Genomic DNA, 55573 nt, shown 5'->3' with positions numbered 1-55573 from the left:
CACCGCCTTCGCGAGCAAGCCCGCTCCCACAAGGGGGCTGTGTTAAACCAGCCGAGAGGAGTTGCAGCAATGCCCCGTCTAACTGCGAAAGACTTTGCCCCCGAACTGCTGGAACTCTACGACTACTACGCCCACGGCAAGATCGACCGTCGGGAGTTTCTTGATCGAGCGGCGCTATTTGCCTTTGCAGGCATGACCGCCGGCGCCCTGCTCGCCGCGCTGAGCCCCAACTATGCGCTGGCCGAACAGATCTCGTTCACCGATCCGGAGATTGTTGCCGAGTACATCACCTACCCGTCGCCCAAGGGCCACGGCCAGGTTCGCGGGTATCTGGTGCGTCCGGCCAAGGCCACCGGCAAAGTGCCGGCAGTGGTGGTTGTGCACGAAAACCGCGGGCTCAACCCGTACATCGAAGATGTGGCCCGGCGGCTGGCAAAGGCCGGTTTCATCGCCCTCGCCCCGGACGGCCTGAGTTCGGTCGGCGGTTATCCGGGCAATGACGAAAAGGGCCGCGAGCTTCAGGTCAAGGTCGACCCGGAAAAGCTGATGAACGACTTTTTCGCGGCCGTTGAATGGATGATGAAACACCCTGCCGCCAGCGGAAAGGTTGGCATCACCGGATTCTGCTACGGTGGTGGCGTGACCAACGCCGCTGCCGTGGCCTATCCGGAACTGGGGGCCGCCGTGTCGTTTTATGGTCGCCAGCCAGCTACCGAAGACGTGCCCCGCATCAAGGCACCGCTGATGCTGCACTATGGCGAGCTGGATACGCGGATCAACGAAGGCTGGCCGGCCTTTGAGAAAGCGTTGAAGGCCGGGGGCAAGACCTATGAGGCCTACATTTATCCGGGCTGCAATCATGGTTTCCACAACGACTCCACACCGCGCTTCGACGAAGCGGCGGCGAAACTGGCGTGGGAACGAACGTTGGGGTGGTTTAAAAAGTATCTGGTTTGACCAGAATTTGAGGGTAGCAGGGCCGGCCTCTTCGCGAGCAAGCCCGCTCCCACATTGGCTCTGTGTACGACGCAGATCCAATGTGGGAGCGGGCTTGCTCGCGAAGGCGATCTTGAGACCTGCGCAGTTACTTCGGCTGAGCCACGGTCCGCAGATACGGTTTCAGGGTCTTGAAGCCATCCGGGTACTTCTTCTTCGCATCTTCGTCAGACACCGAAGTCGGGATGATCACGTCTTCACCCGGCCGCCAGTTCACTGGCGTGGCGACGGTGTGTTTGGCATTCAGTTGCAGGGAATCGAGCAGGCGCAGCACTTCATCGAAATTGCGCCCGGCGCTCATCGGGTAGATCAGCATGGCCTTGACCTTCTTGTCCGGGCCGACGATGAACACCGAACGCACCGTGGCGTTATCCACCGCCGTGCGCGCGCCGCCGCTGGCATTGGGATGGATCATGTCGTAGAGCTTGGCCACCACCAGGTTTTCGTCGCCGATCAGTGGATAGTTGACCGCGTTGCCCTGGGTCTCGGCGATGTCACCGACCCAGCGCTGGTGATCACTGACCGGGTCGACGCTGAGGCCGACGACCTTGGTGTTGCGCTTGTCGAATTCCGGCTTGAGTTTGGCCAGGTACCCCAGTTCGGTGGTGCACACCGGGGTGAAATCCTTGGGGTGGGAAAACAGGATGGCCCACCCGTCGCCGATCCATTGGTGAAAGTTGAGGGTGCCTTCGGTGGTTTCGGCGGTGAAATCCGGTGCTTCATCGCCAATGCGGATAGCCATGTTCGATCTCCTTGCAGTGATGGACAGGGACGCCGTCAGGGCAACGAATACGCTTTCAACGGCATGGTCGCGAGACAGTATAGGAGAGGTTCCGGGACTCGCCGGGCTCCGTTGGCAGAGTCGCTACCCCACCAGTGCAATCAGTTGCTGACGCTGGGCATCGGTCAGCATCGGGCCGAATCCGGCGCGGGCATTTTCCGCCATGTAGCGCGGGTTGCCGGTACCCGGAATCACGCACGTCACCGCCGAATGCGACAGCAGGAACTTCAGCGCCAGTTGCGGCCAGCTCTTGACCCCGACTTGCGCCGCCCAGCCTGGCAGCGGCTTGTCCTTCAGCCTGGCCAGCAAGTCGCCACCGCCGAACGGCCGATTGCAGATCACCGCCACGCCAAGCTCACGGCACAACGGCAGCAGGCGCTTCTCGGCACCGCGATCATCCAGGGCGTAGTTGATCTGTAAAAAATCCACTGGCTCGGCCCTGAGTACCGCCTCCACTTCTTCATAGGCCGACGCCGTGTAATGGGTGATGCCGATGTAGCGAATGCGCCCTGTTTCCTTCCAGTGGCGCAATGTCGGCAGATGAGTCTGCCAATCCAGCAGGTTGTGGATCTGCATCAGGTCGATCCGGTCGGTCTGCAACAGGGCAAAGGATTGTTCCATCTGCGCGATGCCTTCTTCGCGCCCCCGGGTCCACACCTTGGTGGCCAGGAACGCCGGCGAGCGCGGCTCATGGATCGACAGCAGTTCGCCGACCGTCTGTTCGGCGCGACCGTACATCGGCGAACTGTCGATCAGCTTGCCACCCTTGTCGAACAACGCGTCCAGCACCGCGGGCAAGTCTTTGTAAGCCGGTTGCGAAGGCTCCACATCGAATCCGCGATAAGTGCCCAATCCTACGATCGGCAAGGACTCTTTGCTGGAAGGAATGGCACGGGTCTGCATGGTCTCGCCTCCTGTTCCCGTCGACGGCACGGGTTGAGATCCCGCCGGACCGAACGTGAAGACCGCCGAAGCACCGGCAGCCAGCGTGAGTATTTCTCTACGGGTGTAACCCACAGGATGGCTCATAAAACGCTTCTCACCAGTCGCCCGGATCAGACATGTTGCACCGACAACCCGGATAACCCGCGCCAAGGGTCGATTGACTACACTCAGAAAGCCTTGCGGCGCCAGCCACTTTCGAACCCCGAGCAGTCAATGCCGCCCACTAACGTTAGCCGAATGTCGCGCACCCTGGTGTTACTCGTCGTCATCGTCGCTGCGCTGTACCTGGCGCTATGCGTGGCGCTGTTCGTGTTTCAGCGGGCGCTGATTTATTACCCGCAGCCGCGCGCCGTTGGCACAGCCGCTACCCTGCTCACACTGCCGATCGCCGACGCACGGGTGCTGGTCACCATTCGGCCTCACGAGGGCCCCGACGCGCTGATTTATTTCGGCGGCAATGCCGAAGACGTCTCGCGCAACCTGCCCGGGTTCACGCAAGCGTTCCCTGACCATGCGCTGTACCTGCTGCATTACCGTGGCTATGGCGGGAGTTCCGGCTCGCCTTCGGAAGAGGCTATCGCCCGTGATGCCCTGGCCTTGTTCGACCAGGTGCATGCCACCCATCCGCATGTGGCGGTGGTCGGACGCAGCCTGGGTTCCGGGGTCGCCGTGCGCCTGGCCAGCCAGCGCCCGGTGGCACGGCTGGTGCTGATCACGCCCTACAACAGCCTCGAAGAGCTCGCCACCCGTCAGTTCCGCTGGTTTCCGGTGCGCTGGCTGTTGAAGGACAAATACCAGTCCTGGCAGTACGCCGCCCGCATTACGGTGCCGACGGTGTTGATAGCGGCCGAGCATGACGAGGTGATTCCGCGCTCGAGCACCGAGCGCCTGTTGAGTCACTTCACCCCTGGTGTGGCGTCATTGCAGGTCATTGCGGGGACGGGACATAACTCGATCAGCGAAAGCCCCGACTACCTCAAACGTCTGCGTGAAGGCCTGTAATACCTGAGCGCAACCTGCCTTTTCCCATGACGAAATACGACCGTTGATCCGGGATTTTGCCGCAGACTAATAAAAACATATTTTTATGCCTATATTGATATTGTCGAATGTTCCCACTCTCAGAGGGTGCCGTCATGAATATCAAAACCCTGGCTTTGCTCCTGCTGGCTTTGTGTGCGCAACCGGTCTGGAGCCAGACGCCCACCGCCTCACCCGCGGCCTCCCCCGCCGCTGCCGACAGCCCCGCGCTGACCACGCGCCTGGCCCTGCGCGACCTTTGGGTCGAACACGTTTTCTGGATCAGAAACTACGCGATGGCCAATCAATCCGCCGACAAGAAGCAAGCCAAGGTCGCGGCGGATCAGGTCGTCGACAACGCGACCAAAATCGCCAACAGCATCGCCCCGCTCTACGGCCAACCGGCGGCGGATCAATTGCTCAAGCTGCTTGCCGGCCATTGGGGTGCGGTGAAACACTACAGCGATGCCACGGTGGCCAAAGATTCCAAGGGCAAGCAGGCCGCCGTCACCGAACTGACCAGCAATGCCAAGGCGATTGCGGTTTTCCTGGCCACCGCCAACCCCAATCTGCCTGAAGCCACACTGGTCAACATGTTGTCGGCCCATGGCGGTCACCACGTTGCCCAGATCGATGAGTTTGCCGCGCACGATTACGCCGGCGAGGCCCGTACCTGGGCGATGATGCGTACGCACATCCTGGCCTTGGCCGACGCGTTGACTGGCGCGCTGGTCAAGCAATTCCCGGACAAGTTCTGATATCGCGCGAGGGCACCCCATGCTGGAAGGACTGGGCCGAACACAGCAAGACCTGCTCAATGCGCTGCTGCACCATGCGGGCGGCATGAGCATTGACGATCTGGCTGAACATCTGGCCGTCACGCGCACGGCGATCCGCCAACACCTGGCGGCGCTGGAGCGTGACGGTCTGGTACTGCGCGGCGACACCCGTCCGACGGGCCGTCGCCCGGAGCAGTTGTATCGGCTCACCGACCACGCGCGGGAGCAGTTCCCTCGCCACTATCAGCTACTGGCCAGCGTATTGATCGATGAAGTGGCGGGCATCATCGGGCCTGATGCCCTGGCCACGCTGATGCGCAACATGGGCCGCAAGCTGGCTCTGGAGCGTGAACAACAGGTCGTGGATGAAGCCAGGATCGTGCAGCACATGAACCAGGCGGGCTACGAAGCCGAAGTGTTTTTTCGCTCGGCCGGCACCCCGGAAATCGTCGCGCATAACTGCGTCTTCCACCGCCTGGCCGCTGCCCATCCGGTGGTCTGCGAACTGGACCTGGCCTTGATCGGTGCGTTGGGCGGCGGTGAAGTCGAGCACAGCGAATGCATGGTGCGTGGCGGGCACGTCTGTCGCTTCAGGTTGCGACCGAGCGAAACCCCGGACGTCGCGACAGAAGCTGCTTCAGTCAATACCGATCAGCCAGCCTAGCGCTGGCGTGACAGCCGTTGCTGCCAGTTTCCGGCGTTATCCCGCTGGCAGGCTTCTTCCGAGTCGAACAACACATGGGCTGCCACCGGACCAACCTGAACGTGTGCCTCACCCAAGGCCATGGCGGTGAATTCGACCATGCGTTCGCCCTGCCCCTTGCCCAGCGCCTGCTCCCTGTTGGCCTGCGTATCGAAGACCCAAACCACCTTGAGGCTGGCCGGATACCGGGCGTAGTCGACGACATGGGTCAGCCACTGAAACCCGACAATTTCCGCTTTGGCCGTCTCGCACGCTTCGGTCAGGGTGGCGGCCAGACGCCGTTCGATATGCGCCTGATCGCGTTTGCTCAAACCCATGGATTGATCCTTGTACGGGGCGAAAAAGTCCCATCATACAGGCCCGTCGACACCCTTCGTCGGACTGAAGGCTTCGCCCTCAAATAGACACGTCTGCGGCGTGAACCTTGTTTAGAGGCGCCAGTCATAGCCCAGCGCTTTTCCCCACTTTCTTCGTTGTCATCTCATCAGAGTTGTCCGTCCATGCGCCACACTGTCGTTGCCTTGCGCTTTTCTTCGCTGTGCCTGTTTTCCCTGCTCCCCGTTCTTGCCAGCCCCGCCCACGCCGATGGGCAGCGGCAACTGGTCGACGCCATCAACGACTATCGCGCACACCCGCAACGCTGCGACCGGCGACCGACGCAACGTTTGTCCCCTCTGAAGCTCAAGTCGAACCTGGCCTTGCCCGTTGGCTATGGCGGTGGGTTGCGGGACCGGTTAAAGGCTTCCGGCTATCAGGCAACCATGGTGCGGTCGATCCGCGTGGTGGGTGCACGGGACGCCGAAGAGGCGTTCGATATGTTCCAGGACGAGCACTGCGCCGCGCTGCTCGACAACCAATACGCCGACATCGGCGTCAGCCACGCCGGGAGCGAGTGGCAAGTGGTGCTCGCCAGGCCGGTGCTCGACGGGCAAACCGGCGACACACGCAGTGCCGCCCAGGCGTTGCTGGCACAGGTCAATGCAGCCCGGGCCAGGCCGCGCATGTGTGGTCGCCAACGCTTCGCCGCCGCGCGGCCGTTGTCCTGGAACGCCTCCCTCGGCGCCGCCGCCCAGGGCCATAGCAAGGCCATGGCCTACGGCAACTATTTCGCCCACCAGGACCCCGACGGCGACATGCCCTACGACCGCGCCAAGGCCGCCGGCTACCGTGGCCGGCAGATCGGTGAAAACATCGCCGCCGGGCAAGGTTCACCGAGCAAGGCCATGGCCGGCTGGCTCGCCAGCCCCGGGCACTGCGCCAACCTGATGAACCCGATGTTCACCCAGGTCGGTGCCGCTTACGCCGCCAACGCACGCAGCGACAACGGTGTCTACTGGACGATGCTGTTTGGCGCGCCTTGAGCCACTGGCCAGGCCCACCTAGCGGGCATTAAAAAGCCCGCACTGGGCGGGCTTCGCGGGTGAGTGTAAGTAGGTGGCCGGTGCTGGTCTCCGGCTTACAAGGTTTATCAGGCCTCCCACAAAAGAGCCGTGAAACTGTAATGGAACTCTTCTGCTTCACACGGCATAAGGGCTGGATCCCAGCGCGGGGATCTTTCTAACCGTGTACCCTTCGGAACGCGCCCCACGTCTCCTTGCTATCCTTTTGCGCATCAGTCTGCGTCTTCACCTACAGGTTTGAGGATAGCAAAACAGGCTCAAATGCCAACCAGGCTTTTAGACCGATTTCGACCAGCAGAAAACAGCGCAGGACAGAAAAATACTATGGATACAAGGATGGCTTTACATGGATGAGTTTCACCAAGGCAGCTGCCTCTGCGGCGCCATCAAATATGGCCTGTCGACCGAACTGAAAGCCGTCACCCATTGCCATTGCAGCCAATGCCGCAAGGGCCACGGAGCTGCGTTTGCAACCTATGCCAGCGCGCCCGCCTCGGCACTATCGATCATGACCGGCGCAGATTCGCTGCAGGCGTATGAGTCGTCCAGGGGCGTCACGCGGCAGTTCTGTGCTCACTGCGGATCTTCGCTGTTCTGGACTGACTCGACAGGAGCGTTTTCCGATTGGGTTTCAGTTGCCCTCGGCACGCTGGATACGCCACTACGCATCCACAAACAAAAGCATGTATGTGTCAGCTCGAAAGCGGGGTGGTACGACATCAACGATCAGCACCCCAAAACCGACTGAGTCGTGGGTGAACCGAGCCGTACCCATCTTTCCTGGTCGCTGAAGATCCATTGTGGGAGCGGGCTTGCTCGCGAAGTGGCCGGCACATTCAACATCCATGGCGCCTGACACTCCGCCTTCGCGAGCAAGCCCGCTCCCACACAGTGAACCGAGTCGAACTCATCTTTCCTGGTCGCCGAAAATCCACTGTGGGAGCGGGCTTGCTCGCGAAGTGGCCGGCACATTCAACATCCATGGCGCCTGTCACGCCGCCTTCGCGAGCAAGCCCGCTCCCACACAGGTTGCACCTGACAATCGCTGGCTCATGAAGGCCGACGCACCACCCTCACCCGACCGCTATTGCCGCCGCCGCAGAACAACCGCTCGCCACCATCGGACTCAAGCCCCGAGACGCCCACACCTTCGGGCATTTTCAGGCTCTGCAGCACTTCGCCCGTTTGCGGATCGATCCGGCGCAGTTCGCTTTCATCGCCTTCCCACGTACCGTGCCACAGCGCGCCGTCCACCCAGGTCACGCCGGTGACGAAACGGTTGGATTCGATGGTGCGCAGGATCTTGCCGCTCTCGGGGTCGATCTGGTGAATCTTGCGTTCGCGGTACTGGCCCACCCACAACGTCCCTTCGGCCCAGGTCAGCCCCGAATCGGCGCCTGCACCGGGCGCAGGAATCGTCGAGAGGATGCGGCCGGTACGCGGGTCGATTTTCTGGATGCGATTTTCGGCGATCTGGAACAGATGCTCGCCATCGAACGCGGTACCAGCATGGGCCGCGACATCAATCGTACTCAGCACCTGGCCACTTTCCGGGTCCAGGGCGTTGATTTTGGTGTCGCTCGCGAACCAGACCTTTTCGCCGTCCCAGGTGACGCCGCACACATGCTCGACATCGGCAAACGGGCCATACTCACGAATGATTTCAGCAGTTGCGTGTTTCATCTGGCATTCCTCGATGGGGGTTGGTGGCGTTCATCCTAGCCACCGGGCAGCGGCGCCGGGAGTAACAAGGTCGTCGCGAATCCCGGTACGGGCGGCGTCATCCAGCGCCGTGCGCGACCACGGCCAAACCACTGCACCTTGCCCTGTGCCGCCAGCGTATCGAGCGCCCGTTGCACCGTGCGCTGGCTGGTACCCAGCGCCAATGCCAGGGCAGAACTCGACCACGACTCGCCATCGGCGAGGCAGGCAACGACCGCGGCAAACTTTTCCTCGACCGGTTGCACCAGTGTCACCACCTGCGTACAGACCGCTGATTGCAGGGCATAACCGCGCGCCGTCGCGATGACGCCAGCCAACGGCTTGAGTGCCTGACGCAGCCTGCCGATTTCCACGCGCAGCCGGGCGCGATGGGATTCATCCGAGAGCTTCAAGCGGAACGCCCGGGCGATCAGCGTTTCCCGCGCAACGTCGGCGGGCCACGCCTCGGCCAAGGCGCGGGCCAGCATGAACAGGACCGGCCGCGTAGCGAGTGACACCGACATGCCACAGCCACGCACAACGTACCGGCAGGCATCCACGACCAGAGAGGTTGAACCGAACAACGCTTCAACTTCATCGAGCAGCAGCGACCGTACTTCGCCTTGGGCCACCAGGTGTGCCGCGGGTGCATCGAGCAGACGCGCAGCCTGTTCCACCTCAGCCATCAGCGCGGCAATCCCTGTTTGAGCGGCCGCCTGCCCGGCCCTCGTCAACGCGTCCCGTGCCGCGTTCGATTGCAGGCGTCGAATGGCGATACCCGCCAAGACCAGTTCATGGGTTGCACGCAACGCCGGCGGCAATTGGCCGGGGTCGAGTCCGGCCAGTAACTGCTGCGCCTCATCGAGTTGGCCGAGCAACAGCAAACGGCGGATTTGCAGATAACGCGCATGGGCGGCATTGACCCGGTCACCGTGCTGTTCAAGGGTGACCCGCGCCGTTTCCAGCGCCTTGACCGGCCACCCGAGTTCCCGCGAAGCCAGGGCGATTTCGGCCTCGGCCACCACGCATCGCGCACGGGCCAGCACTTCCTTGGGCGCAAAGGCCCGTTGCGCACGCTTGACCAGCGCCCTGGCCCGCACCAGATCGCCCAATTGCGCCATGGCGATACCGCGCAGGGCCAATGCCGGCGCATCGTCGCGCAATGCCACGCGGTCCAGTGCGCCCAGCGGGTTCCCCGCCGCCAGCGCCTGGGCGGCTGCCGTGATCATCGAGTCCATCGAAATCCCGCCACGCTTGTCACTCCCCGCATTCGATACCCGGGTTTAGTCTAAATCACGACCTTTCACCAGGAGCGTACAACGATGAACACGCACAAAACCGCGACCCGGGACCAATGGCTGGCAGCACGCCTGCAATTGCTGGAAGCGGAAAAGGCCCTGACCCGACGCAGCGATGAAGTGGCCAGGCAACGCCAGGCATTGCCATGGGTTCGCCTCGACAAGGCGTACCGCTTCGATACCGACAGCGGCAGCGCAACCCTGGCCGAGCTCTTCCAGGGGCGCTCGCAACTGCTGGTCTACCACTTCATGTTCGGCCCCGACTACACCGCCGGCTGCCCGTCCTGCTCAGCCATCGCCGATGGTTTCGACCCCCTCGTCATCCACCTGGCGAACCACGACGTGACACTGATGGCGATATCCCGCGCGCCGTTGGCGAAACTGCAGGCCTACAAGCGCCGAATGGGCTGGACGTTCCCCTGGGCCTCGGCCGCCGACAGCGACTTCACCGCCGACTTCAACGTTTACTTCACCGAAGCGCAGCAACGTGAAGGACAGGTCGAGTACAACTATCAGCGCGGCGGGCATGCGATGGACGCCAGCCAGGTCCCGGAACCGGTGAAACAGTTCGCCGCGACCTGTGGCACCGACGCGCCGACCTACACCCGCGACAGGCCAGGGCTGAGCACCTTTGTGTTGGAAGACGGCGAGATTTATCACACCTATTCCACCTACGCCCGAGGCCTGGACGGATTGTGGGGCATGTACCAATGGCTCGACCGCGCGCCCAGGGGGCGCAATGAAACGGGGCCCTGGTGGCGCCGGCATGATGAGTACAAGTGAGCGCCAATGGTGTCACTGGCTGCCGATGAAGACATCCGCCAGTTTGTCCGTCAGCGCCGGCTTGGTCTGTGAGACTCCGTTTTGCAAAATCACGCAAGCTTTGCAGGAAAGCACACCTTATCTATCGTGCAGATGCTTTTTCAAGAACGACCGGGTTCGTTCGTGGACAGGGTTTTGCAGGATCTCTTGCGGCGCCCCCTCTTCTACTACAACCCCGCCGTCCATAAAGACGATCCGGTCTGCAACCTCACCTGCAAAGCGCATTTCATGAGTGACGATCAACATTGTCATGTGCTCTGCAGCGAGTTGTTTCATGACCAGGTTGACCTCTTCGACAAGTTCAGGGTCCAGTGCCGATGTAGCCTCATCGAACAGCATGACTTTTGGCTGCATCGCCAGTGCTCTTGCTATTGCAACGCGCTGCTTCTGTCCGCCCGACAGGCGAGAAGGATACTCATCGATTTTGTTGGCCAATCCAACTTTTGACAAATATTCCATTGCCAACTCACGAGATGCCTTTTTCGTAACCCCCTTGAGTTTTATCGGGCCCAGAGCAATGTTTTCACACACGGTCAAATGCGGAAATAGATTGAAGTGTTGGAACACCATGCCCATCTGCTGACGTACGGCATTTATATGCTGTTCAAACGCACGACCTTTCAATGGTCGATTGACTTGCTCACCCTCTAACCAGATCTCGCCATCGTTAAGCACTTCCAGATGGTTGATTGACCGCAGAAGCGTGCTTTTGCCAGATCCACTTGGGCCGATGATCGCGACGATTTGTCCGCGAGATACGGAAAGATCGATCCCCTTGAGTACTTCAAGTTCTCCGTAAGCCTTACGAGCGCCTTTCACCTCAACCATGAATTCATTTCTGATCATCGTGACATCTCTACCTTGTTTTCGAGAAGATGCAGGCCGGCTTCGAGAACAAGATTGGCTGCATAATAAATAACCGCAACAGTCAGATAAAACTCAAACGGGCTATAGGTCTCACTCACGGCAAGCTGCGCGCTGTACACCAACTCCGCAATACCGATTATGGAAACCAGAGAGGTGTCCTTTAAAAGGACAATCAGGTTATTTCCCAGCGGCGCAATAGTCCTGCGAAGCGCTTGCGGCACGATGACGTAACGCTGAGTCTGTCCACGGCTGAGACCAATGGACCGGGCACCTTCAATCTGACCCGGGTCGACTGACACCACGCCGGCACGAATAACGTCCGCATTGTAGACAGCGAAGTGCAAACTAAGGCCTATGATGCCAGCCACCAGTGCAGGAATATCAATTCCCACTTGCACAAGACCATAATAAATCAAGTACAACTGAAGAAGGAGTGGAGTTCCCATGAGCAACCACGTAATAAACCGCACGGGCAGCGCCAATACCTTAGGCGCATAAAGAACGATGAGTGCAAAGGCTACCCCTGCCATCAAACTCAATACGCTGGAACTCAAAAACATCACAACCGTCCACCAAAGACCGGTCGCAAGCAGCTCGGAATAGGGTGTAACTATACTAAGATCCAGGCTTTGCATCTGAATGCTCTCACCTTGCCGCGAAGCGATTATCGAGATAGTCAACAATAAATCTGACCGAGTAGACCATCACGATGTAAAGCAATGCAGACACCATGAAAATCTCAAAAGGTTTGTATGTTGAACTGATAAAGCGTTGCGCTGTATATGAAAGTTCAACAACAGAGATCGTCGACACCAATGCAGAACCTTTGATAAGAGCGACAGCGTTCACTCCCAGCGGCCTTATCATCAATTTTGCAGCTTGTGGCAGCGTGATAAGCCATAAAGTTTGACCCCGCCCGAAACCAATTGAACGTGAAGCTTCTTCCTGGCCAGGGTCAACGTTGGTGATAGCGCCACGAATGGATTCGGCCATGTAAGCGGCGATGTTCAGGCCCAAGCCGATTACGCCTGCCGCAAACGGCTCCAGCTCAAGTCCGATCTGCGGCCCGCCAAAGTAAATGATGAACAGCTGAACCAGGCAGGGAGTGCCGCGAAAAACGCTTATGTAGAGCCTTGCAAGGCATCGAAAGGTGAGAACAGTGGACAACCGGCCAGCCACCAGCACGATGGCGACCAGGAAACCAAGTAGAAGTGCAAGTACAGAGATCTGCACTGTAATCCAGGCTGCCTCCAGGAAAAACGGGAATGTGCGCTGTATGAGTGTCAGATCCATGAGAACGCTCGGAAAAGTCTGATTGGCTGGCTCGACGATAAGTCGAGCCATGCTAAATGCGAATTAGCGGATATCGTTGCCAATCCACTTCATCGAGATCTTTTCGTAGGTGCCATCGGCGAGCATGTCTTCGAGCGCCTTCTGCATCGTCGCCTTGAGTTCAGGGTTATTTTTGCGCAGCGCAATACCCATACCTTCAATACCGCCATCGCTATCCGGTGGAGTAATGATGCGAACCTTCTGCCCTGTTTCCTTGACTGCGACCAACACCGGAACACTGTCCATCACAATCGCGTCGATACGTCCGGCCTCAAGATCGACCAGCATTTCGGGAAGACCTTTGTACGTTCTCACCTTCAGGTTGCCGCGGGCCCTGGCCCATTTATCGTGAGCATCCCCGAGGGTAACGCCAACAACAACATCTTTAAGATCATCGAGGCTTTTGATCGAAGAGTCGTCCTTCACTACGATCGTACGACCTGCATGGTAATAGGGCCCAACGAAATCCACGGCCTTCTGGCGCTCCGGGGTAATGGTCATGGAAGCGATAATGGCGTCATATTTTTTCGCGAGAAGACCTGCAATTATCCCGTCGAATGGAGTCGTAATGATCTTCACTTTTACCCCCATCCGCTCAGCCAGTGCCTCGCTGATGGAGGCGTCGAATCCGACAATCTGGTTCTGCTCGTTTGCAAAGCTGAAGGGGGAATATTGACCGCTCATCGCGATACGGATTTCTTTGGAATCCTGGATCGACTTCAAATCATCAGCGTGAACAACTGAGGTGGAAAGCAGTGCCGCTGCTGCCACAGTGGAAGCGACAATCAAACTCTTGAGCTTTTTAGTTAGCATTGGATGGCACCTTGGAAGAGTTAATTATTATTTTTTTGGGGTTATTCACCCGGCCTTCATGAAAAGTCTTGCATAGGCAACTTTCGAAAGCACCCGGCAAGGTGTCAGCCTGAGTGACACATTGCCGGAGTTGGCCGACACTATGTCGGGCAGTCACATCGTCCAACCAGATTAGCGAAGTGCAGCCTTAAAACTTTCGTCCAGGACCTCAAGCAGAAAATCAGCGTTTGCCTGACTGAAAATCATCGATGGGCGCATCTTCAGAACATTGTCATATGGGCCTTCAGTACCGATCAAAACACCTCGCTCCCTGGCACCATCGGCTACTTTCCTGGCCAGCTCCGTGGCTGGAACCTTCGTTTTGCGATCCGTGACAAGTTCTATTCCGAGAAACAGGCCCAGCCCGCGCACATCGCCTATTGCATCGTATCGCTGCTGCAATTTACGGAAGCCATCAAGCAGATAGTTGCCAACGGTCAGTGCGTTGAGTTTCAAGTTATCGCGCTCAATCACATCGAGCACCGAGAGCCCTACAGCACACGAAACCGGACTACCGGCGAAGGTATTGAAGTACTCCATGCCATTGTTGAAGCTGTCTGCAATCTCACGCGTGGTCACAACCGCCGACATGGGATGTCCATTGCCAATGGGTTTGCCCATGGATACTGCATCGGGCACGACTCCCTGGGTTTCAAAAGCCCACCAGTGGCTACCTACACGACCGAAGCCGACCTGGACTTCGTCGGCCAGGCAAAGCCCCCCCTCTGCACGGACCATTGCATAGACTTCTTTCAAGTAGTTTTCCGGGAAGAAAAGTTGCCCGGCGACACTTGGAATGGACTCCGCCAAGAAGAAAGCCGGGGATCTGCCCTGCTTGCGCATGATCTCGATCTGATCCGCCACGCTTTCAGCGAAACGCTTGCCCAGTTCCTCGAACGGCCAGTGTTGCGCACCACGGTAAGCATCCGGGACGGCCGCCTCAAACACATGATCTGCACGCCCTTTACCGGCTTTACGCTTGTATTTGTAAGGGCTGAGGTCAATCAGTTCCTGTGTTGTTCCGTGGTAAGCCCAATCCAGCACAATTGCATCGTCACGACCCGTGTGATTGCGCGCCATACGGAGCATGAGGCTGTTTGCTTCACTTCCTGAACACCCGAAGGAAGCGACCGCCAGACCTTCAGGCAAGGTAGCCGTGAGCCGCTCTGCATACTCCACAATATTGTCGTGCAGGTAACGGGTGTTTGTGTTCAGGCGTGCAGCCTGCCGTGAAAGCGCTTGCACTACATCTGGGTGGGCGTGACCGAGATGGCAGACGTTATTGAAGCAATCCAGATAGGCCCTGCCAAAGTTATCGATCAACCAGACCCCGTCACCGCGAACGAACTTGATCGGATCTGAATAGGAAATCGACAAGTTTGGAAGCAACAACTCCTTACGCTTCGCCACAATCTCTGCCTTGGTGCGTCCTTCCTGGCTGTAAGTTTCCGGAGGAATTCCCGCGAGAGCCGATGCATCGGGGAACAGGTCCGCCCATACCTCAAGATAAGCCCGTTCACCTACGCCAATGAACTCGTCCGCTTTCAACCCGGTGTCAGTGGACATCTGAAAATGCACATGGGGGATCCACCCGCCATTTTCCGTGTCCGCCCCCATGTATCCTACAAGCGCGCCGGCCTCCAGGCGGTCACCGGGCTTCAGGCGCGCCAGAGCTTCATGAGCCATGTGCCCCCACAGAGTCAGGAACGGCGGGCAACCTTCAGGCGAGTGCTCGAGCATGATCAAACCACCATAGCCAAGCGGCTCATGCTCGACCTCGACGCTCTGCACCACACCGGCAACAGGCGTATAGAGAGGCGTTCCAGCGGGCATGATCAAGTCGACACCAACGTGAATGACCCGACGCTGCCCTTCAATGAATCGCGATTCAAACGCGGTGTCGGTATAGATGGTTCTTTCTTCGCCCCATGGCCCGATGCCGAGCGGCACCTTGTGTTCGGCACAAAAATCATTCCACCACTTCGTTGCCTCAGCTGGACGCTGCTCGGCTGAAGCGACAGTCATCACATGCGAAGCATCTGCGAACGGTGCAATAGCCTTGTTCATGGTTGCAGCAGATGGACGCACGATATCTGCGAAGGACTTGATGTTTAAGGCAACCCAGCGACGAACCGCACCGGCGCCTTCGATCGCGTCAAACCCACAGGCTTTGCGCAGGATCGCCGTCGCCAGCCGAGGGTTCATGCGATCCATCCTCTCCAGAAGGCGCCAGGCCGGCGCTTCGCTGATGCCAAGGTAGGGATTGTCTTGCGTCCGGTCGTATCGCGATGCCGACAAGGTGACGCTTGTGACCAGGCGCATCGCAATGAGATTGAAGAGGACGTCAAGCTCCTCCGGCTGCAGAGGGTACTTCTCATGGAAACCGGCCGTGAGGACGGCGGCCGCGCCGATTGGATCTTCCATGTCGAGAATGGAATAGGCGCAGGTAATGGCTACTTCGGCAATCAGAATCGTGTGGACCGCATCGCCAAAGTCGATGACACCTGAGACTTGCTGATGATTGCGGGAGTCGACGAGGATATTCCAGTCATTGCCGTCGTTGTGAATGACCTGTGCACGCAGACGCGAAAGCTTCGGTTGGACCGTTTTTTCGAAACGCTCAATGAAACGTTCCAGAATTGCCCTTCTGCCAGGATCTTTCACAAAGTGCAGGCGGGATCGCGAACGTGCGGCGTGACGCAAATCCCAGTCGAGGTCGCGTACCGCGCCTGGATGCATGAAGCCCTGAAGTGCACGATCTATCTCACCGAACGATTGGCCAAGGCTACGCATCAATTCGAACGTACGCTTGACCTCGGCAAGCGGCGTTCCGTGCAACCAGCTCACCAGGCGGACCGCATGGGTTTCGCCGGTGTGCGCTACTGTCGAGGCCAGGTATTCACCGGCAAGGCTTTTCTTGAGAAAAGGCACGGTAAGTTCGGGATTGTGAGTGGCGAGATGACTGAGAATGGCCGTCTGAAACTCGCTTTCAACTCTCGGCTCGGTCGAATTGACGACTTTCAGAATCCATCCCGCATCGGTTTCTGTGGTCAACCGATAGTTGCGGTCGCGCTCGCCATCCAGCGGCGTGGCCGTACCGATAACGTTGAAAAGCTGCTCACTCAGTTTTTCGGCATCCCCGGTCGAGAACTGGGGTGCAGGATGGGAAAGATTTGTCATGGTAGTTGTTTTCCAAGCCATTTTTTTCAGATAGCTTGGCACGCAACGCCTAGGACGGCAGTAGGTATACGGTCGGCTTCAGCCTGCATATTGCCGGAATCGACCGGCACAATTTCGGTAGCAAAGTTAGGGAGTTCTGATGCGCGACCTGGACACGAAAGATCGCGAAATACTCGAAATTCTTTCCAAAGAGGCTCGAATCGCCCTGAAAGCCCTGGCAGCGAGAATCGGGCTTTCAAGAAGTGCTACCAGCGAGCGGGTCATCAACCTTGAACGCAATGGTGTGATCAGAGGCTACCGGGCTGATATCGGTGAAATTGACGCCAACGTGATTCGCGCAATCCTGCTTGTTTGCCTCAAACGCACACCCGCAATCAGCTTGCTGGACCTGCTTGCGCAAAACTCGCAGGTACGACGCGTTTCCTCGGTCAGTGGCCAACTCGATCTGGTCATTGAGGTCGAATCGCGAACCATCGATGATCTGAACCGGGTCAGAGATGCAGTAGCCAGTCACGAATCCGTTGAAGACATCACCACCGCTGTCGTTCTGCGCCGCGATATCGATCGGCAGAGTTCCTGATTTGCCTGGGGGGAGAAGACTCGAGACCGACTCCCCGCCAAAGCCCCCTCGATTCATGATCAATCCGGCAACAGTGTTTATCCCGCTGACCGATTTTTGCGCCTGCACCAAACGCCTAACATCGGCTCTACCCAAGTGAGCGAGCCCAAACAGAGGCGATCCACTCACGCGGGAAAACAGGTTCAAGGGATAACGCTTTTACCACGAGGTGAAGATCATGAAACTGCTGAAAGTCGCGCTCTTGTTAGCGCTTGGCACCACCGGCACCCAGGCCTTTGCAGACGACAGCCATTCGACTGCCGCCACCGGCCAATCACCGGTTGAAACCTATACCTATGATACGAAGCTTGATATCAAGCGCGTCATCGAGGTCTCGGAAATCGCCAATGAATGTGCACCTGTCCCGGCGCGCATGATCTATGAAGATTCCCAAGGCCAACGCCGCACCCTTGAATACCAAGTGATGGGCAGCGGATGCTCGAACGGTTGAACACTGTATGGACGATGGAGGGTCGACACTCCATGCGTACAGCGTCAGCCACATCGCTAAACAGATGCACCGACAATTTTTTCATCCGACGCCAGCAACCCCGGAATGGAATGCTTCAGGAATTCCACCCAGGTTTTTATTTTTGCATCCACGAACTTGCGTGACGGGTAGATCGCAAACAGGTTCAACTCCTCAAGCCGATGCCCCGGCAATACGCGCACCAACGTCCCCGCCCGCAGGCCCTCGACGGCCGAAGCAATCGGCTGAATGCCAATCCCCATCCCGTTCTTGATCGCGAATGTCATGGCGTCAGCCGTGTTGACGTGAAAGGGAGACACAGGCGTGCTGAATGTTTCTGCCCCAAGCGGACCTTCAAATACCCAGTTCTCGGCCGGCATGACCGTGTTGACGATGCGCAGGCAATCATGGCCGTCGAGTTCACTCGGCGACCGGGGAATCCCGCGTTCGCTCAGGTACGCCGGCGAAGCGCAGAGAATGCTGTAGGTGATCCCCAGCCGCTGGGCGACAAACCCGGAATCGGGCAGGTCCCGCGCCAGCACAATCGACATGTCATAGCCTTCCTCCAGCAGATCCGGCAGCCGATTGGTCACGGTCAGGTCAAACAGCACCGAAGGATAGGTTTCCCGGTAGCGGGCAATGGCGCCGATCACGTAATGGTTGCCAATGGCCGACATGGCATGGATTTTCAGCCGGCCTGCGGGCTTGACCTGAGCCGTGCCCGCCTCTTCGTCGGCCTCGCGCATGTCCTGCAGAATCCGCTCGCAGCGCTGCAAATAGCGCACACCGGCTTCGGTCAATGCCAGGCGTCTGGTAGTCCGGTTGATCAGCCGCGTCTGCAGCCTGGCTTCCAGGCTGGAAACGGCTTTGGAAACGTTGGTCGTGGTGGTGTCCAGCATCGCGGCCGCCGCGGTGAAGCTGCCGCTTTGGGCTACCGCCACGAAACACCGCAGGGTCTGGAAAACATCCATCGTTTTCACCTCAAGGGATAGGCAAACAGGACGGCCCGGTGACGGACCGCCCCGGCGTCAGGCACTACGGCTTGCGCGGAATGAAACCGGGGACACCGGTTTCAACCACCGAGTTGAAGCGTATACGGGTTGTGATGTCTTGTTGAATCTCGACCATGGCCCTGTGCGGCAAGGTCGAGATATCGATATTTTCCCGGATATGGCTCGGCGTTGCCGAGGTGGTCAGGAACGCCACCCCGCGTTGTACCGACCAGGCCAGTGCCACCTGGGCGGGCGTTTTCTGCAGGCGTCGGGCGATGCCGGTGATCACCGGGTCCTGCAGCACATTCGGCTCCATGCCATGCCCCAGTGGCGCAAACGCCAGCACGATAATTCCGTGCTCCTTGCAGAACTCAAGCAACTCCCACTCCGGCAGATAAGGGTGGGACTCGACCTGCACCACGGCGGGTTTTATCCGGGCGACGGCGACAATCGCCTTCAGCGCCTCCAGTGTGATATCGGACAGGCCGATGGACCTCGCCCGCCCCTCATCCACCAGCCGCTCAAGCGCCCGCCACGTCTCGATCAATGTCACGCCGTTGTCGTAGATGACGTTGCCCTGCCCGTCCCTCGGGTCCTGGTTGTCGCCGGGTTGAAAGGCAAACGGCGTGTGGATCAGGTAGCAGTCGATGTAGTCCACTTGCAGGCGTTGGCAACTGGCTTCGAACGCGGGCTCGACGCGCTCGGGACGATGGTTGGTGTTCCACAGTTTGGTGGTGATGAACAGATCTTCGCGCCGGACTTTGCCGGCCTCCTGCACTTCCTTCAGTGCTACACCAACCTGCGCTTCATTGCGATAACGCTCGGCACAATCGAAATGGCGGAAACCGGCGGCCAGCGCTTCCTTCACCGCTTCGGTCGTGGTGGCGAGATCGCGGAACAAGGTACCGAATCCAACCGCCGGCATCTCGACCGCCCCATGGTTTAGCGCAAACCCGGTATCGCGCAGTCCGTCGTGAAAGGCTTCATAGGTCATGTGGTTTACTCCAGGCCGCAGCCATTATTGATACGAAGGTTTCTGTCCGTCGCCAGAAGCAACGCGTTGCTCGAAGGCACCGACCGAATTGCCGCCCAGGGCAATGAACAACTGCACGGAGTCGAGGTACTGCGCGGTTTTCACGCGAATCTGTCCCAGCAGCGCCTGTTCATATGCACGCTCCGCTTCGAGGACCTGGAGAATGCTGTTTTCGCCCTGGGCAAAGGCTTGCTGGTTCAACTGCAAACTGGTTTCGGCCGCGCGCAAGGCATCGGTCTGGGCCAGGTTTTCCTCGGTGTCATGGTTGATCGCCTGCAAGGTGTCGGCGACCTGCCCGAACGAGGTAATGACCGTCTGCTGGTAACCGGCGAGCGTCGCCTTGTAACCGTCGACAGCCGCCTGCTGTTGCGCCTTGAGCGTTCCGCCATCGAAGAGCGGCCCGGCCAGCCCGGCAGCGAACCCCCAGAGTGCCGCACCACCATTGCCGGAAGCCGCCTGCGCCAGGGACGCCGACAGCGTGACGTGGGGATAGAGGTTTGCCGTCGCCACGCCCACCGCCGCGCAGGCCATATGCAGTTGAGCTTCGGCTTGCAGCACATCCGGCCGGGCGTGGGCCATTTCCGAAGGCAGGCTCACCGGCATGTTCGACGGCAGGACAAACTCACTCAGGTCGAAGTCGGGAGCGACCCAGTCCGCCGGCCCCTTGCCCGTCAGTATCGACAGCGCGTGGCGTGCCGCATCGCGCTGTTGAGCGAGGGGCGGCAACAACGTGCGGTCCTGCGCCAGCCGTGTCTCGGCCAGCGATACATCGATCTGCGTGGTGCTGCCATTGAGGCGGGCCATGCGCACCAGCTCAAGGTTCCTCGTGTCATTGGCCAGCAGCTTTTCCACGGCCTGGATCTGCGCGTTGGCGGAGGCCACCAGCAACGCCTGGCTGGCGACGTTGCCGGTCAGGGTCAGGTAGGCCGCTTCGTACCGGTGTTTTTGCAGGTCGGTAAACGCCTGCTCTTGCTCAACCAGACGCTGGTTGCCGCCGAACACATCGAGGTCGAACCCTACCCGCGGTCCTATCGCGTAGAAATTGGAGACGGAAGGCTCCTTGGCGTTGTGCACCCGTTGACGGCCGGCCACGGCGCCGAAATCGACCTGCGGATAAAGCGCGCCCTGCGCCGCCGCAACAGAAGAAGCGGCTTGTCGGATCGTGGCATCGGCCGCCACCAGATCCAGGTTGCCGTCGATGGCGCGACGAACCACGTGGTCGAGCTTCGGCGAGCGAAAGGCAGACCACCAATCGCCGCTGACCGTCCTGCCGGGGTCGATCCGTGGATCGGCACCCTGGGCCAGACGCTGCTCGGCTTGCCGGTCATAGTGCTGCGACGTACTTGCCGCCGGTGTTTCATAGTCCGGGCCAACGGTGCAGGCCGTCAGCAATACCAGCACCGACAACACCGCGAGCTTCGTTTGTATCCAGTAGCGGTTGAGGACCAGCGCACAGGATTTCATTTGGCAAACTCCACGAAAACTAATTGGCCGCAACCGGCTTGCGAAGAAACAACACCAGCGGGCTCACCACCAGCATCACCACCATCAGGATCTTGAACTGGTCGATCACGGCGATGAACGCGGCCTGGCCAGTGATCATTTCGTTGAGCCCGCCCAGCACCTGCAACGGCGCCGAAGTCAGCGAATGGGCTGCGGCGCGGTATGGCGTCAGGTTGCTGGCCAGCGCCATGTGCATCGCCTGGGTGTTGTTGAAGAAGAACAGCTGCACGATTGCCACCCCCAGCGTGCTGCCATAGACACGGGCCAGATTGAACAGACCGGTGCCTTCGGGGCGCAGCGTGGGGTCGAGGGTACTGAACGCGACCTTGCTCACCGCCGGCATCAGGATGCCCAGGCCCGCGCCCTGGATCGCACCGGCGACAGCCACGGGCCACTCGTCCATCAGCGGCGAATAACCGAGCATCAGCCAGTTGGCATAAATCACCATGGCGACACCGGCCGCCACGAAGAGGCGCCGGTCGAAACGCTCGGGCAGCCGCCCCATCAGCACAAAGGCACCCACCAGCCCGATTCCACGGGGAATCGTCAGGGCGCCGGTGGTGTCAGGCGGGTAGCCGAGAATTTCGTCCAGCATCGGCGAGGTCAGGGCCATGGTCGACAACAGCACAAAACCGAGGGCGAAAAAGATCACCGTCGACAACACGAAGTTGCGGTCCTTGAGCAGGCGCTTGTTGAGGAAATGCACGTTCGAGGTCAGCACATGCACCACGAACAGGTAGACCCCCAGTGCCGACGCCACGGCTTCCAGCCAGATTTCGGGCGCGGCGAACCAGTCCAGCCGCTCACCCCGGTCGAGCAGCATTTGCAGGCTGATCATGCCAAGGGTGAAGGTGCCGAAACCGAAGAAATCGAACGCCGGAGGTTTCTCGGCCTTCTTCTCGGTCAACAACAGCGCCGCCACCAGGAAGATGAACGCCGACAGTGGCACGCTGAGGTAGAACATCGGCCGCCAGCCGAAATGCTCGGCGATCCAGCCACCGATACTCGGGCCGCTGACGATGCCGAACAGCACGATGGCGGTCCAGCTTGCGGCAAATTTTGCCCGCTTGTCCTGCGCCAGGGTTTGCGTGGCAATCGCCATCGACAGCGGCGCCAGTACGCCACTGGCAATGCCTTGAATGATGCGCGCCCCCACGAACTCCAGCGGCGTCGTCGCGGTCGTGGCGAGCAACAAGCCAAGGACGAACAACGCCAGCGCAGCCTGATACACCCGCTTCAAGCCAAAGCGTGCGGCCAGCCACTGCGCGAGCGGCATGCTGATCGCACTGGCGGCCAGGTACGAAGTGAAAATCCACCCCGCCTGATCATCGCTCATCGACAGGCTGCCCTGAATCAACCTGAGTGCCGAGTTCGGCAGCGGCAGGTTGGCCGACTGCATATAGGTCGCCAGCAAGGCGGCGAACCTGAGCGAACGCGCACCCTCCCCACCGGGGTTTACCATCGGTTGGGCGTTCATCAGAAGTTACCTGCGGTCAGCAATGCCTTGAGCGGATGCCACCACGGGCTGCGAAACCGGGTGTCGATCTTCACCGTGGCGCTGGTCCCGGAGAACAGCGGCAGCGCCGGGTCCACTTCGTCGAGTTGAAGCCGTACCGGCACCCGCTGCGTCACCTTGACCCAGTTACCGGTGGCATTCTCCGGTGGCAGCAGCGCGAAATCCGACCCGGCCCCAGGGCTCATGCTGGCGACGTGGGCCTTGAACACGCGATCCGGGTAGGTATCGATGCGGATGGTGGCTTCCTGGCCCGGACGCATGTGGGTCACATCGGTTTCGCGGAAGTTCGCCTCGATCCAGATCTCGTGACCGGACAACAAGGCAAAGGCCGGCGCGCCGTTGTTCAGGTAGTTGCCCACCTGCAGGTCGTCGACCTTGGCCACGGTGCCATCCTGCGGCGCATACACCGTGGTGTACGAGAGGTACAACTGCGCCTCGTCGAGCTGCGCCCTGGCCTCGCGAACCGTCGGGTGGCTATCGGCATCGATGTCCGGGTTGCCGTTCAAGGCCACCACGGTGCTGGCGATCTGCTGTTCGATGGACGCGATCCGCTGCCGCGCCACTTTCACGTCAGTGTCGGCACGCTCATAAATCGACTTCGAAACGAACTCGGACGCGACCAGTGCTTTCTTGCGGGCAAAATCCTTCTGGTCGTAGTCGGCCGACTCTTTCGCCGATTGCAGTTCCGCCTGTTGCTGGTGATAGCTGGCCTTGAGCCCGTCGATACGCAGCCGCGCCACGCTCAGTTGTGCCTGTGCGCGGTCGACGGCGATCTGGAACGGTTTCGGGTCGATCCGGAACAGCACCTGACCCTTGTGGACCTGCTGATTGTCCTCGACGGCGATGTCCACCACTTGCCCGGAGATCCGCGCATTGATCGATGCCTTCGCCACCCGGGCGTAAGCGTTATCGGTTGAAACATAAGCCTGTCCCGACACGTAATGGGCATAGCCCAGCGCCGCGAAGAGAACGGGAACGCCCACCATCAGCCAGGGACGCAAGGTCTGTTTCAGCGGTTTTCTGGTGGGTGCGTCGGCCGGGTTGGGGCCAGGCTGCCCGAAGGTCTGTGAAGCCGGGATATCGAACGCTTTGGTCATGGTCGAGTACGCCTTTAGCCGGGTAATCGGGCAGGCGTCGGCAGCAAGCGCCGACGGCCCGGAAGTCAATAAATGCTGGAAACAAGCAAGCCCGTGCGCGGCCAGGAGGATCGCTCCCACCGCGTCGGTTTCGTCGCCGCAACACTCAGTTCGCGCTCGGCTACAACAAACCCTGGATCAAGGAATTTCTGATTCCTTAATTTTGTGCGATGGTGTAAGAATATCCCTCACCCCACCTTCCCACAAGGATTTTGTACGACATGGCACAAAATAAATCGACAGAGGGCAAAGGCCGCGGCCGCCCTCGGGCATACGACCCGCAGACAGCGTTGCAGCAGGCGCTTGGGGTGTTCTGGAACACTGGCTATTCCGGCGCGTCGCTCGATAGCATCGCCACCGCCGCCGGCATGAATCGCCCCAGCCTCTATGCGGCATTCGGCGACAAGCACGCGCTCTATATCAAAGCGCTGGAGCAGTATTGGGAATTTGCCGCGGCGTCCATGCACGAGGCGCTGACGGACCTGGACGTGCCGCTGGCCGAGGCCTTGCAGCGCTTCTATGAGGGGCAGTTATCGATCTACTTCTCAGGCGACGGTCAGCCCCGTGGTTGTTTCGCCATCGGCACGGCAACCACCGAAGCCGTCGAGGACGCGGAAATTCGCGAGGTGCTGTCCGACCGGTTGAGCCGGCTGGATGCCGATCTGGAAGTTCGCCTGCAAGCGGCGAAAAATGCTGGCGAGTTGAAAGGCGATGCCGATCCGGCGGCCCTTGCCGTGCTGGCCTCGTCCCTGCTGCACAGCATTTCGATACGTGCCCGGGCCGGTAAATCCCGAGCCGAGCTGACGAGGCTGGCACGCCAGGCGATCAGAGTGATCTGCGGTGAGTGAAAAACTCGAAGATATCCTCGCCGGGCAGTTGGCCGTGATCTTCTGCGGCATCAACCCCGGAATGACTGCCGCCGCCCAGGGGCACCATTTTGCGGGGCGCGGCAATCGCTTCTGGCGCACGCTGCATCTCGCCGGGTTTACCCCCGAGCAAGTGCGGCCGGAAAACGATCGGACGATCTTGAGCTACCAATGCGGCTTGACCGCGGTGGTCGAACGGCCAACGGCCAGTGCGGATCAGTTGTCGTTGCACGAGTTCAGCGTCGCCGCCGCCGGCTTCGAACAGAAAATCGCACGCCATGCACCGCGTTTCGTGGCGTTTCTGGGCAAGGCGGCCTATTGCGCGCTGTCCGGTCAGCGGGACATTGCCTGGGGCCTGCAACCGAAAACCTTCGGCAACGCTTCGGTCTGGGTTCTGCCCAACCCCAGCGGCAGAAATCGCGGGTTCAGCCTTGAGCAACTGGTCACGGCGTACCGCGAACTGCGCCTGGCCGTCGACGAAATCCGGCGGGGGTAATCAGCTCGGCGGAATCGTCGCCAGCACACCGATCAGGATGGTCAACACCAGGAAACCGCCGAGAAAAATCGTCATCTTGGCCATATGGCCTCCCACACTGTGATTTGGCGGTACAGGGGCGTCTTGCGCGGCCCCAACGGCGTACCGAAGACTTATTGTGGGCTGGCAGCTGTATCCGTTACAGAGGCAGATTGCCTTGAAAAATACGGATCAGATCGTCTTTCAGGTTGTACTTTCGGGCGTTTTGCCGGGAAGAATTTGCGGGCGATGTCCACAAACGGCGTGACGATCAACCCCCGCATCGTCAGGTAACGCTCGTGATCCTGCTCACCGGTGCCGAAGTGAATGGACTCGGGTCTGGACTGCGTGACGTAGAGCGTGCCGAACATCCAGTCCCACAGTGACAGATTGATGCCGAAGTTCTTGTTGAAGTGTCGCGGTGCATCACTGTGATGAATCTGGTGTTGCGCCGGGCTGCTCAGCACCCGTTCAAGCACCGGCCCGAAGGAAAACCACACGTGGCTGTGGCGCAGGTTCGCCGCCAGGCTATTGAAGATGAACACCATGTAGGTCACGCCAAATAGCGTATAGCGGCTGATCTCCCCGCCGCAGGCGTACCAGAAGACACCGGCAAACGCGCTTACACAGACGATGTCGGTGAGCTTTTCCACCACTTCTTCCAGAAAGTGCACGCGGCTGGCCGTCGCCGGCACCAGCACGGGCGCCGAATGATGGACTTTGTGGAAGGCCCACAGATAGCGCGAATGAAAAGCGCGATGGCCCCAGTAATGACTGAAATCCTTGACCAGAAAAACGCCCAGCCCATAGAGCAGGGTCAGCGTCAGGTTCTCCTCCACTTGCGTACGCGCGCCCCACAGGTTGTTGAAGAACGCGATGTAGTCCGCTGAACGCAAGACGTAGGGATCGACCAGGCCGACGATGGGCAGCACCAGGACAACCTTGAGGATGGCCAGAACAAAGTAGTAGCGGTAGTCGAGCAGCGCCGAGCGATGCAGGTACACCCGGCAGCCGCCAATGAACTGCCCGAATGAGCGCGCGTCGGTCAAACCCCGGGATTTGCGCCAGCGAAACAGGCCATAAGCGATGCCGTAAGACATGCAGAGAAAGGATAGACCGAGCCGACCGTTGAAGTCGAAAATGCCCAGGAACTGCCCGGTGACCGGTTCGATCACCCACTTGAGTAAATGAAGATGGATAGTGGCAAGAACATCCATACCAGGCTGCCCGACGTAAATGGAAGGGCAAGTGTAAATGAGAACGAGTCTTTAGTGTGTTGAATTATCCCCAGTGGTTATCCACCCAGCGCAATGATTGCAAGGATCAGCACCGCCCCCGTGGCGGCCATGATCACCCCACCCTGCCATTGCGTGGCGCCGGCGTATCTGGCGAGCATCCAGCCTGCAATGAACAGCACCACGAGTCCGATCAGGTTGGACAGGCGGATGGCGAGTGCCGTCTGGTCGAGCAATATGAACGGCACCACCAGCGGAAATGTCGAGCACACCACCAACAGGAAAACCCCGAGCGCACCCTTGAAGTCGTTCCAGCCGAGGCCGGCCCTGGTCGGCAAGGGGGGTTGCTCAAGCAGCCGACGACGCAACAATTCCAGGCCCTCGCTGCCGGCCGCCGTGGCGAATTGCAACGGCAACACTTGCGCAACGAGCGCCTGACCGGCCGCGGCGTCCGTGCCATTGCGCAGGTCGAGGTACAGCTTGATCCGGCGCGTGCGCTCGACCAGTGCGCGCAACAGGTACATGACCGCATCGGCCAGTCCCCAGGCGAGATTGCAGCCGAGTGCGGCAAGCATCATCGTGCGTTCGGCCGCCTGGTCTGCCGTGGACACGCTGATGGTGCCGGTGAACGTCATGGCCATCAGCAGGCCGAAGATCACCTCGGTAATGCGCTCGACAGGGTCAAGTACAGGCGCCCTTTCGAATTGACCATTGGTTTGCATGAATTCACCTCGCCAGGATCTGCCGGCACGATATCGGTCGACGCTTCGGCCAGGCACCGGTTGTTCGAACGGGATATCCGCGTTCCCGTCAAGTGTAGATTGAACGGCTACACTCATGCGGACACGTCACCTGCTGTAAAAGGAGTGATTCATGCTTGATTACTTCGCACTGGGCATACTGATATTTGTCGGGCTCGTCTTGTTCTACGGGATCATCGTGCTCCATGACATCCCCTATGAAATTTCCGTTCACCGCAACCACCCGCACCAGGATGCGATCCACGCCACCGGCTGGGTCAGCCTGTTTACCCTGCATGCGCTCTGGCCATTCCTGTGGATCTGGGCGATGGCCTATCGAGAGGACCGGGGCTGGGGTTTCAGTGACGGACACTCGGCAAAAAGCCATGTGGTTCACCTCGAACAACAGGTCGCCGAACTGCAAGGGCGGATCGAGCGCCTCGAGGCGGCGACGGGCACGGCACAGACCAGGCTGCCAACGGACAATCACGGCGAGGGCCTCTGAGCCATGGATCTTTTACTCATTCTGACGTATGCCGCACTCTGCGTTGCCATCTTCAAGATCTTCCGCATCCCCCTGAACAAATGGACGGTGCCCACAGCGGTACTGGGGGGGATCGTGATCATCGGCGCGCTGATTTTCACCATGAACTACAACCACCCCTACTCCGAGGTGGCGCGTACCTATTTCGTATCGGTTCCGGTCATACCCGTGGTCAGTGGCCAGGTGATCGACGTGCCGGTGAAATCCAACCAGCCCCTGGAAAAAGGCGATGTGCTGTTCAGCATCGATCCCGCGCCTTTCGAATACCGGGTCAGATCCCTCAAGGCGCAACTGATTGCCGCCCAGGCCGATCGCGCCCGGATCACCGAGCTGATCAAGCGTAATTTCAGTACCCAACGGGAACTGGACATTGTGGTCTCTCGCAGCGATGACCTGAAGGCCCAACTGGACAACGCGCAGTACGAGCTCGACAACACCACGGTCCGTGCGCCGAGCAAAGGCTTCGTCACCCATGTTTCGCTGCGTCCGGGCATGATGGCGACCAAGTTGCCGCTGCGCCCCTCGATGGTCTTCATTCCTGACGAAGGGCATTACTTCGCCGCGTGGATGCGCCAGAACAGCCTGTTGCGCCTGACCGAGGGCGACGAGGCCGAAGTCGCCTTTGACGGCATTCCCGGGAGAGTGTTCGAAGGCAAGGTCAAAACCGTCGTTTCGGTCATCGCCGAAGGCCAGGTTCAACCTTCGGGCACGCTGATCGGCTTCACCGGTTCACCACCGGCCGGCCGGGTCCCGGTGATCATTGAAATCACCGACCCCGACTATGCCCAGTACAGCAAACAGATGCCCGGCGGGTCCTACGGCCAGGCGGCGTTGTACAGCCAGCATTTCCATCACATCGCGATGATGCGCAAGATCCTTCTGCGCATGGCTGCATGGATGAACTACATCTTTCCGTTCCACTGACCCGGCAGCGCCGGCAACTGGCTCAATCCTTGAATTGGGTCAATTGCCGGCGACTGGGTAGTTGTAGGAGCGAGCTAGCTCGCGATGGACTCAAGAGCGCCGTGTTTATTCAGCAAACACGCGGCATCGTTGACGACCATCGCGAGCAAGCTCGCTCCTACAAGGGTTCCAGGGTTACAGGTCGTAGCGCAGAACCCCACCCACCGTGCGCCATGATGTCGCCGCTGCGGTTATTGAATGCCGGTCCAGGCGTTTCGAGCCGTGGAACGCAATACCTGTAGGAGCGAGCTTGCTCGCGATGGACTCAAGAGCGCCGTGTTTATTCAGCAAACACGCGGCATCGTTGACGACCATCGCGAGCAAGCTCGCTCCTACAGGGTTCCGGGGTTACAGGTCGTAGCGCAGAACCACACCCACCGTGCGCCATGATGTCGCCGCTGCGGTTATTGAATGCCGGTTCAGGCGTTTCGAGCCGTGGAACGCAATACCTGTAGGAGCGAGCTTGCTCGCGATGGACTCAAGAGCGCCGTGTTTATTCAGCAAACACGCGGCATCGTTGACGACCATCGCGAGCGAGCTCGCTCCTACAGGGTTCCGGGGTTACAGGTCGTAGCGCAGAACCACACCCACCGTGCGCCATGATGTCGCCGCTGCGGTTATTGAATGCCGGTTCAGGCGTTTCGAGCCGTGGAACGCAATACCTGTAGGAGCGAGCTTGCTCGCGATGGACTCAAGAGCGCCGTGTTTATTCAGCAAACACGCGGCATCGTTGACGACCATCGCGAGCAAGCTCGCTCCTACAGGGGTCCGGGGTTACAGGTCGTAGCGCAGAACCACACCCACCGTGCGCCATGATGTCGCCGCTGCGGTTATTGAATGCCGGTTCAGGCGTTTCGAGCCGTGGAACGCAATACCTGCAGGAGCGAGCTTGCTCGCGATGGACTCGAGAGCGCCGTGTTTATTCAGCCAACACGCGGCATCGTTGACGACCATCGCGAGCTCGCTCCTACAAGGGTTCCGGGGTTACAGGTCGTAGCGCAGAACCACACCCACCGTGCGCGGTGCACCGGCATCGATGATGTCGCCGCTGCGGTTGTTGGTGATGTATTCCTTGTCGAAGGCGTTTTTCACGAAACCGGATACGGCAACGTTCCTGGTGATCTTGTACTCGGTGTTGAAGTTGACCAGCCAGTAGGCGTCGCTCTTGCGCTCATCAATGACCTGGCCAGCGTCATCGAACTCGTACTCCGACGGTGAGGTGCTCTGGTAAATGACGTCGGTGTTGAGGGTCAGACGGTCATTCCAGCGATAGATGCCACCCAGCGACATCTTGTACCTGGGCGAATACAGGAACGACTCGCCGCTCAGGTCGCGGCCATCGCCCGTGACGAAGTCCTTGTACTTGCCATCGGTGATGGCACCACCGGCGGTCAGGGTCAGCTGTTCGGTAAAGTCTTTTTCAACGAAGACTTCCAGGCCCTTGATGTCACTGCTGCCGGCGTTGAAGATGTGCGCGAACTGGGAGTCCGGGTCGAGCACACTGACCTGCTGGTCTTTCCAGTCGGTGTAGTACAGGTTGGCGCGGGTCCGCAGGGTCTGGTCGAAGAACGAACCGCGGTAGGACAACTCGTAGTTGGTGGTGTATTCCGGATCGTACGCCTCGTGACCGCCACCGGCGCGAACGTTGACGCCGCCGCCGCGATAGCCCTTCTGCACCATGAAGCCCAGGTACTGATTGGCGGCCAGTTCATAGTCGATACCCAGTTTCGGCAACACGGCATCAAACGACTTGCTGGCGCCGCCAGGGCTGGAGAAGTCGTCCTGTTCGACGTCGGTGTCGTTAGTCTCGTGGTCGTAGCGCAGGCCGGTGATCAACGTCCAGCGCGGGGCGAAGGTCCAGTCGATTTCACCGAACACGGCCTTGTTTTCAATCGTCGTATCGCCCTTGGCGGTACCGAACAGTTCATTGTCGAACAACAACCTGTCGTGGAAATTGTTGGTGCTGCGGCCGTAGTAGGCTCCGACGAAGCTCTTCACGGTGTCCGAGGCGTAATTCAAACGCAGTTCCTGACTGAACAGGTCGCCGTCCTGCTTTCGCAGCACGACCTGGTTGTCCACGGCCGTCTGGTCGAAGTCCAGGCGCGCGTCGTAGTCCGAGCGGGTATTGGCCGTAAGGCTGGTCAGGGACCAGTTGTCGTCCAGGCGGTAATCCACCTTGGCGCTGACGGTGTCCTGCTGGAGTTTGTCGAAGGCATTGGTGTTGGACGCGATCTTGTAATAACGGATCCGGTCGTTTTCGCGCATGACCGAGTTGTCGCCCTTGCGACTTTCACCGTGGGCATATGTCAGCAGCACATCGAGATCGTCGTTGGGCAGAATCAGCAGCTTGCCGCGGGCATTGCTGGTGCGGGTCGGGTTGGCGTCGTTATCCAGGGCGATGTTGTCGATGTAGCCGTCACCTTCCTGGTAATCCACAGCGATACGGCCGGCGATCCTGTCATCGACGATCGAGCCGCCGCCGGCAACTGCCGCGCCGCGCTCGTTGTAGCTCCCGGCGTTGGTTTGCGCGGAAAAGCTCGGTTCGAACGTCGGGTTTCTGGTCTGAATGACTACGGCACCGGCCAGGGAGTTGCGGCCCTGGGTGGTAGACTGCGGGCCCAGGAACACTTCGACCTGCTCGACGTCCCACAGCGGCATCGGGCTGAGGGTCAATGCACGGTTCGGCTGCACGGCGCCGTCGACGAACACCGAAACCGCGCCGTTGAGCGTGGCCGGTCCCTGGTCATCGAAACCGGACACCGGCACACCACGGATGCCCCAGTTTTCATTGCCGGCCTGGTTGTAGACACCCGGTGTCCGGGCGAATACGTCGACCAGGTTGTGGTCTTCTTTTTCCCGAAGTTGTTTGTCGGTGACGACCACCACGCTCGACTGGGTCTGCTCCAGGGTGCGGTTGATTTTTTCACCGGTCACCGTGATCGGCGCGATTTCCATTGTGTTCGACTGTTCGGCCGCCCATGCGCTGTTCATCAGGCAGGCCGCCGACCCCACAGCCAACGCAATTGTGTTCTTTTTGAAATTCACGCCCCGCTCCCCTGCGACAGATATTTTGTGTTTTTTCTTACATCCAGAACGCTGTTTTCCTCCAGCCGGCGGGAGTCTAATCGAAAGCGATGCAGAAACAAATACTATTGATAACTCCTCTCATTTGCATTCAAGAAGTAAAAATGTACCCGATCGAATACATTTGAATTCTATTTTTGCTGCCTCAGGCAGCGCTTGTTTCAGGGGATTTGAGCGGGACGTCAGCAGGCCGTGACGCATCATGCAGGGAGACGCGGTGCAGGCTGGGGGTCAGGGAAAGAGGGTCAATTCGTGGGTCACACCGTCGCGGTGCTTGAAGTATCGGGAACTGTCGAGCGTGGCATCGCGGGTCGGCGCTAAAGTATCCATTTCAACAGCAGGTGCGAGGCAATCCAGGGAGACGCCTGGGCCACCCCCCATGCCAGCAGGGCGCACACGAACAGGTAGCCCGCAACGAACCTGAACATCGAGTCGTTTTCCATGCCACCCTCCCGGTTTTACAGCCATGCCGGGCATTCAATGCGTATGCGTAACCCCTGCACACCCGTGAAAGTTACGATTGCAAGAACGGTTTTCAGTTCCATAGGCGTACAAATCGGCAAAACATGACGCCTGCTTCATCCTCGGCTAACGGCCCTCGACCACTACGTCAGGCTGCTGACGAACCTGATTGCGCCCGTTGCGCTTGGCCTGGTACAGCGCGTCGTCGGCACGGGTCACCAGGCTTTCCGGGGTGTCGCCGGGTTGTGCATGGGCCACGCCGAACGACGCGGTGATGGTGTCCAGCACGGTGTCGGTGGCCCGGGCCTTGACCCGCAGCGCCTGGACTTTCAGGCGCAGGCGCTCGGCAAACGCGCCGGCAGCCGCCAGATCCGGGCAATCCTTGAGCACCACACAGAATTCTTCACCGCCATAACGCGCGGCAAAGGCCTCGGCCGGCAGCGCATCGCGCAACACCTGGGCGACATGCTGAAGCACCCGGTCGCCCAGGGGATGGCCGTACTGGTCATTGAATTGCTTGAAGTGGTCGATATCCAGCATCACCAGCGCCACGCCGGTCGCTGCGTGGTTCATTGCCTGTTCAAGCTTGCGGTTGAAGGTGGTGCGGTTGAGCAATTCGGTCAGGCCATCGAGGGTCGCCGCCAATTGGGCGCGCTCCAGTTTGTCCCGCAGGCTTTTGATTTCATGCTGTGCGGACTGCAACTGGGCGAGGAAATGCTCCTGCTGGCTCTGCATGAGCTGGGTGCTCTTTTGCAGTTGGCTCAGGATGCCCGGCAAGCGCTCACCGGCCGGATCCTCAAGCATTTGCAGGTACTGGCCGAGGCTGGCCTGGAAATTCTGATTGCCCTTCACGCTGCGCGAAACATCGCGCTCCATATCATCAACCAGATTGATCGCGTCCTGTTGCCCGGCGCGAGCGTCCGCCAGCTCATCACGGATGATGTACTCGCGAAACAGCTTGGCGGCGGACTCAGGAGGAAAGTAGTCGAAATCGTTGACGACCCGGTCCAGGTGCCGATTGAGTTCCGGCTCCTGGCCTTTGCTGTAGGTGTACCAGAGCGCGTAATGCACCGGGTTGGGCGGAATGTTGTGACGAACCATCAGCGGCACTGCCTGCTTGAGCAATGCCGCTGCCTCGCGGGAGTCTTCTGGATACAGCGCTAGAACAGTCGCACGCGTGTCTGATTGGCTCATGGCTTCACTGTGGTTGTTTTTATCTGGCGATGGGCAAACGCGCTGAGCATAACCATACGCCCGACAAACAGCCATCCCTGGCGTTCACAACCGCTCAACCCGGTACATCTGTTCCAAATGCCCGATCAACCGTTGGTTGGCATCAACCCGGCCATGGTCTGGCGCCGACGATAAGCCGTGTCACGGTTCGCCAGCCAGTAATACAGCGGCGTGGTGACCACCAGGCCGACCAGCCACGACAGATCCGCACCGTCGATATGCACCGCCACGGGCCCGGTGTAGATCGGCGTGTTCATGAACGGAATCTGCACCACGATGCCGATGGCGTAGGCCAGCAGCGCCTGCGGATTGAAGCGGCCATAGATGCCACCGTCGACGCGGAAGATCGAGGCGATGTCGTAGTCACCCTTGTGGATCGCATAGAAGTCGATGAGGTTGATCGCGGTCCAGGGCACCAGCACCACCAGCAGCGCCAGCACCAGGTCGACGAAGTGCCCGATGAAGTCCGCCGAGGCGCCAATGGCTGCCACGCAGCAACCGGCCAGGATGATCAGTGACAGTACCGCCCGGCTTTGCGCCGTCGGAATCCAGCGGTGGGCGAAGGTTTGCAGCAAGGTGATCACCGAGAGCACGGCGCCATACAGGTTCAGGGCGTTATGGCTGATCACGCTGAGCAAGAACAGCACCAACATCAACGGGCCGATGGCACCGGTTGCAAGCTTCACGGCGTCCATGGTGTCCATGCCCACCGGCGTTGCCAGCACGGCGACGGCGCCGAACACGAAGGACAGGATCGAGCCCAGCGAAGAGCCGAGGTAGGTCGCCCAGAAGGTCGCGCTGACTTTCACGTCCTTGGGCAGGTAACGCGAGTAGTCGGACACGTACGGCGCGAACGCGATCTGCCAGAGCGCCGCCAGCGACACCGTGGCCAGCCAGCCGGAAATGTTGAAACTGCCGCGGGTCAGGAAGTCATCGGTCTGCACGTGGGTCAGGATGTAGCCGAAGCCCAGCACGATGCCCAGGCCCAGCACCCAGGTGCCGATGCGGTTGAGCACGTGGATGAAGCGGTAGCCAATGATGCCGATGATCCCCGAACCGAGGCCGCCGAGGACGATGCCGACCGATACCGGCACGCTCTCGACCACGCCATGCAGCGACTTGCCGGCCAGGACGATGTTGGAGGCGAAGAAACCGATGTACATCACGCCGGCAATCACCACCACCAGCAACGCGCCCAGCGAACCGAACTGTGCGCGACTCTGGATCATCTGCGGAATGCCCATCTGCGGGCCTTGCGCCGAGTGCAACGCCATCAGCACACCGCCGACCAGATGGCCAACGATGATAGCGACAATGCCCCAGACCAGGTTCAGGTGGAACAACTGCACGCCGAGCGCGCCGGTGACGATGGGCAACGGCGCGATATTGCCGCCGAACCACAGGGTGAACAGATCTTTGACCTTTCCGTGGCGATCCTCAGGGGGGACGTACCCGATCGTGTGTTTCTCGATGAGCGGGGCGGATGAAGCGGTGGTGGACATGACGAACTCCAAGGCAAGGATGAGTACGTGTTCGTACTTCGGTGTGCGCACACGGAACGGCGCATTTCTTGTTGGGAGTGATCATGGACAAAGAGCGGCGGGAGGAAAATTAGTTAATTTGTGCCTTTAAACCTTAAAAAAGATTGCGCAATTATTCGGCCATTGCGGCAGAAAGAATCAATAAAAAACAAAAATACAGCACAACGCACCGCAACCCCTTTCCCGACATTCGAGAGGGTAACCGGAAAAAATCTGACCAATGAAATCCCTGTGGGAGCGGCGGTGCGGCGATCCGACTTGCTCGCGAAGGCGGTTCATCAGCCACATTAATGTTGAATGTGCTGCCGTCTTCGCGAGCAAGCCCGCTCCCACAGGGGGGCTGCGGCGCCTGGACTGTCCAGAACTCTGCATTTTTGTGGGAGCGGGCTTGCTCGCGAAAGCGGTTTGTCAGCCACACAAATATTGGATGTGCTGCCGTCTTCGCGGGCAAGCCCGCTCCCACAGGGGGGCTGCGGCGTCTGGGCCGTCCAGAACTCTGCATTTTTGTGGGAGCGGGCTTGCTCGCGAAAGCGGTTTGTCAGCCACATCGATGCTGGATGTACTGCCGTCTTCGCGGGCACCGCCGCTCCCACAGGGGGTTAGCGTGCGGCCCAGGCGTTGAAGCGCTGTTCAAGCTCCTCGCCATGGTCTACCCAGAACTCCGCATCCACTGCCCGCGCACCGGCCAGGTTGGCCTCGGCGGTCGGCAGTTGCTCTTGCACGTCCTTGGGCAGCAATGGCAGGGTCTGGCGATGCACCGGCCCGTAAGGGATGTTTTCCGAGAACACTTTTTGCGTCTGCGGCTGGCTGGCAAATGCAATGAAGTTTTCGGCCAATGCCTTGTTCGGCGTGCCCTTGACCACCGCCCAGTATTCCGGGTCGTACAGGCTCTGCGGCCAGACGATGCTCAGCTTCATGCCTTCCTTTTGCGCCGAGGCAATTCGGCCGTTGTAGGCCGCGCTCATCACCACGTCCCCGGCCACCAGCCATTGCGCCGGTTGTGCGCCCGCCTCCCACCACTGAATGTTCGGCTTGATCTGGTCGAGCTTGGCAAAGGCCCGCGTCACGCCTTGCGGGGTGTTCAAGACCTTGTACACATCGTCAGCCTTGACGCCGTCGGCCAGCAAGGCGATTTCCAGGGTGTACTTGGCGCTCTTGCGCAGGCCGCGCTTGCCCGGGAAGTCGGCGACATTCCAGAAGTCCGCCCAGGATTGCGGCGCCTTGGCCTGCTTGCTCTGGTCATAGGCCATGACCATCGACCAGACATAAGTGGCCACCCCGCATTCGGTCAGCGCACCCGGCACGAAGTTCGCCGAATCACCGAAGCGTCCGGCATCGAGCTTCTCGAACAAACCCTCCTCGCAGCCGCGCAACAACTCGGGGCTTTCGACTTCCACCACGTCCCAGCTGGTGTGACCGGCCGAGACCATGGCCTTGATCTTCGACAGCTCGCCGTTGTACTCACCGGCGATGATGTTGCCTGCGCCGCTGGCATTGAAGGGCTGGAAGTAGGCCTTATCCTGGGCCTGCTTGGTAGCACCACCGAAGGAAATCACGGTGAGGTCCTGGGGGGCCGCCCACACACTGGCACTCAACAACGCCAGGGCAAACGGAACACTGCAACGCAAGGATCTGGACATGGATCGCTTCCTCGGGCCTGAATGGCCCTTTGTTGTTATGGGTGTTCGGATTCACTCAAGTAAGCCGCCAGGCGATCCATCAGGCGGTCACAGGCCGCCATCTGTTCGACGCTGACAAATTCATCGGGCTTGTGCCCCTGATCCATGCTGCCGGGACCGCAGACCACCGACGGTATGCCGGCCTGATCGAACAGCCCGCCTTCGGTGCCAAAGGCCACGGTGCTGAAATCATCGCTGCCGCACAGCTCGGCAATCAGCCGGGCAGCTGCGCTGTCGGTGGGTGTGGCCAGGCCGGGATAGGCCGAAAGCTTTTCAAAACGAATTGATGTGTCGGCCTTCACCGCCTGCATCGCCGGTAGCAAGGTTTGCTCGGCGTAGTTTTGCAGCTCATCGGCGACAGCTTCCGGAGCAAAGTCCGGCAAGGCGCGCACTTCGAAATCAAAGCGGCAGTTCTGCGGCACGATGTTCAACGCCGTCCCGCCGGAAATCACACCCACCTGCACCGTCGAATACGCCGGATCGAAGCGCTCGTCGTGATGCTGCGGTTCAGCCAGGCGCGTGCCGATTTCACCCAGCCGACCGATCAGGCGCGCGGCCTGCTCGATGGCATTGACCCCATAAGGCGCGTAGGCCGAATGACAGGCTGCGCCGCGCACGTGGCAACGCATCGCCAGCTTGCCCTTGTGGCCGAGCACCGGCTTGAGCCCGGTCGGCTCGCCGATCAGGCACAACGCCGGTGCCGGGATGCGTTGCGGCAGCACTTCCAGCAACCCGCGCACGCCAAGGCAACCGACCTCCTCGTCGTAGGAGAACGCCAGGTGCACCGGGCGCTTCAAAGGGCTTTGCAGAAACATCGGCACGGCCGCCAACACAGAAGCCAGATAGCCCTTCATGTCCGCGGTGCCGCGTCCGTAAAGCTTGCCGTGCGCCTCGCTCAGGCAGAACGGCTCGACCGTCCAGGCCTGACCGTCCACCGGTACCACATCGGTATGTCCGGACAGCACGATGCCGCCGGCCACGCGCGGGCCGACCGTGGCCAACAGATTGGCCTTGGTCCGCTCGGCGTTGTAGATCAGTTCGCAATCCACGCCCAGTCCGTGCAGGTAGTCCCGCACGAACTCGATCAGCGCCAGGTTCGAATCGCGGCTGACCGTGGCGAACCCGATCAATCGCGCGAGCATGGCGCGGCTGCGCAACTCACTCATCGCCGGGCACTCCATAGCTCGGAGCCAGGGTCGGATTGAGGGCACGGGTCAGGTAGTCCTGCAATTGCGGCTCATAGGCAGCCCACAGTTTGCCCAGCTCGCCGATCGGGTTTTCATCGGCCCAATCCACCCGCAGGTCGACAATCGGCCAGGTCAGGTCACCGACCACCGACAACGCCGCCGAGTGCACTGCACCGGCTTCGCCCCCCGCATCCTGCCCGGCCTGCAAGGCGTTCATCAGGCGGGTGGCGAGGCAGCCTTCGCTGTTTTCGAACGCCGCGACCATCGCCTCGATCACCCCGCTGTTGGCCAGCAGGTTGCCAGCCGCCACGCATTGGTCGCCGGCCAGGACGTTGTTGGTGCCCAGCGCATGGTTGCCGCTGAACACCGCCGTGCGTCCCTGGGCGTCGACCACCGCCACCTGGCGGTACTGGCTGTAGCCATTGCGGGTCAAGGAGTGGTCCAGCGCCTGGGGCGGCGCCGAGCCGTTGGCCAGTTCATCGAGGATCTGCGGGCCGAGGGCCGGCAGCGTGATGTTCTGGCTCGACACCGCACCGACACCGGCCCGCAACCAGGGGCAACGCGCGCCGACGGCAATGCTCGAAGAGCTGATGGCAATGCCCAGCTGGCCGGTCTCGGCGCAGCGACCAACGATGGAAAAGGTCATGGCGAATTCCTTATTCAGGGATGACAGCGATCACATCGATTTCCATCAGCCACTGCGGCTGGCCGAGGGCGCTGACCACCAGGCCCGTGGAAATCGGGAACACACCCTTGAGCCACTTGCCGACTTCCTGGTACACCGGCTCGCGATAGCGCGGGTCGATCAGGTAAGTGGTGGTCTTGACGATGTGGCTCAGGTCGCTGCCGGCCTCTTCGAGCAGTTGCTTGACGTTGCGCATGGCCTGTTCGGCCTGGGCGCGCGGATCACCGAGGCCCACCAGTTGGCCGTTGAAATCGGTGCCGACCTGGCCACGGACATACACGGTGTTGCCGGCGCGCACGGCCTGGCACAGGTCGTTGTCGAGCGTCTGGTTCGGGTAGGTGTCTTTGGTGTTGAACATGCGGATGCGGGTATGAGTAGGCATTAACGAACTCCCATGAGGCTGGCTTTTTGAAGAGATGCACGGGCGGCGTCGGCTTGACGCTGGCTCGCATCCCGATAGTTGAAATAGGTGTGCTGTTTAACGATGTGGTCGGCGATGTGCTTGGCGTCGTGCCAAACGCCCCAGATGAACGCGGAGCCACGACGGGACTGCCAAGGCAAACCGACGAAATACACGCCGGGCTCGGCCGACACCCCGCGCTGATGCTGCGGTTTGCCGTTTTCCTTGAAGGCATCGACCTTCAGCCAGCTGTAATCGGTGGAGTAACCGGTGGCCCAGATGATCGTGGTCACGCCTGCCTTGAGCAGATCCAGTTCCAGGATCGGGTTGGTCACGCAGTCCGGATCGGCCAGCATGGCGCGGGCTTCGGGTTCCAGCGGCAGGTCCAGGCCGTTGCGTTCGATATAGGCGTCGGCCTTGTCGAGCAGCGCGAGGTAGTTTTCATCGCCGCGCCGGATGTTGTCGGCGAGGTTATTTTCAAAGCTCACCACCGCGCCGTTGAACGCTTGGGTCAGGCCGACCAGGGTCATGCCCTGATGGGCCAGCCGGCGGAAGTCCACGGTGTGGCCGCCACGGGCACCGCTCACGGCGATGGTCACGTGCTCCTTGCCCGGTTGCATGGCCTCGGCATCCCACTCGCCGAGTACCCCCAGCCACCAGCAGAAATCGCGGTTGCGATAGGCACGCGGCGGACGATCGTGGGCGCCGACCGACAGGTAGACCTGTTTGCCGGAGCGTTGCAGCTCATCGGCGATCTGCACGCCCGACGAACCGGCGCCCACCACCAATACGGCGCCTTCGGCCAGTTGCTGCGGGTTGTAGTATTGGGCGGAGTGAATCTGGCTGATACCAGCGATTTGCGGAGCAATCGGCGGAATGGCCGGACGCTGGAACGGGCCGGTGGCGACCACCACGTGGCGGGCCTCGATCACGCCATCAGAGGTTTCAACGGTGAAACCCGGACGATCGGCATTACGCTCTACTTTCTTCACGTCAACGCCCGTGCGGATCGGTGCATTGAACTTGCGGGCATAAGCTTCGAAGTACTGAGCCACCTGCTCTTTTCCGGCGAAGGCATCCGGGTCCAGGCCGTCGAATTCCAGGCCCGGAAAGCGGTCGTGCCAGGCAGGACCGTTGGCCACCAGCGAATCCCAGCGGCCGGTGCGCCAGGCTTCGGCGATACGGTTGCGCTCCAGCACGAGGTGGGGCACACCCAGCTTGCTCAGGTGTTCACTCATGGCCACGCCGGCCTGGCCGGCGCCAACAACAAGCGTATCAATTTCGGTTTTATCAACTGTCATGGCTGTGCACTTCTGAAAGGTGGTTTGATTCAGGTCGGTCATGGCTGCCGCCTCGATTCTGATCACTGTTGTTCTTCTGCTGCGGCTATCGGTGTCAGGGTGTTGGCCGCATTCTGTTCGGAGCCGGGAAATAGCGAAATTATGTTTTTTGTGGTCGCTGGCGAGGAAAAAGCGTCGAGGCAACCGGCTGGCTACATGAGGTTGCGGCGGGCCCGATCCCGGCCTATGGTCCTAGCGATGCAATGCCTGCGATCGATGCCTGATGGCACATCGCAGGCCACTGTCCACCCAGTGCGTATTTGCGCAAGGAAGTGACGACATGCCTGACAACTCCCGCCCTGCCGTGCTCGAACTGATCGGCAATACACCCCTGGTACGGGTCAGCCGGTTCGATACCGGCCCGTGCACGCTGTTTCTCAAACTCGAATCGCAGAACCCCGGCGGTTCGATCAAGGACCGTATCGGTCTGGCGATGATCGATGCCGCCGAACGCGATGGCCGCCTCAGGCCCGGCGGTACGATCGTCGAAGCCACTGCCGGCAACACTGGCCTGGGCCTGGCCCTGGTCGGCCGCGCCAAGGGTTACCGGGTGGTGCTGGTGGTACCGGACAAAATGTCCACCGAGAAGGTCTTGCACCTCAAGGCCATGGGTGCCGAGGTGCACATCACCCGCTCAGATGTCGGCAAGGGCCATCCCGAGTACTACCAGGATGTCGCCGCGCGGCTGGCCGCGGATATTCCCGATGCGTTCTTCGCCGACCAATTCAACAACCCGGCCAACCCGCTGGCCCACGAATACAGCACCGCGCCGGAGATCTGGGCGCAGACCCAGCATGATCTGGACGCCATCGTCGTCGGCGTCGGTTCCGCCGGGACCCTGACCGGGCTGACACGCTTTTTCCAACGCGTGCAGCCGGACCTGGAAATGGTCCTGGCCGACCCGGTCGGTTCGGTGATGGCCGAGTACAGCCGCAGCGGCACCCTCGGCACCCCCGGTTCGTGGGCGGTGGAAGGCATAGGCGAGGACTTCATTCCGTCTATTGCCGACCTGTCCAGCGTGCGCCACGCCTATTCGATCAGCGATGAAGAAAGCTTCGACCATGCCCGCCAACTGCTGCGCGCCGAAGGCATTCTCGGCGGTTCCTCGACCGGCACCCTGCTGGCCGCCGCACTGCGTTACTGCCGCGAACAGACCACGCCGAAACGGGTGGTGAGCTTCGTCTGCGACACCGGTACGCGTTACCTGTCGAAGATCTACAACGACCAGTGGATGAACGATCAGGGCCTGCTGCAACGCAAGCAATACGGTGACTTGCGCGACCTGATCGCGCGGCGCTTCGAGGACGGCCGGGTGATCAGCGTCGGCCCCGACGACACCCTGCTCACCGCCTTCCAGCGAATGCGCCTGGCGGATGTGTCGCAACTGCCGGTGCTGGTGAACGGCAAGCAACTGGTGGGCGTGATCGACGAGTCCGACATCCTGCTGGGGGTGCATGAAGACGTTGCGCACTTCCGTAAAGCCGTGGCCAGCGCCATGACCGACAAGCTGCAAACCCTGTCCCCCGACGCCACGCTGGCTGATCTGGAGGCAGAGCTGGGCCGTGGGCTGGTGGCGATCATTCAGGATGCCTCGGGATTCCACGGCCTGATTACCCGAACCGACATGCTCAACCACCTGCGGAGATCCCTGCCATGAGTCAGCACGATGAAAACGCCCCGCCGCGCGGCTTCGCCACCCGCGTGATCCATGCCGGGCAAACGCCGGACCCGTCGACCGGGGCGTTGATGCCGCCGATCTATGCCAACTCCACCTACCTGCAGCAGAGCCCCGGGGTGCACAAAGGCCTCGACTACGGGCGTTCGCACAACCCGACGCGCTGGGCGCTGGAACGCTGCGTGGCCGACCTGGAAGGCGGCACCCGGGCCTTTGCGTTCGCCTCGGGCCTGGCGACCATTTCCACGGTGCTGGAACTGCTCGACGCCGGCTCGCACATCGTCTCCGGCAACGACCTTTACGGCGGCACCTTCCGCCTGTTCGACAAGGTGCGCCAGCGCAGTGCCGGGCACCGCTTCAGCTTCGTCGACCTGACCGACCTGGCGGCGTTCGAGGCGTCCCTGCAGGACGACACCCGGATGGTCATGGTCGAGACCCCGAGCAATCCGCTTTTGCGCCTCACCGACCTGGCCGCCATCGCCCGCACCTGCCGCGCGCGCGGCATCATCTGCGTGGCCGACAACACCTTTGCCAGCCCGTGGATCCAGCGCCCGCTGGAACTGGGTTTCGACATCGTGCTGCACTCGACCACCAAATACCTGAACGGCCACTCCGACGTGATCGGCGGCATCGCCGTGGTCGGGCAGAACGCCGAACTGGCCGAGCGCCTGGGCTTCCTGCAAAACGCCGTCGGCGCCATCGCCGGCCCGTTCGATGCGTTCCTCACCCTGCGCGGCGTAAAGACCCTGGCATTGCGCATGGAGCGTCATTGCAGTAACGCGCTGGACCTGGCGCAGTGGCTGGAACGCCAACCGCAAGTCTCACGGGTTTACTACCCCGGCCTGCCGTCACACCCACAGCACGAACTGGCGCAACGGCAAATGCGCGGTTTCGGCGGGATGATTTCCCTCGATATCAAGAGCGACCTGGCGGGCACCAAACGCTTCCTCGAGAGCGTGAAGATCTTCGCCCTGGCCGAGAGCCTGGGCGGCGTGGAAAGCCTGATCGAACACCCGGCGATCATGACCCACGCCACCATCCCCGCCGACACCCGCGCGGAACTGGGGATTGGCGACGGGTTGGTGCGGTTGTCGGTGGGCGTCGAGGATGTCGAGGACTTGCGGGCCGATCTGGCGCAGGCGTTGGCAAGGATGTAAATCACCTGAATGGTGGCACACCGTAAACGCTGTACCTGTACCTGTACCTGTACCCGTACCCGTACCTGTACCCGTACCTGTAGGAGCGAGCTTGCTCGCGATGGACTCAAGAACGCCGCGCTTAGTCAGTAAACACGCGGCATCGTTAACGACCATCGCGAGCGAGCTCGCTCCTACAGGTTTTGCTGGTCTGGCAAGCAAGAGTCCCTATAATCGCGGCGTTTTCGTCTACCCTCACGAAGCGTCGTGCAGCAATCAGCTTGTGCGGGGCGCATCGACATTTTTCCGCTATTGAACCGGAGAACTTCCATGCTCAAACGTACCCTGGCATTGGCCGTCGGCCTGACCCTATCCTTTTCCGCCCTGCTGGCACAGGCTGCCGACACCCTCAAGGTCAGCGCCATTCCTGACGAAGCCCCGACCGAATTGCTGCGAAAGTTCAAGCCACTGGGCGAATATCTAGAGCAGCAGCTGGGCATGAAAGTCGAGTTCGTGCCGGTTTCCGACTACCCGGCGGTGGTCGAGGCCCTGGCCACTGACCGCATCGACATGGCCTGGCTGGGTGGCTTCACGTTCGTGCAGGCGCGACTGAAAACCGGCAATGCCATTCCACTGGTACAGCGTGAGCAGGATGCCCAGTTCACCAGCAAATTCATCACCGCCGACCCGGCCGTCAAGTCGCTGGCCGACCTCAAGGGCAAGTCGTTTGCCTTCGGTTCGGTGTCTTCCACTTCCGGCAGTCTGATGCCGCGCTATTTCATGCTGCAGGACGGCATCAAGCCGGAAACCTACTTCAGCCGCGTTGGCTACTCCGGCGCCCACGACGCCACGGTCGCCTGGGTTCAGGCAGGCAAGGTGGACGCCGGCGTACTCAATGCCAGCGTCTGGGAAAAACTGGTCAAGGCCGGCAAGGTCGACACCGACAAGGTCAAGGTCTTCGCCACCACGCCGGCCTACTTCGATTACAACTGGACCGTGCGCGGTACCCTCGACCCGGCCCTCGCCAACAAGATCAAGGTAGCCTTGCTCGCGCTCGACCCGGCCAACCCGGAGCAAAAAGCCATTCTGGACCTGCAGGCCGCCAGCCGCTTCATCGAGACCAAGCCTGAGAACTACAAGGGCATCGAGGAAGCCGCGCGCGCTGCCGACCTGCTGAAATGACATTGCATCTGAACCGGGTCAGCCTCACCCACGGCAATGGCGTGCGTGCGCTGCATGAGGTCGACCTGCACATCGCTGCCGGTGAGCAGGTCGCCATCATCGGGCCGTCCGGTGCCGGCAAGTCGAGCCTGCTCAACCTGCTGGCGACCGCCCTGCGCCCCGGCAGCGGCACGGTCGAGGTGCTCGGCGAGCACGCCTGGCAGCTCGGCGCCCGCCAGCGCCAGCGCTTGCGCGCACGCATCGGCCTGGTCCATCAGGCGCCGCCACTGCCACCGCGGCAACGGGTGGTCACGGCGGTGCTGGCCGGAAAGCTGGGGCAATGGGGGTTCGCCAAAAGCCTGTTGAGCCTGCTGCATCCGGTGGATGTTCCAGGCGCGCGGGCGGCACTGCTCAAGCTGGACCTCAGTGACAAGCTGTTCGCCCAGTGCCAGCAATTGTCCGGTGGCCAACTGCAGCGCGTGGGCATTGCCCGCGTGCTGTACCAGGCCCCCGAAGTGCTGCTGGCCGATGAGCCGGTGTCGGCGATGGACCCCGTACTGGCCGGGCACACCCTGTCGATCCTCTGCCGCCACGCACGGGAACACAAGGTGACACTGGTCGCCAGCCTGCATGCCGTGGATCTGGCCCTGACGCACTTCTCGCGCATCATCGGCCTGCGCGACGGCCAGGTCCTGTTCGACCTGCCCGCCAGCGACGTCGACCACGCGCTGCTCGACAAGCTCTACGCCAACGAGCAACTGCAATCGCCGCCCGTCCCGGTGGTGCCCTTGAGTGTGCAGATTCCCCGATGCTGACGCGTGATATGCGAGACCCGGCCACCCTGCCCCGTCTGTTGCTCAGTCTGTTGGCGCTTGCCCTGCTGTGGCCCGGCATCCACTTCAGCGAACTGGACCTGGGTGTGCTGCTCAAGGCCGACAGCCAGAGTGAGATGGGCCGTTTTGTTTCAGCCTTCTGGCCACCCGCCCATGGCGAAGAATTCCTCCAGTTGCTGTGGCAAGCCACGCTGCAGACACTGGCCATCGCCACCGCCGGCATGGCCCTGGCCTTGCTGCTGGCCGTGCCCGCCAGCCTGCTGGCCAGCCGGGCGCTGTCGCTGTCGGCCGCCTCGCGCAGCGGTCGCCCGAGCGCCTTGGGCCGGCTGTTGCGCTGGCCGGTGCGCGGGCTGCTGATTTTCCTGCGCAGCGTGCCGGAAATCGTCTGGGCCCTGTTGTTCGTGCGCGCCGTCGGACTTGGCCCGACGGCCGGGGTGCTGGCCATTGCCATCACCTACAGCGGCATGCTGGGCAAGGTCTACGCGGAAATCTTCGAGTCGGTCGACCAGCGCCCCGTCCACTCATTGTTGCAAGCCGGCAGTGGCCGGCTGGCGGCCTTCTGCTACGGCATCCTGCCCAATGTCGGGGCGGAATTGCTGTCGTACACGGTGTATCGCTGGGAATGTGCGATCCGCGCGTCCGTGGTGATGGGGTTCGTCGGCGCCGGCGGGCTGGGCCAGCAGATCGACTTGTCGTTGCGCATGTTCGCCGGCGGTGAAGTGGCGAGCATGTTGCTGACCTTTCTCCTGTTGGTGCTCTTCGCCGATCAGATCAGCCGCCTGTTGCGCTGGAGGTTCGCATGAATCGCCTGGTCAACCTGCTGCTGATCCTGGGCATCGGCGCAGCGGTCTTCGCTTCGTTCAGCTACCTGGGTATCGATCTCGGCGAGCTGACCGGCAGTGGCAACCTGAAGCAAATGGGCGCCTACGTGCTGCGATTTCTCAGCCCGGACCTGAGCGCTGGCCATCTGCAAGCCATCGGCCGTGGCGCCGTGGAAACCATGGCCATGTCTGCCCTTGGCACCCTGCTCGCCGCCGTGTTCGGAATGCTCCTGGCACTGCCGGCGGCCGGACGTTTCGGTTGGCCGTTGCAGAGCGCATCGCGCCTTGTGCTCAACGCCCTTCGTGCCATTCCCGAACTGGTGTGGGCCGCACTGATGGTGCTGGCCGCCGGACTCGGCCCGAACGCCGGCACCCTGGCGCTGGCCATGCACACCACCGGCGTACTCGGCCGTCTGTTCGCCGAAGCCCTGGAAAACACCCCACCGCAACCGGCCGAAGCCATCCGCTTGCAGGGCGGCAATGTCGTCTGGGCCTTCTGCTACGGCACCCTGCCCAACCTGTTTCCACAGCTGCTCGCGTACATCCTGTACCGCTGGGAAAACAACATCCGCATGGCCAGCGTGCTCGGTTTTGTCGGTGCCGGCGGTTTGGGGCAGATGCTGTATGTCAGCCTCAGTTTGTTCCAGGAGGCGCAGGCCAGTACGGTGATTTTGGCGATGTTGGTGCTGGTGTTTGCGGTTGATGGGTTGAGTAGTTGGAGTCGGCAGCGGTGGGTTAAGGTGTGATGGGGAGTTGCATGGGCTTGCTGACCTGATTGCGTTTGTGCTGGGCAGGCATTTGCATGGAGTTGACTGCCGTGTTTTATGGCTATGATCGGCAGAAAACGGCCCATTGCGACCCGTCAGAGCGTCTAAAAATCCAGGAGCGATTCACCTCTGATGACGCAACCAGCCATTCACATCTCAGCCAAAGGCTTCATGCACTGGCCAGCGCCGCTTCGTTTCTGCGCTGGACAAGGTATGTATCGCACGATAGCGTTTCGTCACGACTGGCCTTGCCCCACTTGGTCGCTGCCACCTCAGAGGGAATTGAAAAGTGCTCGTAGAATCGCTTCGTTTGCTTAATTTCAAAAAATTCAAAGATCAAACTTTTGAGTTCAACGAGGATGTAAATATCTTCGTTGGTGATAACAACGCTGGCAAAAGCACAATCCTTGAAGCCTTGGAAATCGTGCTCAATTTCCAGTATCGCGGCCGACCGTTCAGCAATGAGTTTTCCCCCGACCTATTCAACAGCGACGCAGTCGCTGCTTTCCTAGCCTCCCCGAAGGCCCCTGCAGACTTGCCAGTCCTCGTGATTGAGGCATATATGAAAAACGTGCCTGATTACCGAGGCACGAACAACAGCCTACTGAAAGATGCTCAGGGGGTTCAGGTCAAAGCAAGCTTCGATCCAGATTTCACAGATGCCTACCGGGACTACATGGCCGCCGGAGCTCCGATAACCAGCATCCCAGTGGAGTTCTACAAAGTAGAATGGATGGATTTTGCTTGGAACGTCATCAAACCGATGACCAAACAATTCCGGGCGCTCTACATCGACCCGACTCGCATCCATCCCACCTTCGGCAAGAATCAGTACATCTCGAATGTCCTGAGTACAGCACTCAAGAAGGACGAAGAGTACCGCCTGAGCCTCAACTACCGTGAGACCCTACAGACCTTCAACGGTACTGATGAGGTGAAAACAGTCAACAAGGACTTGGATTCTGATAACAAAATCACTGACAAAAAACTGACCATTGCCGCTAACACGATGCCGGCCGGCGCTCTCCAGAATGGTTTGCAGCTTGAGGTGGATGCCGTGCCTTTCCACATGATTGGAAAGGGTGAACAGAGCAAGGTGCAGATCAAATTAGCCCTCCACAACAAGTCGAAAGACATTGACCTTGTGATGATGGAAGAACCAGAAAATCACCTGTCCCACATCGAACTGAGCAGGCTTGTACAAGATATCGAAGATCAGCGAGACGGCAAGCAACTGTTCCTCACTACCCACAGTTCGTATGTGCTGAATAAGTTGAGCATTGACAAGATCTGCTTGCTCCATGATTCATATCAGCGACTGCACCTCTTAGACAAAGAGGTGGTGAAGACGCTGAAACGGCTACCAGGCTACGATACTCTGCGTGTCGCTCTGTCCAAGAAGGTAGTGTTGGTAGAAGGGCCATCTGATGAGTTGGTTCTCAAGAAAATTTATAAGGATAACAACAAGGGGCGCCTGCCTGAGCAGGATGGGATCGACATAATCGTAGTGCGCGGTGTGGGCTTCAAGACGTTCATCGAGATCGGCAAAGAGATAGGCACTGCAGTGAACGTTCTGCGAGACAATGATGGTGATTATGCTAACAACGTTGTTGAAGCACAAAAGGAGTACGCGGCGTACCCGAACATCAAGCTGATCTCATCGACGAACAATAGTGAGTTTTCGTTGGAGCCGGCCATGATCTCGGCAAATGCTATATCGGAAAAAGAGCTGGTGGCGTTTGCGAAAATCGTACTTTCGACCAAGACATACAATCTGCTAGTCGCGGAGCCGACATTCGATGACAAGCGTGCTTTTATCGTTGAATGGTTTAAGAGCGCGGATGGCGATGGCAAGGGGAAGAAGAAGGTCGATTCGGCCATCAAGTTGTTTGAGACTAGCGAGCCATTTAAGTACCCCGCTTTCCTCGGTGAGGTGCTGAACTTTGTCTAACACACTGTGCATAGCCGGTGCGGGGTCAGGCAAGACCCACAAGATCATTACCGAGTCTATCGCGGAGATCAACCGCGGGGGCAAGGTACTGGTGGTGACTTATACCACGAGCAACCAGCAGGAACTGCGGCACCGATTTTTGGCTGCTTTTGGTCAACACAGTAATCGGTTCGTAGTGAAAGGCCTGTTCTCGTTCTACCTAGAAGACATGGTAAGGCCGTATCAGCAAGTTCTGTTTGCGCAGCGGATCGACGGAATATTCTTCAACGAACGCAATCCTCATCTGAAGCCGGGATCAACCTACATGTTTCCCGGGCGCAAAGAGCAGTTGGATGACAAGAGCTACAATCCAAGCCACTTCCTGACTCAGTGCAAGACGAAGGCCCACACAGGCTTCCTGGCGAAGCTGGCGACCCGGATCATGAAGGCCTCGAAGAATGCTGCAGCGGTTCGTCTCGGCAATATCTATAGCCAAGTGTACTTCGATGAGGTTCAAGATTTGGTTGGATGGGATTACGAGGTGCTCAAGGCTCTGAACAAGGCAATGAAGTCACCCATTACTTGCGTGGGAGACTTCAGGCAGACTGTGTATGAGACAACTTTTGGCCACAAGGCGCCTCAAACGGCTGCAGAGAAGATTGCAGCGTTCAAGTCCATGGGTTTCAAAGAAGAGGCGCTCGTGCTCAATTGGCGGTGCATCCAAGCAATCTGTACGATCGCCGATGCGGTGCATAAGGGCGCCTATAAGGCGACTGAGTCAGCCGTTCATGATGTCCCGCCTGAGTTCACCCACCACCTTGGCGCTTTCATCGTCAAGCAATCAGACGTCACCGATTACATCGCGGCATACGACCCTATGGTACTGCGCTGGAACGTGGCGTCTGGGACAAAGTTTCTTCCTGCACAAGCTCGCTGCTACAACTTTGGCGGCAGCAAAGGATTGGGTTTTGATCGCGTGCTAATTCTGCCGGCGGACAGCCAGATGCATTTCGTCTTGGATGGCATGACTCCTTTTCCTGAGGATGCCGAAACGGCCCAGAACAAGATGTATGTCGCTATCACGCGGGCGAGGTACAGCCTGGGGTTCATCGTGCCGGACAAGAAAGTGGAGGGCTTACGTTTCCCGGTTTGGACGAAACCCCTCGCTTGACTGGAGCTGCTCGTTGCTGCGCTGTGATGAGGAGCCCCAAAGCATTGGGGGAGTCCTTGAGAGTGAGTCGCCTCTGGTGTTGTAGCAACATCGACAGGCTGCTTTTGGCCGCTCTCTGCCGGTCATGGTTACAAATCCTGCTGGTCAAATCCGATGCAACCGGTAGTCAAATGCAGTGCAATTTCGCACCTGACGACCAACCCAACACTACCCACGCAAAAACCCCTTCCTGCGCATCAACGCAGGAAGGGGTTTTTGTTTGCGGCCGATCAGTCTTTAGCCTGGCTCAACTTGGTGAACAACTCGGTCGGTACTTTCTTGCCATTGGTGACGTACTGGTTGGTGCGGAACTTGTACACCTCACCCTCGGACAGGAAACCGTCGCCGTTGGTGTCCATCGCCTTGAACTCCTCGCCCCCCTTTGGCGCTACCGCCAGCAGTTCCTTGAGCGACACGCGGCCGTCATGGTCGGCGTCGGTGCGTGCAAAGGACGCATCGCCGCACTTGCCTTCACCGCACTTGCCCTCGGCCTGGGTCTTTTGCGCGCTGGCTTCGCTGGCGCCGCACTTGCCTTCGCCACATTTGCCTTCGCTGGTCTTTTCCGCAGAGGCCAGTTGATAGCCTTGAGGCAAGGCTTCAGCGGAAAACGCGGTGGACGCGAAGTTGATACCGCCGACGAGTGCAACGGCGAGCAGGCCAATACGGGTTTTGTTCGACTGGATACGAGACATGTTGATACTCCGGATCAATGGCGTGGCTGGACCACTATTGGTCGTACCACAAGGGTTAATGAACCTGGTTGCGAGGTGCGTTGGGCATCTCGCTCTGGCAGGTCTATTTGGCCCCCGTGGTGTATCCCGGCTGTATCCGTGAAGAGTGGGTTTTGTATGGCTGTATGACGATTCCGCGTCTTGATACACAGAGATACGCGAAAGGCGGATTTCGGTGGGTCAGAGGTGTTTTTGCGCGCAGGGGTTGTGGGATGTTGAGCGTAAAAAAAATCTGGACAGGAACGTGGAATCAACACAGCTAGATTTCGGTCGCGAATAGAATCTTTTGGCTAGAAAGCATTGCAGCTTCACGAGACCGAAAATCGACATGCAGGTGGGCTGTGCCCAACTGCATGCGGCTACGTACTCGCCTACCATGCGCATCAAGCCCATGCGGACAGACAGCAGCGAGTCAGAGTTTGATTGAACTTCTACCGATTAGAAATCATTCAGCTGTAACCATTTCAAATAGAAACTGGTCAGCGGGCTTCCCGAATCCCTGTAACGGGGAGGAAAGCTCTACAAGAAGTGATTTGCTTTGGGTCGAGAAGAATTCACTCGCGATATCGTCCAAGTCGCCGCCCGCAGCTTGAACATGCAAATCTATTAGTGATCGACGGGTCGACAGCAGGATGATCGGTCCTCTGCCATCGCGAGAGTGGACTTCAAGCGTCCACTTCCCTTTCGCCTGACTGTTGAGCTTATTGCACAACGCCTCCAGGTAATTCCGAACCTCTTCCTTGATTACCTCATAGAACCACAAGCCAATACCGACGGAGAGGTCCGGAATTCCCTCGGTGACAGGCTTAAGGTACTCGTAAATTTTTCCGGCTACTGTGCCACTCCACAATATGAGTTGGGCATCGTGACATTTGTAGCCGCCATTGGTTAACGTCAAACCACAAAAAGCTGGCGAGATGAAGTCTCCACCACTCCCGCCTCGAGGAACCCGAAGTTGCTCCAGACTCGCCCCCTGAAACTCAATTCTAAGGCAGTTATCCGCAATTCTACCCAGCCCTGTGAGCCCTTCCGTGAGTCTTTGATAGGCTGGGTAAGCGGTAATATCTGCCAGATCGATACGTGTTCCGTTCATACCGTTGTCTCCAAGAAATCTGGTCAATTGTTGAGTGAGGTAATCCAATGCAGAAATACTGATGGACGAATTGTGGTCCGTAAAAACACGCAAATACTTCTCTACGGCACGCCAGTACACAGTCTGATGAGCCCAGTCTGCGGGAGGCAGAGTTGAGTGTGTAATTAGAACAAGGCCGCCATATTTCTCTTTCCGATCTCCCCAGTAGGACTGGTACAGGGTCAGTTGATCGGCTTCCCCCAGTTCGTCTTGGTACTGGGTGAATCCAGCTGCAATCTTGCTTTCGATAATCAGGAAAAAATCAGAGCATCGCCCGATCAGGTCCGGACGTTTCCCTTCCGCCCTGTGGCCTGGGCCTATGACGTGTTGGGTTTCCCAGACAATCGCATTGAGATTGCTCATTTCTCCGAGTTGGGTCGGTGTCAGTTTGAAAAGGCCGGTCAATACCTCCCCAATTCGGCCAGAAAGCGTGACTTGGCGTAGCCACTCGGCAAAGAGTTCCGTGAGAAAATCCTCAAAAGGAGTCCGGACATCGCTCTGTCGGAAGGCGAACAAACGGTCGAAAAAGCTCATACCTATCCTTGGCAGGTGGGGGCAAACGGGGATTCTGGCACAGTTAGACGTGTTTAAAGTGGCCAAATGCCGCTACTGCCTGAGAATATTTAACCAAGTTGATCGCCCCCAAAATAAAAACCGATTTCCAGGAGCGAAATCAGATTGTGCGCAGAGTGTCCGCATCTGATCGAGAGCTGGCTGCTGCGAGAACAATCGTAGGCCACTAACCCGACGGCGGAAACCTCAAACCATACGTCAGATGCCTCCTCGAATTTCATAATTCACCTCGCGTAGACCGTGCCCACAGAATTGCCCGAGAGCGCGCGTTTAAAAAGGTTGTAGGTTATTTCCTGAAAGCCACAACACCTTGCGTCGTTGCCTACGGTTACGCCAGAATCCGCCGGCTTGTGCGCCCTGCCCCTGGTCTCTATCGTCTCCGCGTCGTTGCCCATTCAGCGACCAGGCTTGGAACCCTGATGAATAAACGGTGCATGGCGCCCTTCATAACAATGCTTGCATGCTTTGAGCGTGTACTCCGTTATGGCGGCTGTGCGTGGGAGACCTTCGGGTCTGCCGGGTTCCGTTTACCCCGGGTTCCAACCTGCGTACAGCTGCCACCCTTCGCTTGGAACCGAATGGTGCAGCTCTAACTCGTAGACGGAGAGTTGCCATGTTCAAAGTCACCCCCAACCCGCCGGACACCGATCCGACATCCCCATCGACTGCCGACATCAAAGCCACACCGCGCACGCCTGGCTCCCTGTTTACCGTCGATCCCAAGGTCGATACCGAAACCCTGATGGTGTATCTGGTCGAGACGTTGGCCTCGGTCGATGTGATGGTGCACCAGTTGGTCGATCATCTGGACGGCGGATCGCGTAATGCCCTGCTGGGGATTTCCAACAGTGTGATGTTGGCGGAGATCACGGCGAACCGGGTGCTGGATCAGATTGATCCGCCTGAGTAGATGCCGTCTGCTGTGACGAGTGATGTTGTTCGCGTTGGGCTGTGCGGCCACCTTTTTTTGGACCGCTGCGCGGCCCATCGCGAGCAAGCTCGCTCCCACAGGGATTTGGGTGGTCCGGTAAAAAAGGGCTGGGCCGATGACTAGATAGTGGCAACATGCCACAATTGACGCCTGCCTTGGCATCCCAGGGATTTCTACTGCAATAGCCCGCCGCTCCTCAAGGACGGCTGATCCGGCTACAAAACAAGGAGTTGGCACCGTTGATGCCTCAGCAGGATTTACTCGCACCCGTTACTCGCACGCAAAAAATCACTTCGCTGATCACCCGTGGCATGGCAGGTCTCGGTGTTGTGCTGAGTGGCTTATGGGCGTTGATCACTTATGCCGTACCGGACCCAAGCGTGTTCGGCTTCAGCTTCATCAGCTGGAAAAGCGTGGTGTTGGTGGTCAGTACATTCCTGCTGCTGAGCGCCATTTCCATTGGCTGGCAGATCCGTAATTTCACACCTGTGATCAGAGGAGTGCTGCAGTTTTGCATGGTGATAGGCCTGTCTTTTGGCTTCTTCATCCTGGGCACCGAATACGCCAAACCGTCGTTCGAGTTTGCCAAGGTTCAATCCAAAATGGTCGAAAACGAAGGCAACAACCTGCTCGGAAAACGCATGGAGGTTCTGGACAACGTCCGCTTTGAGCTGCTGGGCTGCGAGAATATCGGGCGATTGCCAACCTGCACCTTCGAACTCACCAACCTCAATGTGGACCGCATCTTTCGATTCGAAGATGGCACACGGATGTTCGACGAGTCTGGTGGCCCGCTCAAACCGGAGTCGATTCGAGTCGGCCAAGTCGAGGACTACTATTACAGACAGTTTCAGCTGGTTCGCAACGTACCGACACGGGTGACGTTGCTGTTTCAGCAAAGCAACAGCAAGTTGAGCAAAACCCCAGCGATCAAACTGAGTTTTCAGGATAAAAACAGTGAGTATCTAATGCTCAAGTTCACCGACGTCGCCATGCACTAAGTAACAGGGTAAAGCGGCTGCTCATGAAGCCTTCTGACTCAGCAGCCGCAACTACATATCTTCAGGCCTGAAGCTCAAACCCTCAATTCGGATCAAGCAACCCGCCACTCCAGTTGCGCGACACCCGGCTGCCGGTGAATTTCGCCACGCCCATGCCCTGGGATATCAGGCGGTCGCGATAGCGCGTCACCAGCCGTCCCGCCTGCTCGGCGTGCAGCACCACTTCGGAGGATGGATCGCCCGGGGTCCTGAGGATCCGCGCAAAGCGCTGGCCTTCCTCTACGAAATCCCCCAGCTCTTTTTCGAAGATCAGCACGCCGGGTTGCGGGGCGATGATGGTTTCCATGTGGCCCATTTCCACCGCCTCGACAGGCCAGTCGGCAGGCGCCACTGACTCATCGATGACGCCGCAACCGCACAGCCAGTTGTACAGCCCTTCGGCATCCGATTGTGCGAAACGGTCGCTGACATCGCCCTGCCCGCGCAGCTCCAGGGTTGACGCCATGCGCTGCCCGGTGACGCCTTCGCGCAGCCACGGGGCGATGATGGTTTCTTCGAAGGAGCCATCGCCGCCGTCATCCCAGATGATCGCCACGTCCATCTTCATTGCCGCCGCCAGTTCACGGCCACGGGGCCAGAAACTGCGGTGCACGTAAAGGTATGGCAAGGCCTCGTCATCGGTGTGCAGGTCGAGCATCACATCCGCCGGGGCGGCCAGTTGCACGAGTTTTTTCTGCCATTGCTGGACGCAGGTCGAAGGTCGCTCCATGGCCGCCGACTGGTCGAACGCGCGATTGAAGTTATGCCCGGTGGCGTCATGGAAGCGCCCGAGAATCCGCCCCTGGCGAAACTGTCCGATGCCCAGCGGATTGGCCTGCGGCACCACGGTGATGTTGCCCTTGAGCCGGCCTTGGGTCTCGGCGACCTGAAGCCGTTGCATCAGCAGGTGCAGGACCAGCATCCCGGCGATTTCATCGGCGTGCACGCCGGCCTGCAGGTGCACGTTCGGCCCGCTGCCATCGCCTGCGTAACGCCAGGCGCCGACCTGCACGGCATCGCCGTTGTTGTTGCAAACGCTGAATGAAAGATCCTGCGGCATTGGCTTTCCCTCCCGTCATGAACGTTGAAAAACGTTGTATCGCTGCTGTCGAGGCTGGTGATTGAACAGACGTTCAACTAAGCTCGGCAACGTGGAACCTCACCCAAGGACAGCCTCGTGACAGCCGACGCCCCGAAAAACCGCCGCGCCGAACCC

Annotated in this window: 55 protein-coding genes; 23 read left to right on the top strand and 32 right to left on the bottom strand. The window is 59.6% G+C overall.

The window, feature by feature from the left end:
- Positions 1 to 69 precede the first annotated feature (69 nt).
- Entirely contained in the window at positions 70 to 957 is an 888-nt protein-coding gene (gene yghX, locus ACEN8Q_RS03745) for a YghX family hydrolase (RefSeq protein WP_413704550.1), read from the top strand.
- Positions 958 to 1084: 127 nt separating this feature from the next.
- Here yghX and ACEN8Q_RS03740 read toward each other — a convergent pair whose 3' ends face one another.
- The gene (locus ACEN8Q_RS03740) at positions 1085 to 1738 is read right to left on the bottom strand and encodes a peroxiredoxin (protein ID WP_413704549.1); all 654 of its coding nucleotides are present in this window, start codon (positions 1736 to 1738) and stop codon (positions 1085 to 1087) included.
- Between the two features lie 123 nt (positions 1739 to 1861).
- On the bottom strand, positions 1862 to 2806 hold the full coding sequence (locus tag ACEN8Q_RS03735) for an aldo/keto reductase (protein WP_413704548.1): 945 nt from the start codon (positions 2804 to 2806) through the stop codon (positions 1862 to 1864).
- A 129-nt stretch (positions 2807 to 2935) separates the two neighbouring features.
- On the opposite strand from ACEN8Q_RS03735, the gene ACEN8Q_RS03730 reads away from it, so the two are divergent.
- The 3 genes from ACEN8Q_RS03730 to ACEN8Q_RS03720 all read left to right on the top strand — a co-directional run bounded on the left by ACEN8Q_RS03730 (position 2936) and on the right by ACEN8Q_RS03720 (position 5185).
- Positions 2936 to 3724: an alpha/beta hydrolase gene (locus ACEN8Q_RS03730; protein ID WP_413704547.1), complete on the top strand. Its 789-nt coding sequence runs from the start codon at positions 2936 to 2938 to the stop codon at positions 3722 to 3724.
- Positions 3725 to 3858: 134 nt separating this feature from the next.
- Positions 3859 to 4500, top strand: a complete 642-nt coding sequence (locus ACEN8Q_RS03725; RefSeq protein ID WP_413704546.1) for a hypothetical protein — start codon at positions 3859 to 3861, stop codon at positions 4498 to 4500.
- Positions 4501 to 4519: 19 nt separating this feature from the next.
- The gene (locus ACEN8Q_RS03720) at positions 4520 to 5185 is read left to right on the top strand and encodes a helix-turn-helix transcriptional regulator (RefSeq protein WP_413427554.1); all 666 of its coding nucleotides are present in this window, start codon (positions 4520 to 4522) and stop codon (positions 5183 to 5185) included.
- On the opposite strand, the gene ACEN8Q_RS03715 is transcribed toward ACEN8Q_RS03720, so the two are convergent.
- Positions 5182 to 5541, bottom strand: a complete 360-nt coding sequence (locus ACEN8Q_RS03715) for a hypothetical protein (protein WP_413427553.1) — start codon at positions 5539 to 5541, stop codon at positions 5182 to 5184. The genes ACEN8Q_RS03720 and ACEN8Q_RS03715 overlap by 4 nt on opposite strands.
- A 183-nt stretch (positions 5542 to 5724) precedes the next feature.
- On the opposite strand from ACEN8Q_RS03715, the gene ACEN8Q_RS03710 reads away from it, so the two are divergent.
- Together ACEN8Q_RS03710 and ACEN8Q_RS03705 are read left to right on the top strand one after the other, a co-directional pair.
- Positions 5725 to 6585, top strand: a complete 861-nt coding sequence (locus ACEN8Q_RS03710) for a CAP domain-containing protein (RefSeq protein WP_413704545.1) — start codon at positions 5725 to 5727, stop codon at positions 6583 to 6585.
- 385 nt (positions 6586 to 6970) lie between these two features.
- On the top strand, positions 6971 to 7372 hold the full coding sequence (locus tag ACEN8Q_RS03705; protein WP_413427551.1) for a GFA family protein: 402 nt from the start codon (positions 6971 to 6973) through the stop codon (positions 7370 to 7372).
- 302 nt (positions 7373 to 7674) lie between these two features.
- Here ACEN8Q_RS03705 and ACEN8Q_RS03700 read toward each other — a convergent pair whose 3' ends face one another.
- Both ACEN8Q_RS03700 and ACEN8Q_RS03695 read right to left on the bottom strand, forming a co-directional pair.
- Positions 7675 to 8307: a glutaminyl-peptide cyclotransferase gene (locus ACEN8Q_RS03700; RefSeq protein ID WP_413704544.1), complete on the bottom strand. Its 633-nt coding sequence runs from the start codon at positions 8305 to 8307 to the stop codon at positions 7675 to 7677.
- 35 nt (positions 8308 to 8342) lie between these two features.
- Positions 8343 to 9563 carry a helix-turn-helix domain-containing protein gene (locus ACEN8Q_RS03695; RefSeq protein WP_413704543.1) on the bottom strand — a complete coding sequence of 407 codons (1221 nt, stop codon included), beginning with the start codon at positions 9561 to 9563 and terminating at the stop codon, positions 8343 to 8345.
- A gap of 84 nt (positions 9564 to 9647) precedes the next feature.
- On the opposite strand from ACEN8Q_RS03695, the gene ACEN8Q_RS03690 reads away from it, so the two are divergent.
- On the top strand, positions 9648 to 10406 hold the full coding sequence (locus ACEN8Q_RS03690) for a DUF899 domain-containing protein (protein WP_413704542.1): 759 nt from the start codon (positions 9648 to 9650) through the stop codon (positions 10404 to 10406).
- 117 nt (positions 10407 to 10523) lie between these two features.
- Here ACEN8Q_RS03690 and ACEN8Q_RS03685 read toward each other — a convergent pair whose 3' ends face one another.
- From ACEN8Q_RS03685 to ACEN8Q_RS03665, 5 genes are all read right to left on the bottom strand, one after another.
- Positions 10524 to 11291, bottom strand: coding sequence for an amino acid ABC transporter ATP-binding protein (locus ACEN8Q_RS03685; RefSeq protein WP_413704541.1), 768 nt, complete (start codon positions 11289 to 11291; stop codon positions 10524 to 10526).
- On the bottom strand, positions 11288 to 11947 hold the full coding sequence (locus ACEN8Q_RS03680) for an amino acid ABC transporter permease (protein WP_413704540.1): 660 nt from the start codon (positions 11945 to 11947) through the stop codon (positions 11288 to 11290). The genes ACEN8Q_RS03685 and ACEN8Q_RS03680 overlap by 4 nt, the downstream gene beginning before the upstream one ends.
- Before the next feature lie 10 nt (positions 11948 to 11957).
- On the bottom strand, positions 11958 to 12605 hold the full coding sequence (locus ACEN8Q_RS03675) for an amino acid ABC transporter permease (RefSeq protein ID WP_413704539.1): 648 nt from the start codon (positions 12603 to 12605) through the stop codon (positions 11958 to 11960).
- Between the two features lie 63 nt (positions 12606 to 12668).
- Positions 12669 to 13457 carry an ABC transporter substrate-binding protein gene (locus tag ACEN8Q_RS03670; RefSeq protein WP_413704538.1) on the bottom strand — a complete coding sequence of 263 codons (789 nt, stop codon included), beginning with the start codon at positions 13455 to 13457 and terminating at the stop codon, positions 12669 to 12671.
- A gap of 171 nt (positions 13458 to 13628) precedes the next feature.
- Positions 13629 to 16676, bottom strand: coding sequence for an aminotransferase class III-fold pyridoxal phosphate-dependent enzyme (locus tag ACEN8Q_RS03665; protein WP_413704537.1), 3048 nt, complete (start codon positions 16674 to 16676; stop codon positions 13629 to 13631).
- A 139-nt stretch (positions 16677 to 16815) separates the two neighbouring features.
- Between ACEN8Q_RS03665 and ACEN8Q_RS03660 the strand changes: the two genes are divergently transcribed.
- Complete coding sequence (locus ACEN8Q_RS03660; protein ID WP_046042440.1) at positions 16816 to 17256, top strand: Lrp/AsnC family transcriptional regulator; 441 nt, start codon at positions 16816 to 16818, stop codon at positions 17254 to 17256.
- Between the two features lie 217 nt (positions 17257 to 17473).
- Positions 17474 to 17746, top strand: a complete 273-nt coding sequence (locus ACEN8Q_RS03655; protein ID WP_413704536.1) for a DUF2790 domain-containing protein — start codon at positions 17474 to 17476, stop codon at positions 17744 to 17746.
- Positions 17747 to 17802: 56 nt separating this feature from the next.
- On the opposite strand, the gene ACEN8Q_RS03650 is transcribed toward ACEN8Q_RS03655, so the two are convergent.
- The 5 genes from ACEN8Q_RS03650 to ACEN8Q_RS03630 form a co-directional block, all read right to left on the bottom strand.
- A complete protein-coding gene (locus ACEN8Q_RS03650; RefSeq protein WP_413704535.1) occupies positions 17803 to 18735 on the bottom strand; it encodes a LysR family transcriptional regulator in 933 nt (310 codons plus the stop codon).
- 64 nt (positions 18736 to 18799) lie between these two features.
- Positions 18800 to 19750, bottom strand: coding sequence for an aldo/keto reductase (locus ACEN8Q_RS03645; RefSeq protein ID WP_413427542.1), 951 nt, complete (start codon positions 19748 to 19750; stop codon positions 18800 to 18802).
- Between the two features lie 24 nt (positions 19751 to 19774).
- Positions 19775 to 21253 (bottom strand): efflux transporter outer membrane subunit, encoded by a 1479-nt coding sequence (locus tag ACEN8Q_RS03640; RefSeq protein ID WP_413704534.1) that lies wholly within the window; start codon positions 21251 to 21253, stop codon positions 19775 to 19777.
- A 19-nt stretch (positions 21254 to 21272) separates the two neighbouring features.
- Positions 21273 to 22769 (bottom strand): DHA2 family efflux MFS transporter permease subunit, encoded by a 1497-nt coding sequence (locus tag ACEN8Q_RS03635; RefSeq protein ID WP_413427540.1) that lies wholly within the window; start codon positions 22767 to 22769, stop codon positions 21273 to 21275.
- Positions 22769 to 23905 (bottom strand): HlyD family secretion protein, encoded by a 1137-nt coding sequence (locus tag ACEN8Q_RS03630; protein WP_413704533.1) that lies wholly within the window; start codon positions 23903 to 23905, stop codon positions 22769 to 22771. The genes ACEN8Q_RS03635 and ACEN8Q_RS03630 overlap by 1 nt, the downstream gene beginning before the upstream one ends.
- Before the next feature lie 260 nt (positions 23906 to 24165).
- On the opposite strand from ACEN8Q_RS03630, the gene ACEN8Q_RS03625 reads away from it, so the two are divergent.
- Positions 24166 to 24792, top strand: a complete 627-nt coding sequence (locus ACEN8Q_RS03625) for a TetR/AcrR family transcriptional regulator (RefSeq protein ID WP_413704532.1) — start codon at positions 24166 to 24168, stop codon at positions 24790 to 24792.
- A complete protein-coding gene (gene mug / locus ACEN8Q_RS03620) occupies positions 24785 to 25306 on the top strand; it encodes a G/U mismatch-specific DNA glycosylase (protein ID WP_413704531.1) in 522 nt (173 codons plus the stop codon). Before ACEN8Q_RS03625 ends, mug begins: the two co-directional genes overlap by 8 nt.
- Positions 25307 to 25458: 152 nt before the next feature.
- Here mug and ACEN8Q_RS03615 read toward each other — a convergent pair whose 3' ends face one another.
- Both ACEN8Q_RS03615 and ACEN8Q_RS03610 read right to left on the bottom strand, forming a co-directional pair.
- The gene (locus tag ACEN8Q_RS03615; RefSeq protein ID WP_413427536.1) at positions 25459 to 26541 is read right to left on the bottom strand and encodes a sterol desaturase family protein; all 1083 of its coding nucleotides are present in this window, start codon (positions 26539 to 26541) and stop codon (positions 25459 to 25461) included.
- 77 nt (positions 26542 to 26618) lie between these two features.
- Positions 26619 to 27281: a hypothetical protein gene (locus ACEN8Q_RS03610; protein ID WP_413704530.1), complete on the bottom strand. Its 663-nt coding sequence runs from the start codon at positions 27279 to 27281 to the stop codon at positions 26619 to 26621.
- Positions 27282 to 27432: 151 nt separating this feature from the next.
- Between ACEN8Q_RS03610 and ACEN8Q_RS03605 the strand changes: the two genes are divergently transcribed.
- Positions 27433 to 27804, top strand: a complete 372-nt coding sequence (locus tag ACEN8Q_RS03605; protein ID WP_057396672.1) for a DUF3302 domain-containing protein — start codon at positions 27433 to 27435, stop codon at positions 27802 to 27804.
- A 3-nt stretch (positions 27805 to 27807) separates the two neighbouring features.
- Entirely contained in the window at positions 27808 to 28767 is a 960-nt protein-coding gene (locus ACEN8Q_RS03600; protein ID WP_413427534.1) for an HlyD family secretion protein, read from the top strand.
- A gap of 174 nt (positions 28768 to 28941) precedes the next feature.
- Here the strand turns inward: ACEN8Q_RS03600 and ACEN8Q_RS03595 are convergent, their stop codons facing one another.
- The 12 genes from ACEN8Q_RS03595 to ACEN8Q_RS03540 form a co-directional block, all read right to left on the bottom strand.
- Positions 28942 to 29130, bottom strand: coding sequence for a hypothetical protein (locus ACEN8Q_RS03595; RefSeq protein ID WP_413704529.1), 189 nt, complete (start codon positions 29128 to 29130; stop codon positions 28942 to 28944).
- Between the two features lie 24 nt (positions 29131 to 29154).
- Positions 29155 to 29334 (bottom strand): hypothetical protein, encoded by a 180-nt coding sequence (locus tag ACEN8Q_RS03590; protein ID WP_413704528.1) that lies wholly within the window; start codon positions 29332 to 29334, stop codon positions 29155 to 29157.
- A gap of 33 nt (positions 29335 to 29367) precedes the next feature.
- Positions 29368 to 29556 carry a hypothetical protein gene (locus tag ACEN8Q_RS03585; RefSeq protein WP_413704527.1) on the bottom strand — a complete coding sequence of 63 codons (189 nt, stop codon included), beginning with the start codon at positions 29554 to 29556 and terminating at the stop codon, positions 29368 to 29370.
- 24 nt (positions 29557 to 29580) lie between these two features.
- The gene (locus ACEN8Q_RS03580) at positions 29581 to 29760 is read right to left on the bottom strand and encodes a hypothetical protein (RefSeq protein WP_413428369.1); all 180 of its coding nucleotides are present in this window, start codon (positions 29758 to 29760) and stop codon (positions 29581 to 29583) included.
- A gap of 30 nt (positions 29761 to 29790) precedes the next feature.
- Complete coding sequence (locus ACEN8Q_RS03575; RefSeq protein ID WP_413704526.1) at positions 29791 to 31851, bottom strand: TonB-dependent receptor; 2061 nt, start codon at positions 31849 to 31851, stop codon at positions 29791 to 29793.
- 627 nt (positions 31852 to 32478) lie between these two features.
- A complete protein-coding gene (locus ACEN8Q_RS03570) occupies positions 32479 to 33546 on the bottom strand; it encodes a GGDEF domain-containing protein (protein WP_413704525.1) in 1068 nt (355 codons plus the stop codon).
- Between the two features lie 125 nt (positions 33547 to 33671).
- Entirely contained in the window at positions 33672 to 35087 is a 1416-nt protein-coding gene (locus ACEN8Q_RS03565; protein WP_413428366.1) for a purine-cytosine permease family protein, read from the bottom strand.
- A gap of 638 nt (positions 35088 to 35725) precedes the next feature.
- Positions 35726 to 36766 carry an ABC transporter substrate-binding protein gene (locus tag ACEN8Q_RS03560; RefSeq protein ID WP_007987073.1) on the bottom strand — a complete coding sequence of 347 codons (1041 nt, stop codon included), beginning with the start codon at positions 36764 to 36766 and terminating at the stop codon, positions 35726 to 35728.
- A 35-nt stretch (positions 36767 to 36801) separates the two neighbouring features.
- The gene (argE, locus tag ACEN8Q_RS03555; RefSeq protein ID WP_413428365.1) at positions 36802 to 37971 is read right to left on the bottom strand and encodes an acetylornithine deacetylase; all 1170 of its coding nucleotides are present in this window, start codon (positions 37969 to 37971) and stop codon (positions 36802 to 36804) included.
- On the bottom strand, positions 37964 to 38638 hold the full coding sequence (locus ACEN8Q_RS03550) for a DUF1028 domain-containing protein (protein WP_413704524.1): 675 nt from the start codon (positions 38636 to 38638) through the stop codon (positions 37964 to 37966). Before ACEN8Q_RS03550 ends, argE begins: the two co-directional genes overlap by 8 nt.
- A gap of 10 nt (positions 38639 to 38648) precedes the next feature.
- Positions 38649 to 39059 carry a RidA family protein gene (locus tag ACEN8Q_RS03545; RefSeq protein WP_003201555.1) on the bottom strand — a complete coding sequence of 137 codons (411 nt, stop codon included), beginning with the start codon at positions 39057 to 39059 and terminating at the stop codon, positions 38649 to 38651.
- Positions 39059 to 40420: a flavin-containing monooxygenase gene (locus ACEN8Q_RS03540; protein ID WP_413704523.1), complete on the bottom strand. Its 1362-nt coding sequence runs from the start codon at positions 40418 to 40420 to the stop codon at positions 39059 to 39061. The genes ACEN8Q_RS03545 and ACEN8Q_RS03540 overlap by 1 nt, the downstream gene beginning before the upstream one ends.
- Before the next feature lie 277 nt (positions 40421 to 40697).
- Between ACEN8Q_RS03540 and ACEN8Q_RS03535 the strand changes: the two genes are divergently transcribed.
- From ACEN8Q_RS03535 to ACEN8Q_RS03500, 8 genes are all read left to right on the top strand, one after another.
- Complete coding sequence (locus ACEN8Q_RS03535) at positions 40698 to 42074, top strand: pyridoxal-phosphate dependent enzyme (protein ID WP_413428362.1); 1377 nt, start codon at positions 40698 to 40700, stop codon at positions 42072 to 42074.
- Positions 42071 to 43249, top strand: a complete 1179-nt coding sequence (locus tag ACEN8Q_RS03530) for a trans-sulfuration enzyme family protein (protein WP_413428361.1) — start codon at positions 42071 to 42073, stop codon at positions 43247 to 43249. Before ACEN8Q_RS03535 ends, ACEN8Q_RS03530 begins: the two co-directional genes overlap by 4 nt.
- A 309-nt stretch (positions 43250 to 43558) precedes the next feature.
- Entirely contained in the window at positions 43559 to 44410 is an 852-nt protein-coding gene (locus tag ACEN8Q_RS03525) for a putative selenate ABC transporter substrate-binding protein (protein ID WP_413704522.1), read from the top strand.
- Positions 44407 to 45204, top strand: a complete 798-nt coding sequence (locus ACEN8Q_RS03520; RefSeq protein ID WP_413704521.1) for a phosphonate ABC transporter ATP-binding protein — start codon at positions 44407 to 44409, stop codon at positions 45202 to 45204. The genes ACEN8Q_RS03525 and ACEN8Q_RS03520 overlap by 4 nt, the downstream gene beginning before the upstream one ends.
- A complete protein-coding gene (locus ACEN8Q_RS03515) occupies positions 45198 to 46025 on the top strand; it encodes a PhnE/PtxC family ABC transporter permease (protein ID WP_057396660.1) in 828 nt (275 codons plus the stop codon). The genes ACEN8Q_RS03520 and ACEN8Q_RS03515 overlap by 7 nt, the downstream gene beginning before the upstream one ends.
- Positions 46022 to 46789 carry a phosphonate ABC transporter, permease protein PhnE gene (gene phnE / locus ACEN8Q_RS03510; protein ID WP_413704520.1) on the top strand — a complete coding sequence of 256 codons (768 nt, stop codon included), beginning with the start codon at positions 46022 to 46024 and terminating at the stop codon, positions 46787 to 46789. Before ACEN8Q_RS03515 ends, phnE begins: the two co-directional genes overlap by 4 nt.
- 310 nt (positions 46790 to 47099) lie before the next feature.
- Entirely contained in the window at positions 47100 to 48761 is a 1662-nt protein-coding gene (locus ACEN8Q_RS03505) for an ATP-dependent nuclease (RefSeq protein WP_413704519.1), read from the top strand.
- Entirely contained in the window at positions 48754 to 49911 is a 1158-nt protein-coding gene (locus ACEN8Q_RS03500; RefSeq protein ID WP_413704518.1) for a UvrD-helicase domain-containing protein, read from the top strand. The genes ACEN8Q_RS03505 and ACEN8Q_RS03500 overlap by 8 nt, the downstream gene beginning before the upstream one ends.
- 269 nt (positions 49912 to 50180) lie before the next feature.
- Here ACEN8Q_RS03500 and ACEN8Q_RS03495 read toward each other — a convergent pair whose 3' ends face one another.
- Entirely contained in the window at positions 50181 to 50642 is a 462-nt protein-coding gene (locus ACEN8Q_RS03495; RefSeq protein WP_413704517.1) for a hypothetical protein, read from the bottom strand.
- 484 nt (positions 50643 to 51126) lie between these two features.
- Positions 51127 to 52347 carry a hypothetical protein gene (locus ACEN8Q_RS03490; RefSeq protein ID WP_413704516.1) on the bottom strand — a complete coding sequence of 407 codons (1221 nt, stop codon included), beginning with the start codon at positions 52345 to 52347 and terminating at the stop codon, positions 51127 to 51129.
- Positions 52348 to 52999: 652 nt separating this feature from the next.
- Between ACEN8Q_RS03490 and ACEN8Q_RS03485 the strand changes: the two genes are divergently transcribed.
- Together ACEN8Q_RS03485 and ACEN8Q_RS03480 are read left to right on the top strand one after the other, a co-directional pair.
- A complete protein-coding gene (locus ACEN8Q_RS03485; protein ID WP_413704515.1) occupies positions 53000 to 53296 on the top strand; it encodes a DUF6124 family protein in 297 nt (98 codons plus the stop codon).
- A 263-nt stretch (positions 53297 to 53559) separates the two neighbouring features.
- Complete coding sequence (locus ACEN8Q_RS03480; RefSeq protein WP_413704514.1) at positions 53560 to 54318, top strand: hypothetical protein; 759 nt, start codon at positions 53560 to 53562, stop codon at positions 54316 to 54318.
- Between the two features lie 82 nt (positions 54319 to 54400).
- Here the strand turns inward: ACEN8Q_RS03480 and ACEN8Q_RS03475 are convergent, their stop codons facing one another.
- Positions 54401 to 55417: a succinylglutamate desuccinylase/aspartoacylase family protein gene (locus tag ACEN8Q_RS03475; protein WP_413704513.1), complete on the bottom strand. Its 1017-nt coding sequence runs from the start codon at positions 55415 to 55417 to the stop codon at positions 54401 to 54403.
- Positions 55418 to 55573 lie beyond the last annotated feature (156 nt).

Source organism: Pseudomonas sp. Pseusp16, assembly GCF_047324915.1.
GTDB classification, from domain to species: Bacteria; Pseudomonadota; Gammaproteobacteria; order Pseudomonadales; family Pseudomonadaceae; genus Aquipseudomonas; species Aquipseudomonas fluorescens_CD.
This window is presented reverse-complemented; position numbering and strand designations above follow the sequence as displayed.

What these genes read in the sequence shown, in the direction of transcription:
- yghX (WP_413704550.1), top strand. Translation starts at nt 70, where the DNA reads ATGCCCCGTCTAACTGCGAAAGACTTTGCCCCCGAACTGCTGGAACTC.
- ACEN8Q_RS03740 (WP_413704549.1), bottom strand. Translation starts at nt 1,738, where the DNA reads ATGGCTATCCGCATTGGCGATGAAGCACCGGATTTCACCGCCGAAACC.
- ACEN8Q_RS03735 (WP_413704548.1), bottom strand. Translation starts at nt 2,806, where the DNA reads ATGAGCCATCCTGTGGGTTACACCCGTAGAGAAATACTCACGCTGGCT.
- ACEN8Q_RS03730 (WP_413704547.1), top strand. Translation starts at nt 2,936, where the DNA reads ATGCCGCCCACTAACGTTAGCCGAATGTCGCGCACCCTGGTGTTACTC.
- ACEN8Q_RS03725 (WP_413704546.1), top strand. Translation starts at nt 3,859, where the DNA reads ATGAATATCAAAACCCTGGCTTTGCTCCTGCTGGCTTTGTGTGCGCAA.
- ACEN8Q_RS03720 (WP_413427554.1), top strand. Translation starts at nt 4,520, where the DNA reads ATGCTGGAAGGACTGGGCCGAACACAGCAAGACCTGCTCAATGCGCTG.
- ACEN8Q_RS03715 (WP_413427553.1), bottom strand. Translation starts at nt 5,541, where the DNA reads ATGGGTTTGAGCAAACGCGATCAGGCGCATATCGAACGGCGTCTGGCC.
- ACEN8Q_RS03710 (WP_413704545.1), top strand. Translation starts at nt 5,725, where the DNA reads ATGCGCCACACTGTCGTTGCCTTGCGCTTTTCTTCGCTGTGCCTGTTT.
- ACEN8Q_RS03705 (WP_413427551.1), top strand. Translation starts at nt 6,971, where the DNA reads ATGGATGAGTTTCACCAAGGCAGCTGCCTCTGCGGCGCCATCAAATAT.
- ACEN8Q_RS03700 (WP_413704544.1), bottom strand. Translation starts at nt 8,307, where the DNA reads ATGAAACACGCAACTGCTGAAATCATTCGTGAGTATGGCCCGTTTGCC.
- ACEN8Q_RS03695 (WP_413704543.1), bottom strand. Translation starts at nt 9,563, where the DNA reads ATGGACTCGATGATCACGGCAGCCGCCCAGGCGCTGGCGGCGGGGAAC.
- ACEN8Q_RS03690 (WP_413704542.1), top strand. Translation starts at nt 9,648, where the DNA reads ATGAACACGCACAAAACCGCGACCCGGGACCAATGGCTGGCAGCACGC.
- ACEN8Q_RS03685 (WP_413704541.1), bottom strand. Translation starts at nt 11,291, where the DNA reads ATGATCAGAAATGAATTCATGGTTGAGGTGAAAGGCGCTCGTAAGGCT.
- ACEN8Q_RS03680 (WP_413704540.1), bottom strand. Translation starts at nt 11,947, where the DNA reads ATGCAAAGCCTGGATCTTAGTATAGTTACACCCTATTCCGAGCTGCTT.
- ACEN8Q_RS03675 (WP_413704539.1), bottom strand. Translation starts at nt 12,605, where the DNA reads ATGGATCTGACACTCATACAGCGCACATTCCCGTTTTTCCTGGAGGCA.
- ACEN8Q_RS03670 (WP_413704538.1), bottom strand. Translation starts at nt 13,457, where the DNA reads ATGCTAACTAAAAAGCTCAAGAGTTTGATTGTCGCTTCCACTGTGGCA.
- ACEN8Q_RS03665 (WP_413704537.1), bottom strand. Translation starts at nt 16,676, where the DNA reads ATGACAAATCTTTCCCATCCTGCACCCCAGTTCTCGACCGGGGATGCC.
- ACEN8Q_RS03660 (WP_046042440.1), top strand. Translation starts at nt 16,816, where the DNA reads ATGCGCGACCTGGACACGAAAGATCGCGAAATACTCGAAATTCTTTCC.
- ACEN8Q_RS03655 (WP_413704536.1), top strand. Translation starts at nt 17,474, where the DNA reads ATGAAACTGCTGAAAGTCGCGCTCTTGTTAGCGCTTGGCACCACCGGC.
- ACEN8Q_RS03650 (WP_413704535.1), bottom strand. Translation starts at nt 18,735, where the DNA reads ATGGATGTTTTCCAGACCCTGCGGTGTTTCGTGGCGGTAGCCCAAAGC.
- ACEN8Q_RS03645 (WP_413427542.1), bottom strand. Translation starts at nt 19,750, where the DNA reads ATGACCTATGAAGCCTTTCACGACGGACTGCGCGATACCGGGTTTGCG.
- ACEN8Q_RS03640 (WP_413704534.1), bottom strand. Translation starts at nt 21,253, where the DNA reads ATGAAATCCTGTGCGCTGGTCCTCAACCGCTACTGGATACAAACGAAG.
- ACEN8Q_RS03635 (WP_413427540.1), bottom strand. Translation starts at nt 22,769, where the DNA reads ATGAACGCCCAACCGATGGTAAACCCCGGTGGGGAGGGTGCGCGTTCG.
- ACEN8Q_RS03630 (WP_413704533.1), bottom strand. Translation starts at nt 23,905, where the DNA reads ATGACCAAAGCGTTCGATATCCCGGCTTCACAGACCTTCGGGCAGCCT.
- ACEN8Q_RS03625 (WP_413704532.1), top strand. Translation starts at nt 24,166, where the DNA reads ATGGCACAAAATAAATCGACAGAGGGCAAAGGCCGCGGCCGCCCTCGG.
- ACEN8Q_RS03615 (WP_413427536.1), bottom strand. Translation starts at nt 26,541, where the DNA reads ATGGATGTTCTTGCCACTATCCATCTTCATTTACTCAAGTGGGTGATC.
- ACEN8Q_RS03610 (WP_413704530.1), bottom strand. Translation starts at nt 27,281, where the DNA reads ATGCAAACCAATGGTCAATTCGAAAGGGCGCCTGTACTTGACCCTGTC.
- ACEN8Q_RS03605 (WP_057396672.1), top strand. Translation starts at nt 27,433, where the DNA reads ATGCTTGATTACTTCGCACTGGGCATACTGATATTTGTCGGGCTCGTC.
- ACEN8Q_RS03600 (WP_413427534.1), top strand. Translation starts at nt 27,808, where the DNA reads ATGGATCTTTTACTCATTCTGACGTATGCCGCACTCTGCGTTGCCATC.
- ACEN8Q_RS03590 (WP_413704528.1), bottom strand. Translation starts at nt 29,334, where the DNA reads ATGGTCGTCAACGATGCCGCGTGTTTGCTGAATAAACACGGCGCTCTT.
- ACEN8Q_RS03580 (WP_413428369.1), bottom strand. Translation starts at nt 29,760, where the DNA reads ATGGTCGTCAACGATGCCGCGTGTTGGCTGAATAAACACGGCGCTCTC.
- ACEN8Q_RS03570 (WP_413704525.1), bottom strand. Translation starts at nt 33,546, where the DNA reads ATGAGCCAATCAGACACGCGTGCGACTGTTCTAGCGCTGTATCCAGAA.
- ACEN8Q_RS03565 (WP_413428366.1), bottom strand. Translation starts at nt 35,087, where the DNA reads ATGTCCACCACCGCTTCATCCGCCCCGCTCATCGAGAAACACACGATC.
- ACEN8Q_RS03560 (WP_007987073.1), bottom strand. Translation starts at nt 36,766, where the DNA reads ATGTCCAGATCCTTGCGTTGCAGTGTTCCGTTTGCCCTGGCGTTGTTG.
- argE (WP_413428365.1), bottom strand. Translation starts at nt 37,971, where the DNA reads ATGAGTGAGTTGCGCAGCCGCGCCATGCTCGCGCGATTGATCGGGTTC.
- ACEN8Q_RS03550 (WP_413704524.1), bottom strand. Translation starts at nt 38,638, where the DNA reads ATGACCTTTTCCATCGTTGGTCGCTGCGCCGAGACCGGCCAGCTGGGC.
- ACEN8Q_RS03545 (WP_003201555.1), bottom strand. Translation starts at nt 39,059, where the DNA reads ATGCCTACTCATACCCGCATCCGCATGTTCAACACCAAAGACACCTAC.
- ACEN8Q_RS03540 (WP_413704523.1), bottom strand. Translation starts at nt 40,420, where the DNA reads ATGACCGACCTGAATCAAACCACCTTTCAGAAGTGCACAGCCATGACA.
- ACEN8Q_RS03535 (WP_413428362.1), top strand. Translation starts at nt 40,698, where the DNA reads ATGCCTGACAACTCCCGCCCTGCCGTGCTCGAACTGATCGGCAATACA.
- ACEN8Q_RS03530 (WP_413428361.1), top strand. Translation starts at nt 42,071, where the DNA reads ATGAGTCAGCACGATGAAAACGCCCCGCCGCGCGGCTTCGCCACCCGC.
- ACEN8Q_RS03525 (WP_413704522.1), top strand. Translation starts at nt 43,559, where the DNA reads ATGCTCAAACGTACCCTGGCATTGGCCGTCGGCCTGACCCTATCCTTT.
- ACEN8Q_RS03520 (WP_413704521.1), top strand. Translation starts at nt 44,407, where the DNA reads ATGACATTGCATCTGAACCGGGTCAGCCTCACCCACGGCAATGGCGTG.
- ACEN8Q_RS03515 (WP_057396660.1), top strand. Translation starts at nt 45,198, where the DNA reads ATGCTGACGCGTGATATGCGAGACCCGGCCACCCTGCCCCGTCTGTTG.
- phnE (WP_413704520.1), top strand. Translation starts at nt 46,022, where the DNA reads ATGAATCGCCTGGTCAACCTGCTGCTGATCCTGGGCATCGGCGCAGCG.
- ACEN8Q_RS03495 (WP_413704517.1), bottom strand. Translation starts at nt 50,642, where the DNA reads ATGTCTCGTATCCAGTCGAACAAAACCCGTATTGGCCTGCTCGCCGTT.
- ACEN8Q_RS03490 (WP_413704516.1), bottom strand. Translation starts at nt 52,347, where the DNA reads ATGAGCTTTTTCGACCGTTTGTTCGCCTTCCGACAGAGCGATGTCCGG.
- ACEN8Q_RS03485 (WP_413704515.1), top strand. Translation starts at nt 53,000, where the DNA reads ATGTTCAAAGTCACCCCCAACCCGCCGGACACCGATCCGACATCCCCA.
- ACEN8Q_RS03480 (WP_413704514.1), top strand. Translation starts at nt 53,560, where the DNA reads ATGCCTCAGCAGGATTTACTCGCACCCGTTACTCGCACGCAAAAAATC.
- ACEN8Q_RS03475 (WP_413704513.1), bottom strand. Translation starts at nt 55,417, where the DNA reads ATGCCGCAGGATCTTTCATTCAGCGTTTGCAACAACAACGGCGATGCC.